Consider the following 56,438-nt stretch of genomic DNA (forward strand, 5'->3'; position numbering starts at 1 on the left):
GAGCCGCATCTCGCGCACGGCGCGCGGGGTCAGCCCGTCGCCGCAGACCTTCTCCCGCGGGAACGCGGTCTTCTCCAGGACGGTGACCTCGATCCCGTGCGCCGCGAGCCAGTACCCGGCCGTGGCGCCGGCGGGGCCGCCGCCGAGGACGAGGGCCCTCATCGGGCGGGGGCGTCCGCGGCGGGCTTGACGGCCCGGTGCACGGCCACGATGCCGCCGGTGAGGTTGCGGTACTGCACGCCGGTCCAGCCGGCCGCGAGGATCTCGGCGGCGAGGTCCTCCTGGTCCGGCCACGCCGCGATGGACTCCGCGAGGTACCGGTAGGCCTCCGGGTTGGACGCCGCGCGCGCGGCGATCCCCGGCAGCGCCTTCATGAGGTACTCCGTGTAGACGGTGCGCAGCGGGGCGGCCGTGGGGGTCGAGAACTCGCAGATCACGAGCCGCCCGCCCGGCCGGGCGACCCGCAGCATCTCGGCGAGCGCGCGGCGGTAGTCCTGGATGTTGCGCAGCCCGAAGGAGATGGTCACGGCGTCGAAGGACGCGTCCGCGAACGGCAGCCGGGTGGCGTCGGCCTGCACGAACTCGATGTCCGGGCGGCGGGCGCGGCCCACCTCGAGCATCCCGAGCGAGAGGTCCGCGGCCACGACGTCGACGCCTGCGTCCGCGTACGGCTCGGACGAGGTCCCGGTCCCGGCGGCGAGGTCGAGGACCTTCTCCCCCGGGACGGCGCCGACGGCCTCCGCGACGACCCTGCGCCAGCCGCGGGTCCGCCCCAGCGAGAGGATGTCGTTGACGAGGTCGTAGCGGGGCGCCACGTCGTCGAACATGGCGGAGACTTCGTGCGGCTGCTTGGACAGGTCTGCTCGGTTCACCCGGTCATTGTCGCACCTCGCTCCGACGCCCCCGCCCGGGCCCCTCCCCCGGCGCCCGCCCCGGACGCCCTCCCGGCGGCCCCGCCCGCGGGAGCGGGACCGGGGGCTGTCCGGCGGTCGGCCTAGACTGGGGGCGATGTCTCCCACCGCCCCCGCCGCCGACCCCGCAGCCGCCCCGCCGGTCCCCGTGCTGCACGCCCTGACGGTGCCGCTGTCCGCGCTGGGCGCGGACCCCGCAGCCGCCCCGGACCTGCGGGACCTGCTCGCCGGACCGGAGCTGCTCACCTGGACGGTGGACGGGCGCGGACTCGTGGCCTGGGGCCGGGCCGCCGAGCACACGGTGCGCGGCGCGGACCGGTTCACGGCGGCCCGCGTGTGGTGGGACGACCTGGTCGGCGCGGCCGTGATCGAGGACCGCGTGGGAGTGCCCGGGACCGGGCTGACCGCCTTCGGCGCGTTCACGTTCGCGACCGCCTCCGGCGTGGACTCCGGGCTCGTGGTCCCGGAGCTGCTCGTGGGCCGCCGGGGCGACGTCGCGTGGGCGACCCTCGTGGTGGCCGTGGCCCCCGGGACCCCCTTCGCGCTGGGCGCCGACGACGTCGCGGCCGCCTGGCTGCGCCGGATCGGCTCCGCCCCCGGGCGCCCGCCCGCCGCGAGCGGGCCGCCCGCGGCGCCGGCCGTGGTCCGGCTGTCCTCCGGGACCCTGGGCGAGCACGAGTGGACGGAGGCGGTGCGCGAGGGCGTCGAGCGCATCCGCTCCGGCCGGATGGAGAAGCTGGTCCTGGCCCGGGACGTCGTGGCGCGCACGGACGCCCCGCTCGATGCCGTGGCCGTGGTGCGGGACCTCGCCCGGCGCTACGAGCAGTGCTGGACGTACTGCGTGGGCCTCGGCGGGGACCCCGCGGGCGCGGGCCGACTCATGGGGGCCACCCCCGAGATGCTGGTGCGGGTCCTCGACGGCGTGGCCCACGCCCGGGTCCTCGCCGGCACCCTGGACCGGGACGCCGCGCCCCCGGACGAGGACCCGCACGAGTACGCCGCGCGGGTGCTCGGCGAGTCGGAGAAGCAGCAGCACGAGCACGGGTTCGCGATCGACTCCCTCGAGGCGTCGCTGGCCCCCTACACCGACGCCGTCACGACCTCCCCGGAGCCGTTCATCCTCGAGCTGCCCAACGTGTGGCACCTCGCCTCGGACGTCACCGCCGCGCTGCGCCCGGGCCCGGCCGGGGACCCGCCGTCCTCCCTCGAGCTCGCCGAGGCCCTGCACCCCACCGCCGCGGTGTGCGGGACGCCCACGGCGGTGGCCGCCGCCGCGATCCCGGAGCTGGAGCAGATGGACCGGGGACTCTACGCCGGCCCGGTCGGCTGGCTCGACGCGGCCGGCAACGGGGACTGGGGCATCGCCCTGCGCGGCGCGGTGCAGGAGGACGAGCGCACGGTGCGGCTCTACGCCGGGTGCGGCATCGTGGCCGCCTCCGACCCCGAGTCCGAGCTGGCCGAGACCTGGGCGAAGCTGCGGCCGATGCTCCAGGCCCTGGGGCAGCGGGCCGCCGGGGCCCCGGAGCGCCTCGTGCCCGCCCCGGGCCTGTCCGCCGGCTGAGCCGGAGCCGGGCTCGCACCGTATCCTGGTGCCCGAACACGCGCGGGGCCACCGCCCCGCAGGGCCGGGCCCGCGCCCGGCCCGTCCGCGCCGACGACCACTGCTCCCACCGGAGGAACCCCGCATGCCCCGTCCGACGACCCGCCCGTCCCGCGCGCACGCGCTGGCGGCGCTGTCCGCGATCGCCGCCCTCGCCCTGACCGCCTGCACGTCCGAGAGCCCCTCCGGGGAGGCCGCGGACGGCGGCGGGGAGACCGCGGGGGCCACCGCGTCCTCGGCCGTGGCCCTGGTGGAGCCCGGGTTCCTCACCGTGTGCTCGGAGTCCAACTACCCGCCGTTCGAGATGGAGGAGGGCGGCGAGATGGTCGGTCTCGACATGGACCTCGGCCGGGAGATCGCCGAGGACCTCGGCGTGGAGATGAAGAACGTCACGCTCGCCTTCGAGTCGATCCAGTCCGGCGCGGCCCTCGAGACCGACCAGTGCGACGTCGCGATCTCCGCCCTGTCCATCACCGAGGAGCGGCGGACGGTGATGGACTTCTCCGACCCCTACTACGACAACGAGGTCGGCCTCGTGACCGACGGGGAGGACGGGGTCGACTCCATCGACGCCGCCCGCGAGGAGCAGGTGCGGGTCGGGGTCATGCAGGGCACGGTCGGCGAGACCCAGGCCCGGGAGCTCGGCCTCAACGCCGTCCAGTTCGAGGACGCCACCACGCTGTTCACCGGGCTCAGCACCGGGAGCGTGGACGCGGTGCTCGACGACGTCACGGCGATCGCCCAGCACGCCCAGGACGACCCGGACTTCGTGGTGCAGGAGACCGCCGACCTCGACGACCAGCTCGGCGTGGCCGTGGCGAAGGGCGACGAGGCGATGCTCGGCGCGGTCGACGCCACCCTGGACCGCATCGAGGAGGACGGCACGCTCGAGAAGATCGTCGAGACGTGGATCCCCGTCCAGGAGAACTGACCCGGGGCCGGCGACCCGCACCCGGGACGCCGGCCCCGTCACCGTCCCACCCGTACCACCCAGAACGGACCAACCCATGGCCATGACCATGCACCAGAGAGCACGGCTCTCCCGCGGCGTCCAGTACGCCGTCCTGATCCTCGTCGTCCTCGCCCTCATCGCGGTCGCCGACTGGCCGCTGCTGGTCGAGAAGGTGTTCAACCCGGCCATCGCGGCCCAGCAGTTCCCCGGCATCATCGTGGTCGCGCTGAAGAACACGCTCATCTACACGCTCCTCGGCTTCGTGGTCGGCCTCACCGGCGGTGTGGTGCTCGCGCTCATGAAGCTTTCGTCCGTGGCGCCCTACCGGTGGCTGGCCACGATCTACATCGAGTTCTTCCGCGGCGTGCCCGCCCTGCTGGTCTTCCTCGCCTTCGGCTACGGCATCCCGCTGGCCTTCGGCTTCCGCTTCAACCACTACGTCACGGTGATGATCGCCCTGGGCCTCGTGGCCGCCGCATACATCGCGGAGTCCCTGCGGGCGGGTCTGCAGGCCGTGCCGAAGGGCCAGTACGAGGCCGCGCGCTCCCTGGGCATGTCCCACGCCCGGGCCATGGTCACGATCGTCATCCCACAGGCGCTGCGGATCGTGCTGCCCCCGCTGACCAACGAGGTGATCCTGCTGACCAAGGACTCGTCGCTGGTCTACCTGCTGGGCATGGGCGTGGGCCAGTACGAGCTCACCAAATACGGCCGCGAGGCCATCTCCGGTGCCGGGGCGGGGCTCACGCCGCTGGTGGTGGCGGGTGTCTGCTACCTCATCATCACGGTGCCCCTGGGCATCCTGACCCGCCGCTTCGAGTCCAAGACCGACCGCATGAAGAAGTCCTAGGAGCCTGACTGTGAGCACTGCATCCTCCCCCACTCCCCGGTCCGGGCCCGGCGGCGCCGACGGCCTCGCGGACGCGGCCTCCGTCGTCGTCGAGGGCCTGCACAAGTCCTACGGCTCCCTCGAGGTCCTCAAGGGCATCTCCCTCAGCGTCGGCGCCGGCCAGGTGGTCTGCCTCATCGGCCCCTCCGGCTCCGGCAAGTCCACGCTGCTGCGCTGCGTCAACCTGCTCGAGACCCCCCAGCAGGGGCGGATCACGATCGGCGACTTCGAGGTCACCGACCCCGAGGCCGACGTCGACCGGATGCGCCGGCACGTGGGCATGGTCTTCCAGCAGTTCAACCTCTTCCCGCACCTGAACGTGCTCGAGAACTGCACCGTGGCCCAGCTCAAGGTGCTCAAGCGGGACCGCGCCGAGGCCGAGCGGATCGCCCGCGGCAACCTGGAGCGCGTGGGCCTGGCCGAGAAGGCGGACAACTACCCCGACCAGCTCTCCGGCGGGCAGCAGCAGCGCGTGGCCATCGCCCGGGCCCTGTCGATGGACCCGTCCCTCATGCTCTTCGACGAGCCGACCTCCGCCCTCGACCCCGAGACGGTGGGCGACGTCCTGGCCATCATGCGCAACCTCGCCGCCGAGGGCATGACCATGCTCGTGGTCACCCACGAGATGGAGTTCGCCCGCGACGTCGCCGACAAGGTGGTGTTCATGGACGGCGGGGTGGTCGTCGAGGAGGGCCCCGCCGCCGAGGTGATCCGCCACCCCCGCGAGCCCCGCACCCAGGCGTTCCTCTCCCGCGTGCTCAACCCCACGCAGGTGCAGGCCCCGGAGCAGTGACCCGGCGCGGTCCGGGCCCGTCGTCTGCGGACGACGGGCCCGGACTCATATCCGCAACAGACCCGATCGAGGACATCAATACCTCCGACATGTGAATCACCCCCTGGTGGATCCCTGGGTCTTTGCCTCATATGACCCGGATCACAGCTCTGCCAGGCTGGACGCAGCCAGGGGACGCACCGCCGGTCTCCCCCGCTTCCTGCCTTGTCCACGCGCTGCCCAGAGAGGTCCCGGGGAACATGACCCAACCACACACCATCATCGCGGAGAACCCGCTGCTCGAGCAGAGGACCGCCCGCTTCGTGGCGTTCATCATCTGCCTCGCCCTGCTCTTCGACGGCTACGACCTCGTCATCTACGGCGTGGTCCTGCCGGGCCTGCTCGCCGACCCCACCCAGATCGGGACCCTGGAGCCGGCCGTCGCCGGCCTGGTGGGCTCCTACGCCCTCATCGGCGTGCTCATCGGCTCGCTCGTCTGCGGGGCCATCGGCGACTTCTTCGGCCGCCGCCGGCTGCTGATCACCGGTGTCGCCTGGTTCTCCGTGGGCATGTTCGTCACCGCGCTCACCACCAGCGTGCTGGCCTTCGGCGCGATGCGCTTCCTCACCGGCATCGGCCTCGGCCTCGTGATCGCCACCGCCGGCGCCACCATGGCCGAGTTCGCCCCCGCCGGCCGCCGCCAGTTCTACAACGGCATCGTCTACTCCGGCATCCCCGCCGGCGGCGTCTTCGCCGCCCTCGTGGGCATCGCCTTCCTCGCCGACCTGAGCTGGCGCGGGCTCTTCATGATCGGGGCCCTCCCCCTCCTCCTGCTCGTCCCGCTCATGCTGTGGAAGCTCCCCGAGTCCCCGCGCTGGCTGCTCACCCGCGGCGAGACCGAGCGGGCCGAGGCCGTCGCCCTCCGGACCGGCGTCCCGCTGATCGAGGAGCAGGTCATCCAGACGGTGGGGGCCGCACCGCGCAGGACCGGCTACGCGGCCGTGTTCTCCAGGCAGTTCGCCCTGGCCTCGATCCTGCTGGGCTTCATGTCCTTCTGCGGCCTGCTGCTCACCTACGGACTGAACACCTGGCTCGCCGTCATCATGAACGGCTACGGCCACAGCATCAGCCCGCTCTACTTCGTCCTCGTGCTCAACGGCTCCGCCCTGGTCGGCGGTCTGCTGGCCTCCCGCCTCGCGGACCGCACCGGCCCGCAGCGGATGATCGCCACGACCTTCGCGCTGGCCGCGATCGCCCTGGTCCTGATGACCTTCAGCTTCCCGCTGCCGCTGCTGTTCCTCTTCATCGCCGTGGCCGGCGTGGGCACCATCGGCACCCAGGTCCTGGTCTACGGGTTCCAGTCGAACTACTACACCACCAACGCCCGGGCCGCCGGCGTGGCGTTCTGCGCGAGCATGGGCCGGTTCGGCGGCATCTTCGGCCCGATCATCGGCGGCTGGCTCGCCGCGGCCGGCTTCGGCGGCCCCCAGGCGTTCTACGTCTTCGCCGGCGTGGCCCTGCTCGGTGCGCTGGTCACCCTCGTGGTGCCCCACCAGCGCGGGCTGGAGGAGGCCGAACACCGGGTGGAGGAGCTCGCCGGGCACCCGCAGGCGCCCGCCGAGCAGGAGGCGCCCACCGTGCGCGGCTGACCCCCGCGGCACCGCCTCCGGGCCCCGTCCCCCCTCGCCGGGGGGCGGGGCCCGCCCGCGTCCCCGGCCCCGGGGCGCCGGCCGGCGCAGGGCACCCGGCGCACCTCGAGACCCCTCAGCGGCCGGTGCGGCCTCCCGCACCGTTGTCCGGAGCCGTGTCCTGCGCGGTGTCCTGAGCCATGTCCTGCGCGGCGGCCTCCGCGGCGGCCCGGGCGACGGCGGCCCGGATCCGCGCGTGGAGGTCCCGCAGCCCGCGCCGGTCCACCACGACCTCCAGGACCGAGCGCCCCCGCACGGGCGCGGCGAGCGCCTGCTCGAGCTCGGCGACGCCGGCCGCACGCCGGTGGGCCACGCCGTAGCCGGCGCACAGCGCGTCGAGCCGGGCCTCGTGCGGGGTGCCGAAGAACCGCTCCACGACCGCCCGGTACTCCTCCTGCTCCCCCAGCACGCCGTGCTCCAGGGTCGTGAAGATCCCCCCGCCGCCGTCGTTGAGGACCACGAGCTGGAGGTCGGGCTCGCGCTCGCCCGGGCCCAGCAGCAGGGACGAGACGTCGTGCAGGAACGTCAGGTCGCCCAGGAGGGCGCGGACCGGCCGGTCCCCGCCGAGCGCCGCGCCGGCGGCCGTGGCCACCGTCCCGTCGATCCCGGCGAGCCCCCTGTTGGCGAGCACGAGCGGGGAGGCCGGGCCGGGCCGGGCGGCCAGGTCGAGGTCGCGCACGGGGTTGGAGGAGCCCGCCAGCAGCACGGCCCCGTCCCGCCGGCAGGCCTCCCACACCGCGGCGGCCACGGCCGGGCCCGTGGCCCGGCCCGGCGGCTCGGCGGCGAGCAGCCCGGCGACGGCGCCGTCCGCGGCGGCGCCCGCCTCCCGCCAGGCCTGCGCCCAGCCGGGGGCGCCGCGGCCGGTGAAGGCGGCCGCCTCGGCCCAGCTCGTGAGCACCCGCTCACGGCGCCGCCCGGGCTCGTACCAGGCCACGGGTGCCGGCCGCACGGCTGCGGTGGCGACGCCCTCCCGGGCGAGCAGGGCCCCGACCGGGCGGGAGAGCGTGGGCCGGCCCACGAGCAGGACCCGCTCGATCCGCCGGCCCAGCGGGGAGTCCAGCAGCAGCCGGTAGGCCCCCACGGCGTGCGGGCCGCTCCGCGCGTTCGAGGAGGGCTCCGCGAGCAGCGGCAGCCCGCACGCCTCGGCGAAGCGTGCCGCGTCCGGTCCGGCGCCGTCCCCGGCGACGACGACGGAGCGCGCCGTCCCGGCGTCCGGCGGCGGGACCGCGACCGGGCCGGCCGCCACCGCGGCCGGCCCCGGGTCCGGCCGTGCCCCCGTCCGGGCGGCCAGCAGCCGGGCCCGGGCCGCGAGCACCGGGCCGTCCTCCGGCGCGGGGTGCAGCGGCTCGCGCAGGGCCACGTTGAGGTGGACCGGTCCCGCCGGCCGGGGCCCCTGCGGTCCACGGCCGGCCAGGGCGGCGAGGACCTCCTCGAGCCGGGCGGGCACGTCGTCGTCCGGGAGGAGGTCCACGGCGGCGCGCACGTGGTCGCCGAAGATTCCCGGCTGGCGGGTGGTCTGGTTGGCGCCGGTGCCCCGCAGCTCCGGCGGGCGGTCGGCGGAGAGCACCACGAGGGGCACCTCGGCGTGGTCGGCCTCCAGCACCGCGGGGAGCAGGTTGCCCACGGCCGTGCCCGAGGTGGTGAGCACCCCGGCCGGCCGGCCGGTGGCCCGTGCGATGCCGAGGGCGGTGAACGCCGCGCTCCGCTCGTCCACCCGCACGTGGACCTCGAGGGCCCCGGCGGCCTGGGCGGCCGCCGCGGCGTAGGCCAGCGGCGCGGACCGGGAGCCGGGGGCTACGACGAGGTGCCGCATCCCGGCGGCGACGAGCTCCTCCAGGACGGTGCGGGCGGTGTCGAGAGAGGGTGTGGTCACAGGAGACCAGGGTAGTCCGGGAACGCAGCGGTCCCCGGCCCGCCGCGGGGCGGGCCGGGGACCGGTGGGCTCCGGACGCCTCAGGAGGCGGGGCTCAGTAGGAGCGGGACGCGGTCCTCGCGGCCGCCTTCGTCTCCGCGGTGGCCTTGCCCTTGTAGCCGCGGTAGCGGGGCCCGCGCTCGCCGTTCTTGCGCCGCTTGTGCTGGTTGCGGCCGTGGCCCGGCCGGTCGTGGATCGCACCGGGGAACTCGGTCTCCCCGGCCCGGTCCACGGCGAAGACCTGGGCCACGGACGGCCGCGGCAGCGACCACTCGCCCTCACCCTGGCGGGTCTCCACCACGTAGTCCGGGAAGTAGGAGCGGGGCTCCTCGAAGGAGCCGTCCTCGCCCGGGTGCTGCACGGCCACGTAGACCATGCGCTCGCGGTCGTGGATCACGGGCCCGCAGGTCTCGGCGTCCTGCGGCACGGCGAGGAACTGCTCGACGTTGCCGCGCTCGCGCCCGGACAGTCCCACCTTGAACAGTCCGTCGTTGTAGCCGATGGTCCCCGGGGCGCCGTCCGTGGAGATCCACAGGTTGCCCTCCGAGTCGAAGGCCAGGTTGTCCGGGCAGGAGATCGGGGAGACCTTCTCCACCGGGTAGCCGGAGAAGTAGGTGGAGGCGTTCTTCGCCGGGTCCCCGGCGACGAGGAGGATGTTCCAGCCGAACTCGGTGGCGTCGGCACGGTGGTGACGCTCCGTGATCTCGATGACGTGCCCGTCGCGGTTCTGGGTGCGCGGGTTGGCCTCGTCCGGGCTGGCCTTGCCCGGGGTGCCGCGGTCGGTGTTGTTGGTCAGCGCCACGTAGACCTTGCCGGTGTGCGGGGAGGGCTCGACGTCCTCGGGGCGGTCCATCTTGGTGGCGCCGACCTGGTCCGCTGCCAGGCGGGTGAACACCAGGACCTCCTCCACGGACATGCCGGCCACGGCCGACTCCCCGTCCACCACCAGGGGCAGCCACTCGCCGGAGCCGTCGAACGCGCCGTCGGAGGGCAGCCGGCCGGAGCCGTCGATCTCGGCCGCGGTGTCCCCGGTGAACTTCGCGACGTACAGGTTGCCCTCGGAGAGCAGCGTCATGTTGTGGGCGCGGTCGCCCTCGACGTACTTCTGGGCGGAGACGAACTTGTAGAGGTAGTCGAAGCGCTCGTCGTCGCCGGAGTAGGCCACCACGGTGCCGTCCTCGGCCACGCGCACGTTGGCGCCCTCGTGCTTGAAGCGGCCCAGTGCGGTGTGCTTGACCGGGGTCGAGGCGGGGTCCTGGGGGTCGAGCTCCACGACCCAGCCGAACCGGTTCGGCTCGTTCTCGTAGCCCGGCAGGGTCGAGTCGAAGCGGGGGTCCACCTCGTGCCAGCGCCGGCTCGGGGCCTCGGCGGCGATCCCGTAGCGCTTCTGCTCGGCGGAGCCGTTGCCCTTGAAGTACTGGTTGAAGTTCTCCTCGCCGGACAGGACGGTGCCCCACGGGGTGGTGCCGCCGGCGCAGTTGTTCTGCGTGCCGAGGACCACGGTGCCGGTCGGGTCGTCCTGCGTCCTCAGCAGCGCGGAGCCGGCGGCCGGGCCGTCCACGGCGAAGGGCGTGCTCAGGGTGATGCGCCGGTTGCGGGCTCCGCCGCGGACGTAGGTCCAGGGCCGGCCGGGGCCGGTGCGGGCGATCTCCACGACGGACATGCCGTGGGCGGCCATGGCCACCCGGGCCACCCGCTGGAGGTCGTCCTGCTGCTCGGCGGGGAACATGAGGTTCTCGTTGGTGTACTCGTGGTTGTTCACGAGCACTCCGCTGCGCCCGCCGCGGTCCTGGAGGATGTCCAGGTAGTCGCTGTTGTAGCCGAACTGGGCCGCCTGGGACTCCGGGGTCTGCCGGAGGGGGTCGAACTCCGGGGAGTCCTCGAACAGGGGGTCGCCCCAGCGGATGATCGGGGACCAGTCGAAGCCCTCGGGGACCGTGAGGTCGTCCACGGTGTTCGGCACGGGGGCGATGGGCGCGAAGGACAGCCCGGAGCGTCCGCGGCCGTGGGCCTGGGCGGCCTCCGGGGTGGCGCCGACGACGCCGACGGTCACGGCCGCCGCGGCGCCCAGGCCCAGGGCGGAGCGGCGGGACAGCGCCGCGCTCGCGATGTCGCGGAAGTAGCCGTTGCCGGAGGTGTTGCACTCCGGTCCGGCGCAGGCGCTGCCGCACTTGAGCTGGCACGTGACGGGGCTGCGCTTGCCGCGCGTGTGGCCGAGCAGGGGCAGGACGGTGCGCTTGGCGGTGTCGGTCATGGCTCTCCCAGGGGACGGGGCCCGCGGCGGACCGCGGTCGGGGAACGGGTGCTCCGCCACTGCACCACCGCCCGGTGAGGCCCCGGGGGCGGCCGTGCGAACCGCAGGTGAACGGGCAGTGACCGGCCGGGGACCCATCCGCCCCTGATCAGCGGGTCCGTCCCGGGCCGAGTTCACTCAAAGAAACAATGCGCCGGCGGATTCCGCGGCCGTCCCGGTTCTGGGATGCTCGAGGCGTCAGGCCGTCCCATCCGTTCAGCGCCCCGGACCGTGACCGGGAACGTCCGGAAGACCCCCCTCCTTCTGCTCGATCCGCCCACGGGCCGTGCCGCCGCGGCGGCGGAGCCGGCCGGGACACCGGCGGAGGAGGCGCGCGATGCACACCGAACCAGAGGGGGGACTGCTGTCCCCGCGGGAGCACGGGGGGAACGTTCCGCACGAGCACGGCGCGCACGGGTACCGGCGTGCGGCCGTGGACTGCCTGAGCATCCACCGCGCGTGGGACCTCCACCCGGGGGACTGCCTGCACGGACGGATCATCGCCTCCGTCCGCGGGGTGGTGGGGCTCGCCTGCAGCCCCGTGGCGGTCTTCTCCTTCACGGGCGACGACCCCGAGCACACGGCCCAGACCCGGATCGGCGCCGCCCACCCCGACATGGAGCTCGGCTGCGACGACGTGTGGCGCGCCGCTCGGGCCTGGGTCCGGGGCCACGGGCTGCACGAGGGCGAGCCGGTGGACCTGGACCGGCTCCGGGCCGAGGTCCTGGGGGTCGCGGCTCAGGGGTGAGGCGCGACCCCGGCCAGGGCGTGCATGCGGCGCAGCCGCTCCAGCCACCACCGGCGCCGGTCGGCGGGCACGGCGTGGCGCGCCAGCAGCTCGGGGTCCGGGACCGCGTCCCGCAGCTCGAGCATCCCGCCCACCGGCCGCAGCGGCTCCCGCAGGACGTCCGCCCGCATGAGGGACACCGTCCCGAGCCCGCAGGCGTACGGGAGCTCGGGCAGGGCGGCGGCGAGCGCGAGACCCGCCCGGATGCCCACGGAGGTGTCCAGGGCGGAGCTGACCACCGCCGGCAGGCCGGCCTGGGCGACCACGTCCAGGGCGCGGCGCACCCCGCCCAGCGGGGCCGCCTTGACCACGAGCAGGTCGGCGGCGCCCGCCCGGGCCACCGCCAGGGGGTCGTCCTCCTTGCGCACGGACTCGTCCGCGGCCACCAGCACCGCCACGCCCCGGTCGGCGAGGCCCTCCCGGACGGCGGCGAGGCCCTCGATCGTGGGCACGGGCTGCTCCGCGTACGCGAGCCCGTGCCGCCCGAGCCGTTCCAGGGCCGCGAGGGCCGTGGGCACGTCCCACCCGCCGTTGGCGTCCACCCGCAGCTCGGCCTCCGGCAGCAGGGCCCGCACGGCCGCGACCCGGGCGTCGTCGTCCCCCGGCCCCTGGCCGCGCTCGGCGACCTTGATCTTCACGGCACGCACCCCGCCCCCAAAACCGGCGAGGACCTCCCGGACCCGGGCCGCCGGCACGGCGGGCACGGTCGCGTTGACGGGGATGCGCGTGCGCCGGGGCGCCGGGAAGCCGTGCCACGCGGCGTCGACCGCGGCGCGGAGCCAGGCGCCCGCCTCGGCGTCCCCGTACTCGGGGAACGGGCCGAACTCCCCCCACCCCGCCGGGCCGCGCAGGAGCACCGACTCGCGCACGTCGACGCCGCGGAAGCGCACCCGCATCGGCAGGGCGACGACGTGCGCGTGCGCGAGCAGGTCGTCGAGCGGGGGCAGGACCACGGCGGGGAGCATGCTCCCCAGCCTAGGCGGCGCCTCTCAGCCCGCTCCGATCCGTGCGTGGAATGATGAGGGCTCCGCGGGTGCCCGCACGGCCGCGGCCGTGCCCGCGCCCCGACGATCCGCACCACCGCCCAGGAGCTCGATGACCACGATCGCCCGCCGCCCCGCACCCACCGTCCTGCAGGTCCTGGGCCACCTGCTCGGCGCCGCCGCCCTGTGGGCGTCGGCCGCGCTGGTCGGGGTCGTGGCCCTCACCACCGCGACCGGGCAGTGGCTCGACGAGCTGGCCCTGCGCCAGGCGAGCGGCGCCTTCCCCGACCTCTCCGACCGCGCCGCCCAGCTGCTCGACTCGGTCCCGTGGGTGGTGGGCGCCGTCTCCGCCCTGTGCCTCGCGGTCCTGGCCGTGCGCTCCCGGCGCCTCGCCCCGGCGGTGGTCGGGGCGGCGGTGGTCGTGCTCTCCAACCTCACGGTCCAGCTGCTCAAGCGGGTGCTGCTGGAGAAGCCGGACCTCGGGATCCAGGAGGTCGCCGTCAACTCCTTCCCGTCCGGGCACACGGCCGCCGCGGCCGCCGCCGTGGCGGTGGTGCTGCTCGCGGCCCCCGCCCCCTCCCGGCCGGTGGTCGGGCTGCTGGGGGCGGCCGCCACAACCGCGACCGGGGTGGCCACGCTGCTGAACGGCTGGCACCGGCCCTCGGACGTCGTGGCGTCCCTGCTGGTCGTGGCGGGCTGGGCCGCCCTGGGCGGGCTCGTGCTGCGCCTGACCGGGCCCGTGGAGCGACCCGCGCCCGGCGGGGGCCTGACCGCCCTGCTGGCCGCCTCCGGCGCGGGGGCCCTGCTGGTCGGCCTGCTGCCGCTGTGGGCGGCCCTGCGCGTGCCGGGCGGGGGCTGGGCTGCGGTCGCGGCGTGCGCGGCGATCCTCGGGGTCAGTCTCCTGGCGGCAGCGGCGCTGACAGCGCTGCAAGCTCCTCGGTCGCGGCGTCCTCGGCCCTGATCCGCTCGAGCCGGTCCAGGAGGATCCGCGCCGCCCCCGGGTTGTAGGGCAGGCGGAACATCGAGGCCGTCACGGGCCGCATGCCGTCCGGCTGCGCCGCGGCGGCCTCGCTCGCGTCCACCCGCTCGATCGCGGTGCGCATGAGCCGGGCCTGCTGGAGCACGAAGCCGCGCTCCACCGGGTTGCCGTGGCCGGGGACGAAGACCTGGTACCGGTCGAGGGCGGCCAGGCTCTCGAGGGCCGTGGCCCAGCCCCGCGGGTAGGAGTCGTCGAAGCTGGGGTCGGCGCCCTGCTCCACGAGGTCCCCGGTGAACACGACGTCGTCGACGCCCACGCAGAGGTCGTTGTCGGTGTGGCCCGGGCCGAAGGAGAAGAGCACCGCCGCCCGCTCCCCCAGGTCCACCCGGGTCAGGGCGGGGCGCCGGCCCGTGCCCGGCAGGTGCCGGTTGGGCACGACGAGACGGGTGTCCGGCCCCTCGGCGGCGGCCATCTCGGGCTCGTGGGTGCCCACGAAGGAGCGCTGGAAGTCGCCGTGCGCCTGGATCGCCGCCGCGCAGCCGCGGTGCGCCCAGAAGTCCTCGGCCCCGGCGCGCTGGAACACGGCGTTGCCCAGGAAGTGGTCGTAGTGGGCGTGGGTGTTCACCACCGTCAGCGGCAGGCCCGTGAGCGAGCGGACGGCCTCGAGGATCTCGCGGGCCTGGCGCGGGCCCGCGCCCGTGTCGATCACGAGGGCGCGACGGGACCCGAGCACGACCCCGGAGTTCAGCCTCCAGTTGTCCGTGCTCACGGCGAAGACGCCGTCGCGGATTTCGTTGATGCGCGCCACCCGACCAGGGTACCGACCGCCGCTGGCTATCCTGGCAACCATGACCGCTCCGTCCTCGGGCCGTGCGGCCGGAGGCGCCGGCCGCTATGCTCCGTCCCCCTCGGGGGACCTCCACCTCGGCAACCTCCGCACGGCGCTGCTCGCGTGGGCCCTCGCGCGCTCCACGGGCCGGGGCTTCGTCCTGCGCGTCGAGGACATCGACCGGGTGCGGCCGGGGGCGGCCGAGCGGCAGCTCGCGGACCTCGCCCGGCTGGGCCTCGACTGGGACGGCCCGCCGCTGCTGCAGTCCTCGCGGGAGGCCGAGCACCGGGCCGTGGTGGAGCGTCTCACCGCGGCGGGGCGCACCTACGAGTGCTACTGCACGCGCCGGGAGGTGCAGGCGGCCGCGAGCGCGCCGCACGGGGCCCCGGGCGCCTATCCGGGCACGTGCCGGGACCTCGGCGACGCCGAGCGGGCGCGGCGCCGCCGGGAGCGGCCCCCGGCGGTGCGGCTGCGCGCGGACGTGCGCTCCCGCACGGTCGTGGACCGCTGGGCCGGGGCGTTCACGGGGCTCGTCGACGACTTCGTGCTGCTGCGCAACGACGGCCGCCCCGCCTACAACCTCGCGGTGGTCCTCGACGACGCCCACCAGGGCGTGGACCAGGTGGTCCGGGGCGACGACCTGCTGCCCTCGACCCCCCGGCAGGCGTACCTGGCCTCGGTGCTCGGTCTGGACGAGCCGGAGTGGGTGCACGTGCCGCTCGTGCTCAACGCGCACGGGCAGCGCCTCGCCAAGCGGGACGGCGCCGTGACCCTCGCCGAGCTCGCCGCGGCGGGGCACGGCGCCGAGGAGGTGCTGGGCTGGATGGCCGCGTCGCTGGGCCTCCCCGGCCCGGTCCGGTCGGCGCAGGACGTCCTCGCCGTGTTCGACGAGGACGTCCTGCCCCGGGCGCCCTGGGTAGTGGACCCCGCCCGGTGGGCCGCTCAGGCGCGCGAGGACGCGGAGGTGCCGGCCTCCTCCGGGGCGTGCGGGTCCTCGGGCTCGGCCAGGAACCGCTCGTAGGCGGGGGTGGTCAGGAACGCGGGGTAGTCGTCGCCCAGGGCCACCTCCTCGAAGATGGCGCGGGCGTCGTCGAAGCGGTCGCCGTCGGCGCGCTCGATCCTCGCGAACTCCTCCTCCAGCAGCTCCTGCACCCAGTCCCGGGTGATCTCCTCGCCCTCGTCCGTGATGGCGCGGGTGTTCACCCACTGCCAGATCTGGGAGCGGGAGATCTCCGCGGTCGCGGCGTCCTCCATCAGGTTGTGGATGCCCACGGCGCCGTTGCCGCGCAGCCACGCCTCGATGTAGCGGATCCCCACCTCCACGTTGTTGCGGATCCCCACCTCGGTGATCCTCCCCTCGGCCGAGGCGATGTCGATGAGCGCCTTGTCGTCGGGCACCACGTCCTCGCGGAGCCGGTCCAGCTGGTTCGGGCGGTCGCCGAGCACCGCGTCGAAGACCTCGCGGCACACGGGGACCAGGTCAGGGTGGGCCACCCAGGACCCGTCGAACCCGTCCTCGGCCTCGCGGGTCTTGTCGGCCTGCACCTTCTCGATCGCGGTGCGGTTGACCTCCTCGTCCCGGCGGGAGGGGATGAACGCGGCCATCCCGCCGATGGCCATCGCCCCGCGGCGGTGGCAGGCCCGCACGAGCTGCTCGGTGTAGGCCCGCATGAACGGCTGCGTCATGGTCACCGCGTTGCGGTCCGGGAGGATGAAGCGGGGCCCGCGGGTCCGGAAGTTCTTGATGATGGAGAAGATGTAGTCCCAGCGGCCGGCGTTGAGCCCCGCGGCGTGCTCCCCGAGCTCGTGGAGGATCTCCTCCATCTCGAAGGCCGCGGTGATCGTCTCGATCAGCACGGTGGCGCGGATGGTGCCGCGGTCCGTCCCCAGCATGGACTCCGCCCGGCTGAAGATGTCGTGCCACAGCCGCGCCTCCTGGTGGGACTCGGTCTTGGGCAGGTAGAAGTAGGGGCCCAGGCCGAGCTTCTTGAGCCGGCGCGCGTTGTGGAAGAAGTACAGGCCGAAGTCCACGATGGCGCCCGCGATGGGCTCGTCCCGCACGGACAGGTGCCTCTCCTCGAAGTGCCACCCGCGGGGCCGCACCACGATGGTCGGGTTGGCCCGGGCGTCCCTGTTCTTCAGCGCGTACTTCTTGCCGTCCGGGTTGGTGAACTCGATGGTCCCCTCGAGCGCGTCGATGAGGTTGAGCTGGTTGGTGACCACGTTCGTCCAGTGCGGGGTGTTGGCGTCCTCCATGTCCGCGAGCCACACCTTCGCCCCGGAGTTGAGGGCGTTGATGGTCATCTTCCGCTCGGTGGGACCGGTGATCTCCACGCGGCGGTCCTCGAGCCCGGGCGGGGGCGGGGGCACGCGCCAGGAGTCGTCCTCGCGGATCCTCCGCGTCTCGGGCAGGAACGTGGGGTCGGTGCCGCGGGCGATCGCCTTGCGCCGCTCCTCGCGGGCGGCCAGCAGCTCGCGCCGGCGGGGCTCGAACTCGCGGTGCAGCGCCGCGAGGAAGCCGAGCGCGTCGGGGGTGAGCACACTGTTCTGCCGGGGCACGTGGTGACCGGTGAGGGTCACGCCGTTGATCGTCACGGGGTTGCTGGTCATGGTCATCATGGCTGGGTCCTCGCCTGAAGAGTGTCCTGGGGAGTTCGGGTGGGGCGGCCCCGGAGGGCGCCGGAGCGGGTCGTCGTCGGATGCGGCGCGGCCGGGGACCCTGTCGGGCCCCCGGCCGGTCACGGCCGTTCGGCTCAGGGCCGTTCGGCTCAGAACTGGGCGGTCTCGGTGGACCCGGCCAGCGCCGTGGTGGAGGACTGCGGGTTGAGGACGGTGGAGACCAGGTCGAAGTAGCCGGTGCCGACCTCGCGCTGGTGGCGGGTGGCGGTGTAGCCGCGCTCCTCGGCCGCGAACTCCCGCTCCTGCAGCTCCACGTAGGCCGTCATCTGGTTGCGGGCGTAGCCGTGGGCGAGGTCGAACATCGAGTAGTTCAGGGCGTGGAAGCCGGCCAGGGTGATGAACTGGAACTTGAAGCCCATCGCGCCCAGCTCGCGCTGGAACTTGGCGATCGTGGCGTCGTCCAGGTGCTTCTTCCAGTTGAAGGACGGCGAGCAGTTGTAGGCGAGCATCTGGTCGGGGTGCTCCGCGTGGATGCCGTCGGCGAACTTCTTGGCCAGCTCGAGGTCCGGGGTGCCCGTCTCCATCCACAGCAGGTCGGCATACGGGGCGTACGCGTTGCCGCGGGCGATGCAGGCTTCGAGGCCGTTGCGGACCTTGTAGTAGCCCTCCGCGGTGCGCTCGCCGGTGACGAACGGCTTGTCGCGGTCGTCCACGTCCGAGGTGATCAGGGTGGCCGCCTCCGCGTCGGTGCGGGCGATGATCAGCGAGGGGACGTCGGCGACGTCGGCCGCGAGCCGGGCCGCGCTCAGGGTGCGGACGTGCTGCTGGGTGGGGATGAGCACCTTGCCGCCCAGGTGGCCGCACTTCTTCTCGGAGGCCAGCTGGTCCTCCCAGTGCACGCCGGCCGCGCCGGCGGCGATCATGGACTTCATGAGCTCGTAGGCGTTGAGCGGGCCGCCGAAGCCGGCCTCGGCGTCGGCCACGATCGGGACCAGCCAGTCCTCGACCGTGCTCGTGCCCTCGGAGTGCTCGATCTGGTCGGCGCGCATCAGTGCGTTGTTGATCCGCCGCACGACCGCCGGGACGGAGTTCGCGGGGTAGATCGACTGGTCGGGGTAGGTCTGGCCCGCGAGGTTCGCGTCGCCGGCGACCTGCCAGCCGGAGAGGTAGATGGCCTTGAGACCGGCCTTGACCTGCTGGACCGCCTGGTTGCCGGTCAGGGCGCCCAGGGAGTTCACGAAGTCCTCGGTGTGCAGCTTCTCCCACAGCTGCTCCGCGCCGCGGCGGGCCAGGGTCATCTCCTCCTGCACCGTGCCGCGCAGGCGGACGACCTCCTCCGCCGTGTAGTCGCGGGTGATCTGCGCCCAGCGGGGATCGGCGTCCCACTCCTGGCGGATCTCGTCGGCGGTCTTGGGGGCGTTGGGGTAGGACATGTCGGCTCCTCGTTGAGTGGTCCGAGAACGGGTGCTTCGGCTTCGGGGTCACCGGGAAGTTCACTCCTCCGTGGTGACACATCCCACTTTGCCCCAGTTCAACCCGGATCAACCCCACATTTCTCGTCGAACTTTCGCCGTTATTCGTCTATCGTGAAGAAATGACGACCAGCGCTTGGGGCACCGAGGAACCGACGACGGCGGAGCCGGCCGGCAGCACCGACCTGATCGGTCTCGGCCGGCGCATCCGCTCGCTGCGCAAGGACCGCGGCATGACGCTCGCGGAGCTCGCCGACCGGGCGGGCACCGCCACCTCGCAGCTGTCCGTGATCGAGAACGGGCGCCGCGAGCCCCGGCTCAGCCTGCTGCGGCGCCTCGCCGAGGTCCTGGGCACGAGCGTGGACGCCCTGCTCGGGGCCGAGCCCGGCACCCGGCGGGAGGCGCTCGAGATCCAGCTCGAGCGCGCCCAGCGCTCCCCGTTCTACGAGCAGCTGGGGCTGCCGACCGTCCGGGTCAGCTCCGCGCTGTCCACCGAGGTGCTCGAGGCGCTCGTGGCCCTGCAGGAGCGGCTGGCCGAGGCCCTCGAGAAGAACTCGGCCACCCCGGAGGAGGCCCGCCGGGCCAACGTGCAGCTGCGCCGGCTCATGCGGGCGCAGGACAACTACTTCCCGGACCTGGAGCAGGCCGCCAAGGAGCTGCTGACCCTGGGCGGCTACTCCTCGGGTCCCGTGTCCAACTCCGTGATCTCCGAGATGGTGGGCAGGCTCGGCTACAGCATCCACCACGTCACCGACCTCCCGCACTCGACCCGCTCGGTGACCGACCTGCTCAACCGGCGGATCTACCTGGTGCAGAGCCCCCGGGCGGACCACGACCCCCGCGCGGTGCTGCTCCAGGCCGTGGGGCACCAGGTGCTGGGCCACGAGCCGCCCAAGGACTACGCCGAGTTCCTCGCCCAGCGCGTGCAGACCAACTACTTCGCCGCCGCGGTGATGCTCCCGGAGGACAAGACCGTCCCGTTCCTGCTCGAGGCGAAGAAGGACCGGGACCTCTTCCTGGAGGACCTCAAGGACCGCTTCGCCGTCTCCCACGAGACGGCGGGCCACCGCTTCACGAACCTGGCCACCCGGCACCTGGGGATCCGCACCCACTTCCACAAGGTGCACTCGTCCGGGGTGATCCACAAGGCCTACGAGAACAACGGGCTGGCGTTCCCGACGGACCACACCGGGGCGATCGAGGGCCAGATCTCCTGCCGCAAGTGGTCCGGGCGCACCGTCTTCGACCAGCCCAACCAGTTCACGGCGTTCGCCCAGTACACGGACACCCCCTCCGGCACGTACTGGTGCTCCACGCGCACGGAGCTCTCGAGCCAGGGCGCGTTCTCCATCGGCGTGGGCGTCGCGTTCACCGACGCCCGCTGGTTCCGCGGCCGCGACACCCCGCACCGCACGGTGTCGACCTGCCCGGACCCCTCGTGCTGCCGGCGCCCGCCCGAGGAGCTCAGCCGGGTGTGGGCGGGCCACGCCTGGCCCAACACCCGGGCCCACTCGCACGTGCTCGCCGCCCTCCCGGAGGGGGCCTTCCCCGGCGTCGACGAGCGGGAGGTCTACGAGTTCCTGCAGGCGCACGACGACGCCTGAGCCGGCCCCGCGGGCCGCCGGCGCGGTCTCCCCGCACCCCCGGGACCGCCTCCCTATACCCGTAGTGGCTGGCCACTGCCCGGGAGCGGGCGTAAAGTTCTGTGGGACCTCTGCTCCACCCACCCCCCTGGACGCTGCGCTCCACCGGGCCGGCTCCGGGCGGAAAGGACACCATGCCCCAAGAGATAGCCCAGACGATCGCGATCGTCATCTACTTCGCCGCCATGATCGGGATCGGCCTCTACGCCAACAGCAGGACGAAGAACCTCGACGACTACATGCTCGGCGGGCGCAACCTCAAGCCCGGGACCGCCGCCCTCAGCGCCGGTGCCTCCGACATGTCCGGCTGGCTGCTGCTCGGTCTGCCCGGCGCGGTGTTCCTCTCCGGTCTGGTCGAGGCGTGGATCGCCGTCGGCCTGATCGTCGGCGCGTGGGTCAACTGGAAGTTCATCGCGCCCCGGCTGCGCTCCTACACCGAGGTCTCGCACAACTCGATCACGATCCCGTCCTTCCTGGACAACCGGCTCAAGGGCGGCAGCAGGCTGCTGCGCATCGTCTCCGGGCTCATCATCCTGGTGTTCTTCACGTTCTACGTCTCCTCCGGCATGGTGGCCGGCGGGCTGTTCTTCCAGTCGTCCTTCGGCTCGACGTACCACGCCGGGCTGCTCCTCGTCGTCGGCGTCACCATCGCCTACACGCTCTTCGGCGGCTTCCTCGGTGCGACCTACACGGACGTGGCCCAGGGCCTCCTGATGTTCGCGGCCCTGCTCCTCGTCCCCGTCGTGGGCGTGATCAACGTGGGCGGCTTCGGCCAGATGGCGGAGAACATCCGCGCCGTCCAGCCCGACGCCCTCTCCATGGTGTCCGGGGCCACGGCCATCGGCGTCATCTCGGCCCTGGCGTGGGGCCTCGGCTACTTCGGCCAGCCGCACATCATCGTCCGCTTCATGGCCATGCGCTCCCCCGCCGACGCCAAGACCGGCCGCCGGATCGGCCTGACCTGGATGGTGCTCAGCGTCATCGGGGCGATCGCCACCGCCCTGGTCGGCGTCGCCTACTACGGCAACCGCCCGGACGAGAGCCCGACCGACCCGGAGTCCGTGTTCCTGGACCTCGCGCAGGTCTTCTTCCACCCCGTGATCGCCGGCTTCGTGCTGGCGGCCGTGCTCGCGGCGATCATGTCCACGGTCTCCTCCCAGCTCATCGTCTCCTCCTCCGCCCTGGTGGAGGACCTGTACAAGCTGACGGTCAAGGAGTCCCCCTCCGAGCGCAAGCAGGTGTGGATGGGCCGCGCGGGCGTGGCCCTCGTCGCCCTCGTCGCCACGTTCCTGGCCTGGGAGCAGAACAACACGATCCTCGGCCTCGTGGCGTTCGCGTGGGCCGGCTTCGGCGCCTCGTTCGGCCCGATCGTGATCCTGTCCCTGTTCTGGCGCAAGCTCACGAACCTGGGCGCGATCACCGGAATGCTCCTGGGCGCGGTCACCGTGTTCGCGTGGACCGTGACCCCGTGGGCCGACCTCTACGAGATCATCCCCGGCTTCCTCGTGAGCCTCGTCTCCGCCGTGCTGGTCTCGAAGGCCACCTATCGGCGCGACGAGGAGATCGAGCGCGAGTTCGACGACGCCGTGCGCCTCGCCCACGCGGCGGAGGACGAGATGGCCGCCCGCTGACCTCTCGCACCGCTCCGCCGGGGCCCGTTCCGCACGCCGGAACGGGCCCCGGCGCCGTCCGGGGTCAGTACCCGATCGAGGCCAGGGTGGCCCGGATCGCCTCGGCGGAGCGGTGCAGCATGGCCAGCTCCTGCTCGTCCATGGGCACGGCCAGCCGCTCGACGACGCCCCGCCGCGCGACGATCGACGGCACGGACAGGGCGACCCCGCTGATCCCCCGGTAGTCGTCGAGGACCGTGGAGACGGGCAGCACGGCGTGCTCGTCCCGCAGCACGGCCTCCGCCACGCGCGCCCCGGCCAGGCCGATCGCGTAGTTGGTGGCGCCCTTGCCCTGGATCACCGTGTACGCCGCGTTGATCGTCCGGTGCGTGATCTCGTCCAGCCGCTCGTCGGTGAAGGGCCGCCGCCCCTCGACGGTCCAGTCCCGCAGCGGGATCTGCCCGATGTTCGCGTTCGACCACAGGGGGAACTCGGTGTCCCCGTGCTCGCCGACGATCGTGGCGTGCACGCTCGTGGTGGACACCCCGCCCTCCTCGGCCAGCAGCCACCGCAGCCGGGACGTGTCCAGCACGGTCCCGGAGGACATCACCCGCTCCGTGGGCAGGCCGGTGAGCTTCTGCGCGATGACCGTGAGCACGTCGCACGGATTGGTCACCAGCACGTACACGGCCTCGGGCGCCTGCTCCACCAGCCGCGGCATCAGCTGCTCTAGGATCGCGGCGTTGGCGCCCGCCAGCTCCATCCGGGTCTGGCCGGGCCGCTGCTTGGCCCCGGCGGTCACGAAGACGACGTCCGAGCCCGCCAGCACGGCGACGTCGTCGGAGCCGGTCACCCGGGAGCTGGGGGTGAACATGGCCCCGTGGGCGAGGTCCAGGCCCTCGGCGCGGACCCGGTCCCCGGCGAGGTCGTAGAGGGCCACCTCCTGGGCGACGCCCTTGATGAGGACCGCGTAGGCCAGGGACGAGCCGACGGAGCCGGCGCCGACCACGCCGATCTTGGTTCTCGCGGTAGTGGTGGGCACGGTCTCGGGCACGGGGAACTCCTCGGTGGTCCGGTGGTCCGCGGCTGCGGACGGTGTGCTCCCATCCTGGGCCAGCGGCGCGGGCCGCGGAAGGGCCCGGGCCACCGTGTCGCGGCTCAGCCGGCGGTGGACGCGGAGGCCGCGGCCAGGAAGTCCCGCATGATGGGTCCGCCGGTGACCGAGCCCAGGCCGCCGTCCTCCACGAAGACCGCCACGGCGAGGTCCTCGTGCTCGGCGATCACCCACGAGTGGGTCCGGGGCGGGTCCTCGTCGCCGAACTCGGCCGTGCCGGTCTTGCCGATCGCGGTGTCCGGCTCGAGCCCCTGCAGCACGCCCAGGTGCCCGGACGAGACGACGGCCCGCATCATGGTGCGCAGCTGCTCCGCCTCCTCAGCGGTCAGGGGCTCCTCCGGTCCGGGCCGGGTCGCGGCGTCCTCGTCGAGCAGTCCCTCGGTGCTGACCAGCCGGGGGGTGACGAGCTCTCCGGCGGCGACCGAGGCGGTGAGCCCGGCCATGCTCAGCGGGGACACGAGCGTGCGGCCCTGCCCGAACATCGCGGCGGCGTGCTGGGCCGGCGGCTCCTCCCGCGGGACCTCACCCCAGAACGCGGGCACGGACAGCTCCGCGGGCACCCCGATCCCGAGCGCGGCCGCGGCCTCGGCCAGCTCCGCCTGGTCGATCCGGTCGTGCTGGTCCACGAAGGTGGTGTTGCAGGAGTGGGCGAGCGCCTCGGTGAGGGTGATCGAGCCGGTGAACTCGGCCGGATAGGACTCGACGTTGTCGACCCGCACGCCCGCGGCGGTCGTGGACGGCGGGCACTGCACGACCGTCCCGGGGGTGTCGCCCTGCCGGAGCATCCCGAGGGCCGTGACCACCTTGAAGGTGGAGCCGGGCGCGTACCGGCCCAGCAGCGCGGTGGAGTAGCCCTCGGAGCCCGGCCCGTTGGCCGAGGCGACGAGCTCGCCCGTGGAGGGCCGGACGGCCACGACCGCCGAGGGGGACTCGATCCCGGCCAGCAGCTCACCGGCGGTGGCCTGGAGCCCGCGGTCCAGGGTCACCGCGACCGGCTCGCCGGCCTCCGCCGGGACCTCGAACAGCGGCTCGCCGGCCGCGGGCTCGCCCCCGATCTCCTCGACGACGACGCCGGGCGTGCCGCGCAGCCGGTCGTCGAAGCGCTCCTGCACTCCCCCGCGGCCGATCGCCGTCCCGGGGGCGAGCTCCCCGCCGGAGTCCGCCACGTCCTCGGCCGTCGCCTCGGCCACCCCGCCCAGCAGGTCGGCGGCGAAGCCGCGGGAGGGCGCCAGCGGCAGCTCGTCCTCGACCACGAGCAGGCCCGGGACCGCCTCCATCTCCGCCGCGTCCAGCTCCCGGAAATCCTCCAGCCGCAGCGGGACGGCCTCGACGAACGCCTCGGGCCCGGCCTGTCCGACGGCCTCGGCGTAGGCGTCGGCGTCGATGCCCACGGCCTCGGCGAGCCGGCGGGCCGCTTCCTCGGGGTCCGCCCCGTCGAGCCGCGACCGGTCGATGCCCACCCGCCGGATCGGGCGCTCCGTCACCAGCGTCTCACCGTCCGCCCCGAGGATGTCCCCGCGGTCCGCGGCCACCGTCCGGGCGCGCAGGGCCTCCCCCGCCGCCAGGCCCGGGTGCACCACGGCCGGGGACCACTCGGCGGCCCAGTCGCCGGACCCGGTCCGGACCAGCGGGAGGACCGAGTCGTACGCCCAGTCCTGCGCCACGCCCGGGAGGTCCCACGACCAGGACAGGGTGGCCTCGCGGCGGTCCTCCTGTCCGGTGTCCTCGACCGCGGAGACCTCGACGGCCGGGGCGGCCTCCCCGAGCGGCGCGGTGATCCGCTCGTACTGCTCCTGGGCGGAGGGACCCTCGACGTCGCCGAAGGACAGCTCCTGGACGCTGCCCGCGCCCAGGGCCGCGGCGACCCGGTCGGCGGTCTCCCGCCCGCCGTCGGGGGCGAGCGCCGAGCAGCCGGTGGCGAGGAGGGCCGCGGAGAGGGCGACCGGGAGGGCCGCCCTCGGCCGCCGGGGGCGGGGCCGGGACGCCGGGGGCTGCGGGGCGGGGCGGGGAGTCTGCACGGTGTCGAATCTAGTCCGTCCCGCCCCGGACGGGACAGGCCGGGGCGGAGGGATCCGGACACGGAAGAACCGGTGGGCGCCGTGTCTGCACGGCGCCCACCGGTCCGTCGGACGCGCGGGGAGGGGGTGCGCTCCCGCGCGGGGGCGGGGCCGGGTGCCGGCCCCTCACCACCGGATCAGCAGTGGTACGTGTCGGTCGGCGCCTCGAAGTGGACGTCGTAGCCCTCGGGGATGCTCAGGCCGAAGGCGCCGGCCAGGCCCAGGATCTTCTTGGCGCGGGCGAGGCGCGGCAGGTCGGAGCCGTTGCGGATCTCCCCGCCGTCGGCGTCGAACTCCTGGAGGAACTCGGTGGCCCAGGACAGCTCGGACAGGGACGGGCTCAGGCCCTCGTTGACCGTGGCGGTCTGCTCCGGCATCAGGCACAGCTTGCCCGTCATGCCGAACTCCAGCGTCACGGACGTGGCCTCGGCCAGCTTGGGGCCGAGCGCGCCGACGGCGGGCCCGTCGATGGGGCCGGGCAGGTTGGCCGCCCGGGAGGCGATGGTGAACTGCGAGCGCGTGTAGGCCAGCGTCATGGGGTTCTCCCCGAAGCCCGTGTCGCGCCGGAAGTCGCCCAGGCCGAAGCCGAGGCGGTACGTGGAGCGGGCGCCGGCGATGGCCTGCAGGTGCTGCACGCCGCGGGCCGTCTCGACGAGCGCCACGATCCGTGTGTCCTTGAGCAGCTCCGCGGTGCGGGTGACGTGCTCCGGGGACTCGACCATGGCCAGCATGACGCCGTCCAGGCCGCGGACGCCGGCGAGGGCCCGGAGGTCCTCCTCCCACCACTGGGTGCCGAAGCCGTTGACCCGCACCCACGCGTGGTGCTGCTCGCCGTGCTCGTCCCGGGCGTCCAGCCAGCTGATGACGTTGCGGCGGGCGCGCTCCTTGTCCTTGGGCGCCACAGAGTCCTCGATGTCCAGGACGACGACGTCGGCCGCGCTCGCCCGGGCCGCCGCGAACCGCTCGGCCTGGGCGCCGTTGACGAGCAGCCAGGAGCGGGCGAGCTCCGGGCCGACCGCTGGAGCGGCGACCTGGGGAACCAGCGGCAAGGACGAGGTGGTCGGGGTCGTCGGCGAGGTCTCGATCGAGGTGGCAGTCATGAGGGCGTACCCGTTCTCCGTGAGGTGCAGCGAGCTGCGGTGTGACAGATGTGCCGGGGCACCCGTGCTGGGAGGGCAGGTGCTGCCCGGCGGAACCGTGACCGGTGCCGGGCCCGCGGGAACGATCGCGTCGCGGGGGTCCGGCCGGTGCGTGCCCCGGACCGGGGATCGCGAGGTGGGCGAGCCGGTCCGTGCGCGCTGGATCAACGCGCTCGGCAGGTGCGGTGACTCCACCGTAACCCAGATCACACCGGGACGCCACCCGCCGTGCTCGTGCGCGGGGACCGGGATCAGGAGCGGCGCGCGGTGCGGGCGGTCGCGGGCGCGGTCCAGGGGTCCTCGGGCCAGGGGTGCCGGGGGTAGCGGCCGCGCATCTCGGCGCGCACCTGGGCGTAGGGGCCGGACCAGAAGGAGGCGAGGTCGTCGGTCACGGCCAGTGGCCGACCCGCCGGGGAGAGCAGGTGGAAGAGGACCGGGACCCGGCCGCCGGCCACGGCCGGGGACGCCGCCCACCCGAAGCACTCCTGGAGCTTGACGCTGACCACGGGCCGGCCGGCGGGGTCGTCGGCGGCCGGGTAGTCGATCCGGGCCCGGGAGCCGCTGGCCACGGTCAGCCGCTCGGGCGCGAGCTCGTCGAGGCGGGCGGCCTCCGGCCACGGGAGCAGCCGCCGCAGGGGCGCGGCGAGGTCGACCCGGCGGCCGGCGGCGAGGGCGTCGAGCTCGGGGGCGAGCCACTCGTCGAGCCGGTCGAGCAGGGCGGCGTCGGACACGTCGGGCCACGGGTCCCCGAGCCGGTGGTGGAGCAGCGCGAGCCGGCGCCTCAGCCGGTCGGCGCCGTCCGACCAGCCGAGCAGGCCGAGGCCCTGCTCGGCCAGGGCGGCGCGCACCGCCTCGCGGGCCGCCCCCGGGGTGGGCCGCACCGGGGTCGAGGACAGCTCGATCGCCCCGAGCGCGCGGACCCGGCGGGCGCTCGCCCGCCCGTCCTCGAAGCGGGTGCGGACCTCGTCGGTGAGCAGATGCTCGGCGCAGCGCTCGGCGAGGGGCCGGTCGAGCGCCGCCGCGGCGCGCACGACCGCCCCGGTCCCGGCGGCGGCCTGGCCGGACGCCCGGGTGACGTCCGCGACGGCGAGCCACTCGTGGCCCGCCAGGCCGCTCCCCGGGGCCAGTCCCGCACGGGTCCCAGAGGCGAGCAGGTAGGTGTCCCCCACCTTCCGGGCGACCCGCTCCGGCAGGGCCAGCGCCACGACGGCACCGGTCACGGAATCGGCCGGGACGTCCCCGGCGCCCGGCGGCGCGGGCGCTGCGGAGAACGGCGGGTCCGTGGCGATCCGCTCCAGCCGGCGGGCCTCGTCGGCCCAGCGGCGGGCGTCCGGGGCCCGCCCGGCGCGCAGCTCGGTGAGCAGGCGGGTCAGGTCCCCGCCGGGCGGGCGGTGGTCGTCCGAGACCATCGCGACGACCTCGGCCGCCGGCCGGGCACCCACCGCGCGGGCGCCGTCCAGCAGGCCACGGGCCAGGCGCGGGTCCACGGGCACCGCCGCGAGCAGCCGGCCGGTGGCGGTGGCCCGGCCGTCGTCGTCGAGCGCGCCGAGCCCGTGCAGCACGGCGACGGCGTCGGCCAGGGCCGGCGCGGGCAGGGGGTCCGGCAGGGACAGGCCCCGTCCGCCGGGGGCGCCCCAGCAGGCGAGCAACAGCGCGGCGCCCGTGAGGTCGGCGGCCGCGAGCTCGGGGGTGAGGTGGCGGGGCATCGCGGCCCAGGTCCGCTCGTCGTAGCAGCGCACGACCTCCCCGGGCCCGAGCCGGGCGGCACGGCCTGCCCGCTGCTCGGCCGAGGCCCGGGAGGCCGCCACCGTGACCAGGCCCGTCATGCCGCGGCCGGCGTCCCGACGGGGCTCGCGGGAGAGCCCGGAGTCGACCACGAGGCGCACGCCCGGCACCGTCAGGGAGGACTCGGCCAGGGACGTGGAGACGACCACGCGGGGCGGGTCCCCGGGCCGGCGTCCCGAGGTCGCCCGGTCCTGCTCGGCGGCCCCGACCCAGCCGTGCAGCTCGAGCACCTCGGTCCCGCGGCAGGTCTCCCGCAGCCGCCGGGCGACCTGGGCGACCTCCCACGCCCCGGGGACGAACACGAGCGCGTCCGTGGCGCCGTCCCGGGCCAGGGCCCGCGCGTGGGCGTCGGCCGCGGTCCGGGCGACGTGGTCGAGGAACGGGCGGGTGACCCCGCGCTCGTCGGTGCGCCGGCCGGGGGCCGGGGCCCACCGGACCGTGAGCGGGTGGAGGGCGGCCGGGCAGTCGACCACGGGGGCCGGGGCGCCCTCGCCCAACAGCCCGGCGAAGCGCGGGGCGTCGAGGGTCGCGGACATCGCGACGAGCACCAGGTCCTCGCGCAGCTGCCGGACCTCGGCCAGCATGCCGACGAGCAGGTCGGACTCGAGACCGCGCTCGTGGACCTCGTCGAGGACCACGGCGCCCACCCCGGGCAGCCCGGGGTCCTGCAGCAGCCGGCGCAGGAGCACGCCGGGCGTGAGGAACTCGACGAGGGTGCCGGCCCCGGTGCGCCGGTCGCCGCGCACCGTGTGGCCCACGAGCTCGCCCACCCGGGTCCCGGCCAGGTGCGCCAGGCGCCGGGCCGCCGCGCGGGCGGCGACCCGGCGGGGCTGGGTGACGACCACCCGGCCGGGCCCGGGACCCGTGGCGCGCTCGTGCAGCAGGTCGGCGACCAGCGGGGGCACCAGGGTGGTCTTGCCGGTGCCGGGCGGGGCCTGCACCACGGCGACGCCGCCGGCGAGGGCCGCGCGGAGCTCGCCGAGCACCCCGGCGACCGGCAGGCCGGCGCCGATCCGGGCGAGGTCGAAGGGGACGGGGCTCATCGTCCCAGTCTCCCACCGCCGCGGGGGCCGGCCGCGGCGGACGGCGGCCGCCGCACCCGGCGCGCACCGTCCGGGGCGGCCGCGACCCGGGCGGGGAGGGCGGTCAGGGCCCGGTGCGGGCCAGGAACCCGCGCAGCACCGCGGCGAACTTCTCCGGCTCCTGCGAGTGGACCCAGTGGCCGGCCTCGCGGATCGTCACCCGGTGCGCCCGGGGGAACAGCCGGCGCATGACCGGCGCGTGCTCGTCGCGGACGTAGTCCGAGCGCCCGCCGGCGACCCAGAGCACCGGCCCCTCGTAGACGGCGTCCCCGGTGTCCGGGAAGCCGCCGATGGTGTCCAGGCTCGACCGCAGCAGCTCGAGGTTCGGCTCCCAGGAGAGGCCCTCCGGGCCCCTGCGCAGGTTCTGCAGCAGGAAGCTCCGGGTGGTGTCCCACGGGATGGGCCCCTGGAGGGCCTCGTCCGCGTCCGAGCGGCGCTCGACGGCCGTGAGGTCCACGGCCGCGAGGCTGTCCAGCAGGTGGGCGAACTCGCCCTCGCCGCCCCCGGCCCGGGCGGGGGCGATGTCCACCACGACGAGCCGGGAGACGAGGTCCGGGTGCCGCAGCGCCAGCACCATCGCCACCTTGCCGCCGAGGGAGTGTCCGACGACGGCGACCGGCCCCGCCGCGGCGAAGCCGTCGCGCAGGGTCTCGGCCACGGAGTCAGCCATCTGCTCGTAGTCCACCCGGTCCGTCCACGCGGACCCGCCGTGGTTGGGCAGGTCCACGAGCAGGCTCCGGAAGTCCGGCTGGAGGTCCTTGGCGATCCGGGTGAAGTTCTTGCCCCGGCCGAACAGACCGTGCAGGAAGACGACGCGGTCGCCGTCGTCCCCGACAGCGGTGGTGTGCAGGGTGCTCGTCCGGATCTCAGCCATCCTCCGAGCTTAGGGTCTCGGCCGCCGGGGGACGGCGCTCTCGTCGCGCGCCGAGGACTCAATGCCCCGCAGTCGTCCGGAACTGTTGTCACGACCACCGGCGGAGTGGTCGGATAGGTCACATGAAGAAGCTCATCAACGACCCGGCCGACGTCGTCCGGGAGGCCCTGCTCGGCATGCAGGCGGCGCACGGGGACCGCCTGCGCGTCGACCACTCCAACCGCGTCGTCTTCCGCGCCGACGCGCCCCGGCGCGGCAAGGTGGGCCTGGTGTCCGGCGGCGGCTCCGGACACGAGCCGATGCACGGCGGGTTCGTGGGCCCGGGCATGCTGGACGCGGCCTGCGCCGGCGAGGTGTTCACCTCCCCGGTGCCGGACCAGATGCTCGCCGCGACCCTCGGCGTCGACGGCGGCGCCGGCGTCCTGCACATCGTGAAGAACTACACCGGCGACGTCATGAACTTCGAGATGGCCGCCGAGCTCGCCGCCGAGAACGGTGTCGAGGTGGTCTCGGTCGTCACGGACGACGACGTCGCCGTGCAGGACAGCCTGTACACCGCCGGACGTCGCGGCGTGGGGGTCACCGTGCTGCTGGAGAAGATCGCCGGTGCGGCCGCCGAGGAGGGCCGTCCGCTCGCCGAGGTCGCCGACATCGCGCGGCGGGTCGACGAGCAGGGGCGCAGCATGGGCATGGCGCTCACCTCGTGCACGGTCCCGGCCGCGGGCAGGCCGACGTTCGAGCTCGGCGAGAACGAGATCGAGGTCGGCATCGGCATCCACGGCGAGCCCGGACGCGAACGGCGGCCGATCGCTCCCGCGCGGGAGGTCGCGGCCATGCTCGTCGAGCCGGTCCTGGCCGACCTGCCCGCGGCCGACGGCGCCCCGGTGATCGCGTTCCTCAACGGCATGGGCGGCACGCCGCTGATCGAGCTGTACATCATGTACTCCGAGGTGCAGCAGCTGCTCCAGAAGGCCGGCATCCCGGTCGCCCGCAGCCTGGTCGGCAACTACATCACCTCGCTGGACATGGCCGGCTGCTCCGTGACCCTGCTGCGCGCGGACGACGAGATCGTCCGCCTGTGGGACGCGCCGGTCAACACCCCCGGCCTGCGCTGGGGCACGTGATGCCGGAGGTCACCGCCGAGGGTCTCGACCGCTGGCTGCGGAGGTTCGCGGAGGTCGTCCACGACCACGCCGCCGAGCTCACGGAGCTCGACTCCGCCATCGGCGACGCCGACCACGGGAGCAACATGGACCGTGGCATGCGGGCGGTCGTCGGCGCGCTGGACGCGGGCGACGCCGGGGACCCCGGCGCGATGCTGAAGAAGGCCGGCATGACCCTGGTCAGCACCGTCGGCGGGGCCAGCGGCCCGCTGTACGGCACGTTCTTCCTGCGGGTCGGCGGCGGGCTGGCCGGTGGGCAGGCCGTCGACGCCGCCGCGCTGGGCGGGGCGCTGCGGGCCGGGCTGGAGGGCGTGGTCGCCCGGGGCAAGGCCCAGCAGGGCGACAAGACGATGGTGGACGCCCTGGTCCCGGCGATCGACGCCTACGACGCGGCGGTGGCCGGTGGCGCCGGCATCGCCGACGCGCTGTCCGCGGCGGCCGACGCGGCGGAGGCGGGCTGCGCCGCGACGATCCCGCTCGTGGCCCGCAAGGGCCGGGCCAGCTACCTGGGCCAGCGCAGCGCCGGGCACCAGGACCCGGGCGCCACCAGCACGGCGCTGCTGCTGCGGTCCGCCGCCGACAGCCTGCCGTGATCGGCATCGTCGTCGTCTCGCACAGCCGCGCGCTGGCCGAGGCGGCCGTCGAGCTGGCCTGCGAGATGGTCGCGGAGCGCCCGCCGATCGCCGTGGCGGCGGGTGCCGGCGCCGGGTTCGGCACGGACGCCGTCGCGGTCGCCGACGCCATCACCGCCGTCGACTCACCGGACGGCGTGCTGGTGCTCCTCGACCTCGGCAGCGCCGTGCTCAGCGCGGAGATGGCGCGGGAGCTCGTGGCGCCCGACGTCGCCGAGCGGGTGCGCCTGTCGCCCGCTCCGCTCGTCGAGGGGCTGGTCGCCGCCGTGGTGACGGCCGCGACCGGCGCGCCGCTGGACGCGGTGCTCGAGGAGGCCGGCCGCGGACTGGCCGCCAAGCTGGATCACCTGGGGGAGGCGGTGGACCCGTCGGCGGCGGGCACGACGGCGCCGCCCGCGGCACCCGAGGTCGTCGCCGAGCTGCCGGTGGACACCCCGCACGGCCTGCACGCGCGCCCGGCCGCCCGGCTGGTCGGGCTCGTGCGGGCCGCCGACGCGGCCGCCGTGGTCACGAACCTGCGCACGGGCCGCGGTCCGGTCGACGCCCGCAGCCTCTCCGGGCTCGTGACGCTCGCCGTCCGGCAGGGCGACCGGCTGCGCTTCGAGGCGTCCGGACCCGGCGCCGAGTCGTTGACCGAGGCGGTGCGGGCGCTGGCCGCGGACTCCTGGGGCGACCGGCCCTCCGGCCAGGCGCCCCCGGCGGCGCCCGGGTCGGCCGGTCCGGCGGTCGTGCCCGCGCCGCCCGCCGCCGGACCGGGCGGCGACGTCGCCCTCGGCCCGGCGGTGGTGCGGGGCGGGGCGATCGACCTCTCCGGCTACCGGCCGGGCGGGCCCGCCGAGGAGCAGCGGCGCTCGGACGCGGCCGTCGCCCGCGCACTCGCCGAGCTGGCCGCACTGCGCCGTTCCGCCACCGGAGGCCCCGGCCCGGTGGGCGCCGTCCTCGAGGCCCACGAGGCCCTGCTCGTCGACCCCGGGCTGACCGGGGCCGTCTCCGCCGGCATCGCCGCCGGCGCGCCCGCGCCCACGGCGTGGGAGGACCGGCTCTCCGCGCTGGGCGGAGAGCTCGAGGCGATGGACGACCCCTACCTGCGGGCGCGCGCCGAGGACGTCCGCAGCGTGCGGCAGCGGGTGCTCGCCGCACTGGCCGGAGCCGGCGCGCCCGAGGACGCCGTCCCGGCCGAGGGTCCGCCCGCGGTCCTCGTCGTGCGGGAGCTCGACGCCGCCACGGCGGCGACGCTGGACCCGCACCGCGTCGCGGGCGTGGTCACGCTGGCGGGCGGGGACACCGGCCACGGCGTCCTCGTCGCCCGCTCACGCGGCATCCCGGTGTACCACGACGCCGGGCCGGCCGCGGCCGCTGTGGCACCCGGCACCGTCGTCGGCTTCGACGCGCGGGCCCGGCGGTTCGTCGTCGCCCCCGACGAGAGCACCCGGCGCTCCCTCCGCGAGCTGTCGGCCGCCCGGGCCGTCGAGGCCGAGCGCGTCCTGGCCACCGCCCGCGAACCGGGCGCGACGGCGGACGGCCACCCGGTGCCGGTGCTCGCCAACGTCACGACGCCTGCCGACGCCGGCCGGGCCGTCGCGTTCGGCGCGCAGGGGTGCGGGCTGCTGCGCACCGAGGTCCTGTTCAGCCACCTGGACGACGCCCCGTCGGTCGAGGCGCAGGCGGCCGCGTTCGCTGGGATCGCCGAGGCGTTCGCCGGGCGGCCGGTGACCGTCCGCACCTGGGACGTCGGCGGCGACAAGCCGCTGTCCTTCCTGCCGGCGCCCGACGAGGCGAACCCGTTCCTCGGCGAGCGCGGGCTCCGGCTCATGCGGCGGGCACCGCAGGTGCTCCGCGACCAGCTGACCGCGATCTGTCTGGTGGCTCGGGACCACCCGGTGCACGTCATGTTCCCCATGGTCAGCACCGCCGAGGAGGTGGCGTGGGCGCAGGAGCGGCTCGACGAGGCCTCCTCGGCGATCGGCGGCCGCCCGGCGGGCATGAGGGTCGGCGTCATGATCGAGGTCCCGGCCGCGGCCCTGGCCGTCCGCCGTGTGGCGCAGGGGCTCGACTTCGTGAGCATCGGCACCAACGACCTCGCGCAGTACACGATGGCCGCCGAGCGGGGCAACACCGCGGTCTCGGCGCTGGCGGACGCCCGGCAGCCCGCCGTGCTCGGCCTGGTGGCCCGGGTGTGCGCCGAGGTGCCCGAGGGCACGCACGTCGCGGTGTGCGGCGACCTCGCCGGTGACCCGGCGGCGGCGGTGGTGCTCGCCGGGCTGGGCGTCGAGGAGCTCAGCGTGGTGCCCACCCAGGTGGCCCTCGTCAAGGCGCGGCTGCGGGACGTGACGCTGGCCGGTGCGCAGGACCTCGCGCGGCGGGCCCTGGCGTGCGGGTCCGCCGCGGAGGTGCGGGCGCTGCTGGCGGGCGCGATCCCGGGCTGACGGGCGGTGGCTGTCGGGGGGGGCGTTCTCCTCCCGCCCTCCACAGCACCGTTGCTGACGGTCCGGCGGCCCGGCTCGAGGCCGGCGGAGAAGTCCCCGTAGACTCGGACCCGTGACCGACGCGACCCCGACCCCCGCCAGCAACCACCTCCCCGAGCAGGTCTCGGAGCTCTTCGACCCCGTGCAGTGGCGGACGGTCGAGGGCTTCCAGGACCTGCAGGACCTCACCTACCACCGCGGTGTGGAGCGGGACGCGGACGGCGCGGTGCTCCGGGACCTGCCGTGGGTGCGGATCGCCTTCGACCGCCCGGAGGTGCGCAACGCCTTCCGGCCGGGCACCGTCGACGAGCTCTACCGCGCGCTCGACCACGCGCGGATGAGCTCGGACGTGGGCGCCGTGGTCCTCACCGGCAACGGGCCCTCCGCCAAGGACGGCGGCTGGGCGTTCTGCTCCGGCGGGGACCAGCGCATCCGCGGCCGCGACGGCTACCGCTACGCCGGGGGCGAGACCGCCGAGAGCATCGACCCGGCCCGCGCCGGGCGGCTGCACATCCTCGAGGTGCAGCGCCTGATCCGCACCATGCCCAAGGTGGTCATCGCCGCCGTCCCCGGGTGGGCCGCGGGGGGCGGGCACTCCCTGCACGTGGTCTGCGACCTCACGATCGCGTCCCGGGAGCACGGGCGGTTCAAGCAGACGGACGCCACCGTCGGCTCCTTCGACGCCGGCTACGGCTCCGCGCTGCTCGCCCGGCAGGTGGGGCAGAAGGCGGCGCGGGAGATCTTCTTCCTCGCCCGGGAGTACGACGCGCAGCGGATGCTCGAGCTGGGCGCGGTCAACGAGGTCGTCCCGCACGCGGAGCTGGAGGACGCGGCGATCGCCGCCGCCCGGGATGTGGCGGCCCAGTCCCCGCAGGCGATCCGGATGCTGAAGTTCGCCTTCAACCTGCCCGACGACGGGATGGTCGGCCAGCAGGTCTTCGCCGGCGAGGCGACCCGCATGGCCTACATGACCGACGAGGCCGTCGAGGGCCGGGACGCGTTCCTGGGCAAGCGCGACCCGGACTGGTCCGGCTTCCCCTACTACTTCTGATCCGGCTGCCGCCGGTGCACGGCCCGTCCCCGGGTCGGGAGCCGACCGGCGGCGCGAGGAGGAGGGCCGTGATGGCCGAACTGATCGTCCCCGGCGACGCCGTGGTCCTCGACGGGCCCGTGCCCGGCGACCCCCTGCGGCTGCTGTCCCCGCTGACCCGTGCGCTGGGCCGGGAGGGCCCCGCCGTCGTCGTGCGGACCTCCGGCTCCACTGGCCGGGCCAAGCGCACGGTCCTCACCCGGGACGCGCTCGCGGCGTCCTCGATGGCCACCGCGGTGCGCACCGGCGGGGTGGGCCAGTGGCTGCTCGCGCTGCCCGTCCACTACGTGGCCGGGGTGCAGGTGCTCGTGCGCTCCCTCTACGCCGGGACGGACCCCGTGGTCCTCGACCCCGCGGCCCGCTTCACCCCGGAGGCCTTCGCGGCGGCGGCCGAGGAGCTGGAGGACCCCGTGCGCTTCACCTCGCTCGTGCCCACCCAGCTGCAGCGGATCCTGGAACCGGCGTCCGGGGTGCGCAACGGGGACGCGGTCTCCGCGCTGAAGAGCTTCTCCGCGGTCCTGCTCGGCGGCTCGGCCGCTCCCCCGCGGCTGCTGGCGGCCGCCCGGGCCGCCGACGTCCGGGTGGTCGTCACCTACGGGATGTCGGAGACGTGCGGGGGCTGCGTCTACGACGGCGTGCCCCTGGACGGCGTCTCCGTGCACGTGGGGACGGAGGGGGCCGAGGACGACGCCCCGCGACCCGGGGTCACCGGCGGGTCCGGGCCGGGCCGGATCTGGCTCGGCGGGGACGTCGTCGCCGCCGGCTACGCCGGGGACCCGGAGCAGACCGCACGGCACTTCCGGGAGGCCGCCGGGACCCGCTGGTACCGCACGGACGACCTCGGCGAGATCTCCGCCGACGGCGTGCTCACGGTGCACGGGCGGGTCGACGACGTGGTGAACACCGGCGGGGTCAAGGTCGCCGCGGGGCTCGTGAGCGCCGCGCTCACGGAGCACCCGGGGGTGCGCCAGGCCCTGGTGCTCGGCGTGCCCGACCCCGAGTGGGGGCAGGCGGTCGGGGCGGCGGTCGTCGCGGCCCCCGGCGCGGACCGCCGGCGGCTGCGCGCCGAGCTCGAGGAGTCGGTGCGCGCCCGGCACGGCGCCGCCGCGGTGCCCCGGCGCTGGGCCTGGCCGGACGAGCTGCCCCTGCTGCCCACCGGGAAGCCGGACCGCGCCGCCGTGGGCCGTCTGCTGGGCTGAGCCCCCGCCCGAGCCGGGTCCGGGGCCGGGCCGTGACACAATGGTTCGCGGCCACGGACCCCCACCGCGGCCCGCATCCCGCACCCCGCACCCGCGCGGGTCGTTCCCGACGGAGGTAGCCCGTGGCCACGCCAGCACAGTGGATCGAGGGGGCCCGGCTCCGGACGCTGCCGATGGCCCTCGCCCCCGTGGTGGCCGGCTCCGCCGCGGCCCAGGCCCTGCACTCGTTCGACCCCGTCCGCGCGCTGCTCGCGCTGCTGGTCGCCCTCCTCCTGCAGATCGGCGTGAACTACGCCAACGACTACTCCGACGGCATCCGGGGCACCGACGACGACCGTGTGGGCCCCCTGCGCCTCACCGGCTCCGGGGCCGCCGCGCCGGGGCAGGTGCGGGCGGCGGCGCTGCTGTGCTTCGGCCTCGCCGCGCTCGCCGGCGCGGCCCTGGTGGTGCTGAGCCGTCAGTGGTGGTTCATCCCCGTGGGCCTCTCTGCCGTGCTCGCCGCGTGGGGGTACACCGGCGGGCGCAGCCCGTACGGGTACCGCGGGCTCGGGGACGTGTTCGTGTTCGTGTACTTCGGGCTCGTGGCCGTGCTCGGCACCACGCTCACCCAGGCGGGCGCCCTCAACCTCGAGGCCTTCGTCGCGGCCCTGTCCACCGGTCTGATCGCCACCGCCCTGCTGATGGCCAACAACATCCGGGACCTGCCCGGGGACCGGGAGGTCGGCAAGCGGACCCTGGCCGTGCGGCTGGGCGACCCGCTGGCGCGGGTGGTGTTCACCGCGGAGATCGCCGTGGCGTTCGCGCTCGTGCTGTTCCTGGTGCCCGACAACCCGTGGATGCTGCTCGTGCTGCTGCTCCTGCCCCTGGCGTGGGCGCCCGTGGCCACGGTGCTGCGGGTGCAGGACCGGCGCCAGCTCATCCCCGTGCTCCGGCAGTGCGGGGTGCTCAACGTGGGCTGGGCCGTGCTCTTCCTGCTGGCGGTGCTGCTGCGGCAGTGGTGGTGAGCACCCGGTGAGGAGGCGACGGCAGGCGGCTCAGACCTCGCGGCCGTCCTCGCGCAGCCGCCGGTCCACGTAGGCGTCCTCGACCTCCTGGTCCTCGAGCGCCACCCGGTTGCGGGGCTTCGGCGCCCGCGCGAACCACCGGTGGAACTCCTCCCCCGCGGCGCTGTGCAGGCGCGGGAAGAACAGGTAGGAGACCGCGAAGGAGATGACCACCGCGGCGACCCCGGACAGGACCAGCCCCACGCCCAGCCACATGCTGAGCAGGAAGGCCAGCACGAGCAGCGCGAACCGGAGCAGGGAGTACTTCAGGAAATTCACGCGCTCAGTCTAGCCGGAGCTCCTGACAGGTTCCCCGGGCCGGCGGAGCGGCGGACAGGGCTTCCGGAGCGCTGAGCTGGCGTCCAGGCAACTCCCCTACGATTGTCGGCATGGGCAGAGCCATCCTCATCATCGGCGCGGCCGCTTTGGCGGTGGGCGTGATCGTCTACTCCCTCATCGAGTGCGCCCGGACCGACAGCACCGACATGCGCGGTCTCCGCAAGGGAGGCTGGATCGCGGTGATCCTCCTCCTCCCCCTCCTCGGCGCCCTCCTGTGGCTGTTCCTCGGGCGGCCCAAGGGCACCGCGGAGTCCTCGCGTCCCGCGCGCGGCAGGGGGCCCGACGACGACCCCCAGTTCCTGCGCAACCTCGAGGAGCGCCGCCGGCAGCAGGAGAAGGCCGAGAAGCTCCGGCAGTGGGAAGAGGAGCTGCGACGCAACGGCGGACCGGGAGCGTCCGGCGGCACCGGGCCGGACGGGGCTCCCGGCGAGCGCCCCGACGACGGGCCCTCCGGCGGCTCGTCCGCCGGCCGCAGCGACGGGCCGACGGACGGCTCCCCCGGCAGCCGGCCCCCGCGCGGCTGATCCGCCCGGCAGGACCGCACGGCAGGACCACCCGGCAGGGCCCCACGGCAGGACCGCTCAGAGCGGGACCACGCGCCGGAGCCGCCCCGCCGCGGACCCGACCGGGCCGGACGCCCCGGCCACGACCGCCCCGACCACGACGAACGGCCCGCACCTGCCGGTGCGGGCCGTTCCGGTGTCGTCGCCCGGCGGGGCGGCCGGGTCAGACCCCGGAGTAGGAGTGCAGGCCGGGGAAGACGGTGTTGACCACGGTGAAGTTGAAGATCACGCAGAGGTAGCCGACGATCGACAGCCAGGCCGACCGGTTGCCGGTCCAGCCCCGGGTGGCGCGGGCGTGCATGTAGGCGGCGTAGACCACCCAGATCACGAAGGTCCAGACCTCCTTGGTGTCCCAGCCCCAGTAGCGGCCCCAGGCCTGCTCCGCCCAGATGGCGCCGGCGGCGAGGGTGAAGGTCCAGAACGCGAACCCGACCGCGTTGAGCCGGAAGGACAGGTTCTCGAGCGCCTGGGAGGACGGGACCATCGCCAGGAACCCCGCGCCGGGCCGCTCGCCGGACAGGATGATCTGCTCCCGCCGGGCCTGCAGCAGCTGCAGGACGGCCATGGCGAACGTGATGGTGAAGATCCCGGAGGCGGCCACGGCGATGGACACGTGGATCACCAGCCACCAGGACTGCAGGGCGGGCTGCAGCGGTCCCACCGGGGTGGGGAAGCCGATGGTGGCCGCGCAGAGCATGATCACCACGAGCCCGGAGACCAGGGAGCCCACGAAGCGCAGGTCCCGGGCCAGCAGGGCCAGCAGGAACACGCCCGCGACGACCAGGGCGCCCGTGGTGCAGAACTCGTACATGTTGCCCCACGGCACCCGCCCGGCCGCGAAGGCCCGGCTGAGCACGGCGGCGGCGTGCACGGCGAAGCCCAGGACCATGACGGCCACGGCCACGCGGGCGGCGGGCCGGCGCTCGCCGGTGTAGCGCATCTCCTCGTCCGCCACGTGGCCGGACAGGGCGGAGCGCGCGCTCGTGCGGTAGCCGCGCCCGCGGTGGCCCGCGCCGTGGCCGGCCCGGGAGTCCGCGGGCTCGGCGGCGTCCCCCGAGGTCGCCGTGGAGGCTCCCGCGGCGGCGCCCACGAGCTCGCGCTCGCCGCTGCCCTCGGCCCCGCGCAGGGTCTTGGAGTGGGACGCCACGTCCCACGCGAAGGCCACGAAGGCGACCAGGTAGGTCATGGCCGCCAGGAGCATGAAGAGCTCGCTCCAGGCGCCCAGTGTCTCGTTGACGGTCATGCCGCCCATCCTCTCACTCGTGGTCCGGCCGGGCGTCCGGCACGGAGTCCGTCCGGCCGTCCGGCCGGCCGGCGGCGTGCCCGGTGCTCCCGGCCGTCGCCGCGGTCGCTGTTGCTGTCGCTGGTGCCGGCGTCGGCGTGGTCGCCGTCCCGGACGTGGTCGTGGTGTCGTTGTCCCGCACGCCGGCGTCCTGCCACTGCTCGGTCCAGAGCCGGTCCAGCCGCTCGGCCTCCGCGGCGAGCCGGGGGTCCTCGCCGCGGGCCAGCAGCCCGTACTCCAGCACCGTGCAGGGCCGTCCGTCCGCGTCGACGCCCTCCGCCGCGCGCACCCAGACGCGGCGGCGGGCGATGAACAGGGACATGAGCAGGCCGGCGAAGGCCGCGACGAAGGAGACGAAGGCGCCCGTCTTGCCGGGGTCGTAGTGGACGTCCAGACCCACGTAGCGCTTGACGTCCAGGAACTCCACGGTGCCCTTGCCGTCGGGCAGCTCGTGCACGGGGTTCGCGGCGTCGAGCGTGATGGCGCCGTTCTCGTTGGTCATGGCGTTGAGCTCGGTGAGCGGCTCGACGTCGAGCACGTACACGTTCTGCGGTTCGCCGCTGTCCAGGCCGAGGTCCCCGTGGTACGCGGAGAGGATCAGCCGGGGGTTGGCGAGGCCGGGGTCCACGGAGCGGGGCATCTCGCCCTCGCCGCCCACGGCGGTGGGCAGCAGCAGCCCCACGAGGCCGAGCTGGTCGGGACGGGCGTCCGGGATCTTGAGCACGAGCGAGGACGTGTAGACGCCGTCGGAGGGGATGGTCACGACCGGCCCCTCGAAGGCGACGTCCCCGTTGCCGTCGGTCACCCGCACCACCGGGGCGTAGCCGTTGCCCACGAGGTAGCTCTTCACGCCGTTCACGTTGAGCGGCTGGTTCACCTTCAGGACCTCCTGCCGCGGCTCGGCGCCGGGCTCGTCCTGCACGGTGACCTCCGCGGTGAAGTCGAGCGGCGCCCCGTAGCTGCGCGGGTTCGTGGTGTCCCGGTTGAACACGGCCTCGAAGCGGTCCAGCCGCACCGAGAAGGGGTCGAGCCAGTCGGCGTCGTAGTTGGGGCCGGGGGTGAAGGAGTCGTAGCCGATGAGGGTGTTGACGAAGGACTCGCCCTCCACGACCACCCGCTGGCCCTTGTAGCCGAAGAGGGAGCCGACGGCCACGGACACCAGCACGCCCAGCAGGGCCAGGTGGAAGACGATGTTGCCGACCTCCTTCCACATGCCGCGCTCGGCGGCCACCGACGGGGCGGCCGTGCCGGCGTCCCGGACCGCCACCCGGTAGCCGCGCTTCTTCAGCAGCCGGGCGGCGTCGGCCACGACGTCGTCCGGGGCCGGCGCCCCGGCCCCGTCACGGCCGCCCAGGGCCAGGGAGCGGTGCTCCGGCAGCCGCTCGAGCCGGCGCGGGGTGCGCGGGGGCTCGGCCCGCCACGCCCGCCAGTGCTTGGCCGCGCGCGGCAGGACGCACCCCACGAGGGAGACGAACAGCAGGATGTAGATCGCGGAGAACCACGCCGACGAGAAGACGTCGAACAGCTGCACCCGGTCCAGCCACTCCCCCAGGACGGGGTTGTTGTCGATGTAGTCCTGGACCGCCGCCGGGTCCTGGATCCGCTGCGGGAAGATCGATCCCGGCACCGCGGCGACCGCCAGGAGCAGCAGCAGGAACAGGGCGGTGTTCATCTTGGTCAGCTGCGTCCAGGCCCACCGGGCCATGCCGAGGGGCCCCAGGGCGGGGAGCTCGACGTCCGGGGTGCGCTGTCCGGACGGGTCCGGGGACGCGGGGCCCGACGACGACGGGGGCGCTGCGGTGCTCATGGCGGCCTTTCTGCTGTCGGTGCGGGCTCGCGGGTCGGAGGTGCTCAGATCGGCATCACCCAGTCGGTGACGAGCTCGGCCTGCACCCAGGAGACGAACGCGGTCCACGCGCCCGTCATCATGAGCAGGCCGACGAGCACGAGCAGGCCGCCGCCGGCGCGCTGGATGCCGAGGCGGTGCCGGCGGAAGAAGCCCATGGCGCCCATGCCCCGGCGCAGGGCGAGGGCGAGCAGCAGGAACGGCACGCCCAGGCCCAGGCAGTAGGCGACCGTGAGGACGGCCGCCTTGCCGGTCGAGGCGCCGTCCACGTAGACGAGCGCCTGCACGGCCGCGAAGGTGGGGCCGATGCAGGGGGCCCAGCCGAGGCCGAAGGTCACGCCGAGCAGCGGGGCGCCCCAGAGCCCGGGCGGTGGGCGGTGCTCGATCTTGCGGTCCCGCTGGAAGAAGGACACCCCGCCGAGGAACACGACGCCCATGAGCACCACGAGCCCGCCGAGGACCACGGTGATCCAGTTCTGGCCCAGGAACCAGGCGTAGGCGCCCAGCTGGGCCAGCAGCACGGACATCAGCAGGAACACGGCGGAGAAGCCGAGGACGAACAGCGTGATCCCCGCGAGCACGCGGCCGCGCCGCTGCTCCTGCAGGTCCGCGCCGGTCAGGCCGGTGACGTAGCCGAGGTAGCCGGGCACGAGGGGCAGCACGCACGGGGAGGCGAAGGAGACGAGGCCGGCGAGCAGCGCCACGGGCAGCGCGACGAGGAGGGAGCCGTCGAGGACGATCTCGGCGAAGGGGTTGCCAGCCGTCATGCCGCTTCGGCCACCGTGTCCTCGAGGAGGGTCTCGAGCACGGAGCGGTCCGCGATGCCGAGGATGCGGGCGGCCACCCGCCCCTGGGCGTCGAGCACGAGCGTGGTCGGCACGGCCTGCGGCGGCACGTACGCGCTCAGCGCCATGAGCACGCCCCCGTCCTTGTCCGCGACGGAGGGGTACGGGATCTCGAAGGTGCGCTCGAACGCCTCGGCGGTGGCCCGTTCGTCGCGCAGGTTCACACCGTAGAAGGCGACCTGCCCCTCGAACCGCTCGGCGAGCTCGCGGAGGTCGGGGGCCTCCACGCGGCACGGGGCGCAGCCCGCGTACCAGAAGTTCAGCAGCGCGGGCCGCCCGCGCAGGTCCTCGGCGGCGAGGGGCGTGCCGTCGAACAGCGTGCCGGCGAACTGCACCGGCTCCCCGCGCTCGGCGGCCGGGTACTCGGAGACCGTGCCGTCCCCGGCGATGTAGCCCTTCTGGTCCCCCGAGTTCGCCTGCTGGGCGAGGGAGTCCTCCTCCGTGCACCCGGCGAGGGCGAGTCCGAGGACGCCGAGGCTCGCGAGCGAGAGCACGCGGCGGCGGGACGGACGGGGGGCGGGCGAGGGGCGGGAGGTCACGGACGGATCACCTGGTGCTCTGGACGGGACGGGGAGGTCGGCGGCGCCCGGCCATTATGAACCGGGAAGCTGGTTGACCCCTGGGTAGAGGTCGGCGGCGGGCTCGCTGTAGACGACCCGGGGCGGGCGCCCGGAGTCGAGGTCGTCGAAGACCAGCGAGGTGATGGAGGCGAGGTTGCACTGCCGCCGCCGCGGGTCGTGCGGCAGGGGGCGCCCCTCGGCGGAGAGCCGGGTGAGCCAGATCGGCAGCTGGTGGGACACGAGCACGGCCTCGGCGCCGTCCCCGCCGCGCTCCACGGCGGCGCGCCCGGCGTCCAGCACCGCCTCCGCCATGCGCGCGACCTGGTGCCGGTAGGGCTCGCCCCAGGAGGGCCGCAGCGGGTTGCGCAGGTGCGGCCAGTGCCGGGGCCTCAGCAGCTCGGGGAGGTCCACGTGCAGGCCCTCGAAGTGGTTGTGCGCCTCGATGATCCGCTCGTCCGGGTGCACCGGCAGGTGCAGCTCCCGGGCCACGGGCGCGGCCGTCTCCCGGGCGCGCTGCAGCGGCGAGGAGACGAGGTGGACGATGCGCGAGCCGGTGTTCACGCGGCGGGCGAGCTCCGCGGCGGCGGCCTCCGCCATCCGCGCACCGAGCTCGGTGAGGCCGTAGCTGGGCATCCTCCCGTAGACGATGCGGTCCGGGTTGAGGACCTGGCCGTGGCGCAGCAGGTGGACGGTCGAGGAGGGCATGCCCCCATGGTCCCAGACCGGGCGCACCGGCCCCAAAACGGGGGGCGGTTCAGCCGGCCAGGCGCTCGCGCAGCAGCCGGGCGAGGCGGCGCTCGTCGATCTGCCAGAAGTCGCGCGGGACGCCGTCCACGAGGACCACGGGGATCTCCTCGGCGTGCCGGCGGGCCAGCTCGGGGTCGGTGTCGACGTCGACGTCCTCCCACTCCAGCCCCAGCGCGGAGGCGACCCGGTCCACGGACTCCCGGGCGGCCTCGCAGAGGTGGCACCCCGGGCGGGTGAGGAGGGTCACGGCGGGCGGCGGAGGAGGAGTCATGGAGCCCATGCTACGGGCCCGCCGCGCGGTGCGGACGGGCCCGGGAACGCACCGGGGGCCGCCGTCCTGGATCGGACGGCGGCCCCCGGTGGCGCTCAGCGCAGGGTCACTTCTTGTTGCGGCGCTGGTGACGGGTCTTGCGGAGCAGCTTGCGGTGCTTCTTCTTGGACATCCGCTTGCGGCGCTTCTTGATCACTGAACCCATAGGATCCCTCGCATCTTCATGTCTCGGTGGTGTGCCCCCGGGGACTCCGCGCGACAGGCGGGAACCAGGGGTGCCGGCCTGCGGACGGTGACGGCCGGGCAAACGTTCACTGACACCCTACCGTCTTGTGGGGAGATTGCTGTACTCGGTCTGGCCGCGGCCGGCTCAGGCGCTGCGGGACACCGGTGCGGGCCCGTCCCCGGGCTCCTCCTCGAAGGCGTCCGCGAGCTCGTGCGCGCCGGTGTCCGGCTGCGCCGCGGCGCCGGGCGGGTTGAGCTCGGCGGGCGCGTCCGGGGCCGGACCGGGGGTGCGCTGCTCCTGGTCCGGGTCCACGCCGGCCTCGCGGTACTGGTACTCGATGTGCTCCGCCACCAGCCGGGACGCCAGCCGGCGGTCACCGGCCGCCACGGCGGAGTAGATGGCGTGGTGCTCCGCGCGCAGCCGGTCCGCGGTGGTGCTCCACAGGGGCACGTGGCCCACCAGGGCCATCGTGTACTCGTAGATCGAGTCCCGCAGGGAGGACATCAGGGCGGAGACCACCGAGTTGCCGGCGGTCTTGCACAGGGCGATGTGGAAGCTCACCTCGAGGTGGTGGAACTCCTTGAGCGACAGGTCGTCCCGGGCCATCTGCTCGAGCAGCGCCCGCAGCTCGGCCATCGCCGGGTGCTCCGGGTCCGAGCGCTCCAGGGCCCACGTCTCGAGCAGCACCCGGGTCTGGACGATGTCCCGCAGGGGGTAGTCCGAGGTGGCCATGTGCAGCTGCAGCGCGGGCCCCGCGGACGCGGCGGGCTCCCGCACCAGCATGGGCAGGATCGACTTGCGCGGCCCGTCGAACAGCCGCACGATGCCCTGGGCCTCCAGGGTCTTGAGCGCCTCCCGCATGGTGTTGCGGGACACGCGGTGGATGGCCGCGAGGTCGCGGTCCGAGGGCAGTTGTTGGCCCAGCACGAGGTGGCCGTCGAACAGCTCGTTCTCCAGCCACTGCAGGACCTGCCGATGCGTTGCCATAGTCTCCAGGGTAGGACCACCGCGGCCCTCCGTGGGACGAACGCGGGTCCGGACGTGTCGGAAGTGCGGACGGGGAACCCCTGCCGGGCCCGGCGGACCGGACCCGGCACGGGTCAGATGAGGCCCTGCGCCATCATGGCGCCGGCGACCTTCATGAACCCGGCGATGTTCGCGCCGGCCACGTAGTTGCCGGGCATGCCGTAGTCCTCGGCGGTCTCGGCGCAGGTGTCGTGGATCGACTTCATGATCTGGCCGAGCCGCTCCTCCGTGTACTCGAAGGTCCACGAGTCGCGGGAGGCGTTCTGCTGCATCTCGAGCGCGGACGTGGCCACGCCCCCGGCGTTGGCCGCCTTGCCCGGGCCGAAGAGCACGTCCGCCTCCTGGAACAGGCGGGTGGCCTCGCCCGTGGTGGGCATGTTCGCGCCCTCCGCCACGGCGAGCACGCCGTGGCCGAGCAGCTTCTTGGCGTGGGAGCCGTCCAGCTCGTTCTGGGTGGCGCACGGCAGGGCCACGGTGCCGGGGACGTCCCAGACGGAGCCCTTGGCGATGAACCGGGCGCGTCCGCCGCGGCGCTCGGCGTACTCGGAGATCCGGCCGCGCTCCACCTCCTTGACCTCGCGGAGCAGGTCCAGCTCGATGCCGTCCGGGTCCACCACGTAGCCGCTGGAGTCCGAGGCGGTGACCACGGTGGCCCCGAGCTGCTGCGCCCGGTGGATCGCGAAGGTCGCCACGTTGCCCGAGCCGGAGACCAGCACGGTCTGACCGTCGAAGGACTGCCCGCGGGTCTGCAGCATCTCCTCGGCGAACATCACGGTGCCGAAGCCGGTGGCCTCGGTGCGCACCAGGGAACCGCCCCAGCTGAGGCCCTTGCCGGTGAGCACACTGGACTCGTAGCGGTTGGTGATCCGCTTGTACTGGCCGAACAGGTAGCCGATCTCGCGTCCGCCCACCCCGATGTCACCGGCGGGGACGTCCGTGTACTCGCCGATGTGGCGGTAGAGCTCGGTCATGAAGGACTGGCAGAAGCGCATGATCTCGCCGTCGGAGCGCCCGCTCGGGTCGAAGTCCGACCCGCCCTTGCCCCCGCCGATCGGCATGCCCGTGAGGGCGTTCTTGAAGATCTGCTCGAAGCCCAGGAACTTCACGATGCCCAGGTACACGGAGGGGTGGAAGCGCAGCCCGCCCTTGTAGGGCCCGAGCGCGGAGTTGAACTCCACGCGGAAGCCGCGGTTGATGTGCACGCGGCCCTCGTCGTCGGTCCACGGCACGCGGAAGATGATCTGCCGCTCCGGCTCGCAGATCCGCTCGAGCACGGCGGCGTCGAGCAGCTCGGGGTGGCGTGCGACCACGGGGCCCAGGGAGTCGAAGACCTCGTCCACGGCCTGGTGGAACTCCACCTCTCCGGGATTGCGGGCGAGTACGGCCTGGCGGATCGGGTACAGGTCCTCGTGCATGGTGCTCCTCGTTCGGATCGATTGGGCCCGGCCGGTCACCGCCGCGGATTCCTGGTGCGGCGGCGCAGGCCGGAGAGGCTGGACAGGATGTCCGCCGCACGAGCCCCCGCGCCCCTGCCCGGGCGCGCGGGGATGCCGCCGACCGCCGGCGCCGGGCCGGTCTCGACCGCCGGCTCAGGGCTGGGGACGACGGCCGGCTCCGGAACGGCCACCGCCGCGGCGTCCAGCACGTCCGTCCCGGGCGTCGCCTCCGGAGCCGTCCCGGCCCCATCGGCCCCCGCGGTCACGACCACGTCAGGTCCGGCGACGCCGGCCCCGGCAGCGCCGCTGTCCGCGGCGTCCCCGGGGGCGCGCGTCGGGGCGGCCGGCTGGTGCGCCGCACCGCCCACGACCTCGTGGACCCACGCGGTGACCTCGGCCAGCGGCTCCGGCTGCACGGCGTAGAGACGTCGTTGCCCCTGTGCCTCCATGGACACCATACCGGCCTCGCGCAGGATCTTCAGATGCTTCGAGACGGTCGGCTGGGAGACCCCCAGCTCTGCCACGAGGTCGCCCACGGGTCGCTCGCCGTCCTTGAGCGCGGCGAGGATCCCCCGCCGGGTCTTGTCGGCGATCACCGCGAACACGTCGTTGTTGCCCATCCGATCACTGTAAACGGGTTGCCGTGCGGCTCCCGGCACCGGCACGTCCGTGCCGCCCCCGTGGCTCCCCCCGCCGCCGCCGGAGCCCTCGGGCGGCGGGCTCAGTCGAACCACGGGTCCAGCCCCCACTGGGGGAAGACCTCCTTGCGGGTGGCCATGATCGTGCGGTCCGTCTCGTCGTTGGGGTCGAAGCCCACCTCCCAGGAGCGCCACCACAGGTCCACCTCGTCGCCCATGACCCGCGGCGCGTCGGCGCCGTAGCGCTCTTGCACGTAGTCGCGCCACGGCTGCGGCACCGCGGTGCCCACGTCGATCGGGTGGCCGGCGGCGACTCCCACCAGGTGCGTCCAGGAGCGGGGCACCACGTCGTAGCAGTTGTACCCGCCCCCGCCCGTGGCGATCCACCGGCCCTCGCACAGCTCGTGGGCCAGCCCCGCCAGGGCCACGGCGGTCTGCCGCTGCGCGTCGACGCTGACGCGCAGGTGGGTGAGCTCGTCGGCGAAGTGCGAGTCGCAGCCGTGCTGGCTCACGATCACCTCGGGCCGGAACTGGCGCAGCAGGGGCGGGACCACGGCGTCGAACGCGCGCAGCCACATGGAGTCGTCGGAGGCCGTGGGCATCGCCACGTTCACGGAGTGCCCCTCGGCCTCCCCGCGGCCGGTCTCGTTGGCGAAGCCCGTGCCCGGGAACAGCGTCAGCCCGGTCTCGTGCAGCGAGACGGTGAGCACGCGGGGGTCGTCGTAGAAGATCGACTGGGTGCCGTCGCCGTGGTGGCCGTCGACGTCCACGTAGGCCACGCGCCTGACACCCTGGTCCAGCAGGTGCTGGACCGCCACGGCGCAGTCGTTGTAGATGCAGAATCCGCTGGCCTTCTCCGCGTGGGCGTGGTGCATCCCGCCCCCGAAGTTCACGGCGTGCACCGCGTCCCCCGCGAGAACGGCCACGGCGCCCTGGTAGGTGCCGCCCACGAGCCGGGCGCTCGCCTCGTGCACCCCCGGGTACCCGGGGGTGTCCTCGGTGCCGAGACCGCACTCGGGGACCTCCACGGTGGGGTCGGCGCTGACGGCCCGGACCGAGTCCACGTAGTGCTGCGGGTGGACGAGGTTGAGCACCTCGTCCGGGGCCACCTCGGGCGCCTCCACCGTGACGTTGTCCCGGCGGTCCAGGCCGAACTCCTGGACCAGCCGGTAGGTGGCCTCGAGCCGGGACGGGTGCATGGGGTGGTGGTCCCCGAAGTTGTACTCGAGCAGGGCGGGGTCCCAGAACAGTCGCGTGGGGTACGGGGCGCCGGGCCCGGACGTAGCAGGGGTCACACCGCCATTAGACCACTCGGGGCCGGGGCCCGCCCTCGCGGGCGTGGCGTCGGCGCCCTTTGTGTCACCCCGGCGCGGCTCAGTCGAGGTCGCTGAAGGCCTCGACCGCACGGGTGGGTCCCGTCACGAGGATCTGGTCGTTCTCGTAGAGGACCGTGCCGGGCTCGGTGGCCTCCCACCCCTGGCCCAGGCGGCGGACCGCGACGATCGAGACCCCGTGGGTGCGCCGGATGCTGAGGGTGTCCAGCGGCCGCTGCTGGACGGCCTCCGGGGCCGGGCAGCGGATGAGGGCGAATCCCTCGTCGATCGTCACGAAGTCGAGGACCCGGCCCTGGATCAGGTGGGCGGAGCGCACGCCCATGTCGTGCTCGGGGCTGATGACGTGGTGGACCCCGAGCTGCTCGAGGATCTCGGCGTGGGGCGTGGTGATGGCCTTCGCCCAGATCTCGGGGTGGGCGAACTTCAGCAGCCGGGAGGCGACCAGGATGCTGGCCTGGACGTCGGAGCCGATGCCGACCACGACCTTGTCGAACTCGTCGACGCCGAGCTGGCGCAGCACCTGTTCCTGGGTGGCGTCGGCGCGCACCACGGTGGTCAGCTGCCCGTTGAGCTCCTGGACGACGTCCTCGTCTACGTCGATGCCCAGCACCTCCGCGCCGTTGCGCATCAGCTCGAGGGCCAGGGCGGCGCCGAAGCGGCCCAGGCCGATCACGGCCACCGTGCCCGGTGGCCGGCGGCGGCCGGAGTGGTGGTACGGGGCGGTGCCGGGGCGGGAGGGGAACATGTGGGGACCTCCAGGAGGTGTCGGGGTGGGCCGCAGGGCCCCATGGGGTGGTGTGCCGGGCGAGCGCGGTGGACTCAGCCGATCAGCGGGCGTTCCTTGGGCAGTTCGTACAGGGCCTTCCGGGGACGGGCCGCCATGGCGGTGGCCACGGTGATGGGCCCCAGCCGGCCCAGGAACATCAGGGCGATGAGCACCCCCTGGGCCGCCGGCGAGAGATCCGCGGTGATGCCCGTGGACAGGCCCACGGTGGCGAACGCGGAGATCGTCTCGAACAGGATCCGGTCCAGGCCGATGTCCTCGTGCAGCAGCATCAGCACCATCGTGGCGGTGGTCACCGCGCCCAGCGCCAGGACGACCACCGTGATCGCCTGGCGCTGCACCGACCGGGACAGGCGCCTGCCGAGGACGTGCACGGCCGTTCCCCCGGTGATCTCGGTCCAGGCGATGAAGCCGAGGACGGCGACGGTGGTGACCTTCAGCCCGCCGGCCGTCCCGGCGGGGCCGCCGCCGATGAGCATCAGGAGGTCCAGCCCCAGCCAGGACACCGGGTGCATCGCCGAGATGTCGATGCTGTTGAACCCGGCCGTGCGGGCGATGGTGGACTGGAAGAACCCGGCCATCAGCTTCTCGTCGGCCCCCATCGGCCCGAGGGTGGCGGGGTTGGACCACTCCACCGCGCACAGGAACACCGTGCCGGCGCCGAGCAGGACCACGGTGGCGAACAGCACGATCCGGGTGTTCATGCTCCACCGCCGGGGCCGGCGCCACTCCCGGCGCAGCTGGTAGAGCACCGGGAACCCCAGCCCGCCCAGGACCACGGCGACGACGATCGGCAGGTTGACCCAGGGGTCGGCGGCGAAGTCCATGATCGACAGGGTGTACAGGGCGAAGCCGGCGTTGTTGAACGCCGAGACCGCGTGGAACACGCCGTGCCACACCGCCTGCCCCGGTCCGTACCCGTAGCCGGCGAAGAAGCGCAGGGCGAGCGCCGCGGCCACGACCGTCTCGATCAGCAGCGTGGTGGCGAGGATGCGCAGCAGCACCCGGCGCATGTCCCCGTAGCCGGGGTTCTTCGTCTCGGTCGAGCTCATGATCCGGGCCGTCAGGCCCAGCCGGCGGGCCAGGAGGATCCCCAGCACGGTGGCGAAGGACATCACCCCGAACCCGCCGATCTGGATCAGGGCCAGGATCACCGCCTGCCCGAACGGCGTCCAGTAGGTCGGCGTGTCCACCACGACCAGCCCGGTCACGCAGATCGCCGAGGTCGCGGTGAAGAACGCCTCCATGAACGACGCCCCGCCGGGGCCCGACCTCGCGACCGGGAGCATCAGCAGGACGGTGCCGACGGCCAGGGCGGTCGCGAACGCACCGATGATCAGCTGCGCCGTGCGCGCCGCGGTCACCTCCCGCGGATCGGTGCTCCGCCGTTGTCCCGGCCGGCGACCGTGGGGGGAGCGGATCCCGTGCCGTCGGGTCAGTCGACGGACCCCGGGCGCGCAGCAGGGCCTCTTCCAGGGGCATGGGCGACAACCTACACCCGCGGCTGCCCGCCGCGGACGGGCTCGGGTGGAATACTGTCTCGGGTCGAGGCGAACGCCGCGGCCGCCGCCCCGCCCGGGCGGTCAGGACACCAGGAGGAGAGCCCGTGAGCCACCTGCAGCGCGCGCCCTGGGCCCGTCCGGAGGAACGCGGCCGGTTCTGGCTGCTCACCTCGCTGCGCGACCTCGTGGACCGGATCGCGGCGGGCTCCCCCGCCCGTCTCGCCGTCATCTCCTTCGCCGCGGTCGTGTCCGTGTTCTCCTTCCTGCTGTGGCTGCCCGTGGCCTCGGCCCCCGGCGTCGTGACACCGGTCGAGGACGCCGTGTTCACGGCCACCTCCGCGGTCACCGTGACGGGCCTGACCACGGTGTCGACGGCGGCCAACTGGTCGTTCTTCGGCCAGTTCGTGATCCTGGTCGCGATGCAGATCGGCGGTCTCGGCACCCTCACCATGACCTCGATCCTGGCCCTGGCCATCGGTCGCAAGCTCGGCCTGAAGTCCCGGCTGATCACCCAGGAGGCCCTGAACATCGGGCGCCTGGGCGAGGTGGGCTCGCTCCTGCAGATCATCGTGCTGATGTCCGTGACGATCGAGGCGATCCTGGCCACGGTGCTGACGATCGGCTTCCTGGTGGTCGGGGAGCCGTTCCTCACGGCGCTCTGGCACGGGGTGTTCTACGCGGTCTCCGCGTTCAACAACGGGGGGTTCACCCCGCACTCGGACGGCCTCGTCCCGTACACGGACGCGGTGCTGATCCTCCTGCCGATCGCCCTGGGCGTCCTCCTGGGCTCCCTCGGCTTCCCCGTGGTCCTCGTGCTGCGGCAGACCGGGCTGCGCTTCTCGCGGTGGAACCTCAACACGAAGCTGGTGATCGTGACCACCACGATCCTGCTGTTCGTGGGGTGGGCCCTGTTCCTGGCCTTCGAGTGGTCCAATCCGGACACCCTGCGGGACCGGCCCGTGCACGAGAAGATCTTCGAGGGCTTCTTCCACTCCGTCATGGTCCGCTCCGGGGGCTTCAACCTCGTGGACATGAACAGCCTGGAGCCGGTGACCCTGCTGATGACCGACGCGCTGATGTTCGCGGGCGGCGGCCCGGCCTCCGTGGCCGGCGGCATCAAGGTCACCACCCTCGCCGTGGTCTTCCTGGCGATCCTGGCCGAGGCCCGGGGCGACCGGTCCGTGATCGCGTTCTACCGGACCATCCCCGAGGACGCCCTCCGCATCGCGATCTCGGTGATCATGATGGGGGCGACCGTCGTCCTGGTGGGCTGCGGGATCCTCGTGGAGATCTCCGAGGAGCCGCTGGACCGGGTCCTGTTCGAGGTGATCTCCGCGTACGCGACGTGCGGTCTCAGCGTGGGGCTCTCCGGCGAGCTGCCCCCCGCCGGCAAGTACGTCCTGGCCCTGATCATGCTCATCGGGCGCATCGGCACGACCACCGTGGCCGCCGCCCTGGCGCTGCGCTCACGCCGGCGCCTCTACCGGTACCCCGAGGAAAGGCCCATCATTGGCTGACCGTTCGTCCCACAGCGTCCCCGTCCTGGTGATCGGCCTCGGCCGCTTCGGCACCGCCACCGCGCTCCAGCTCGCCCGCCAGGGCCGGGAGGTCCTGGGCGTGGAGCGGGACGCCCAGCTGGTCCAGAAGCTCTCCGGGCAGCTCACCCACGTGGTCGAGGCCGAGGCCACGGACATCGACGCCCTGCGCCAGCTGGGGGCGGCCGAGTTCGACTCCGCCGTGGTGGGCGTCGGCACGTCCATCGAGTCGAGCGTGCTCATCACGGCGAACCTCGTGGACCTCGGCGTGAGCCGGATCTGGGCGAAGGCCATCACGCCCTCGCACGGCAAGATCCTCTCCCGCATCGGGGCGCACCACGTGATCTTCCCCGAGGCGGACGCCGGGCGGCGCACCGCGCACCTGGTCTCGGGCCGGCTGCTGGACTACATCGAGTTCGACGACGACTTCGCGATCGTCAAGATGTATCCGCCGCGGGAGGTGCAGGGCTTCACGCTGGGCGACTCCAACGTCCGCTCCAAGTACGGCGTGACCGTGGTGGGCGTGAAGTCCCCGGGCGAGGACTTCACGTACGCCCGCCCCGACACCAAGGTCACCTCCCGCGACCTGCTGATCGTCTCGGGGCACGTGGACCTGCTCGAGCGCTTCGCGGCCCGCCCCTGATCCGGGGACCGGCCGGTCCGCGGCTCAGTCGCCGCTGAACTCGCGCGTGAGCTCCGCGGAGCGGTCCGCCGAGGCGCGGGCCGCGGAGGCCACGAGAGCCTCGAAGCCGTTGTCCTGGAAGGTCGTGATGGCCCGGTCCGTGGTGCCCTTGGGGCTCGTGACGGCCCTGCGCAGGGCCGCGGGGTCGGCCTCCGCCGGGCGCAGCAGCTCCCCGGCGCCGGAGACGGTCTCCTTCGCGAGGACCCGCGCGACGTCCGCCGGCAGCCCCATCCGCTCCCCCGCCTGCTGCATGGCCTCGGCCAGCAGGAACACGTAGGCGGGCCCGGAGCCCGAGACGCCGGTCACGGCGTCCACCTGCTCCTCGGGGACCTCGACCACGGTGCCCACGGCCTCGAGCACCCGGCGCACGGCCTCCGTCTGCTCGGGGCCGGTGGCGGCCCCCGGGGTCACCGAGACCACCCCGCGGCCCACGCTGGAGGGCGTGTTCGGCATCGTGCGCACGACCGGCTGGCCGGCGGGGAGGGCGCGCTCGAGGGCGCCGACGGAGATCCCCGCCGCCACCGACGCCACGACCGTGCCGGGGCGCAGGGCGGGGGCGATCTCGCGGGCGAGGTCGAGGATGCCGACGGGCTTGACGCCGAGCAGCACGACGTCCGCCTCACGGGCGGCCCGCCGGTTGGCATCGGGATCGTCCCCGGTGACGTAGGGCCGCACGCCCGTCTCGTCCTCGAGCCGGCGGGCGCTCTCCGCGGAGCGGACGGTGGCCCGGACCTGCTCGACGGGCACGCCGGAGGCCAGCACCCCCCGCAGGATGGATCCGTTCATGGAGCCGCAGCCCAGGAAGGCGAGCACAGGGGTCATGGTCGGTGAGGTCCTCTCATCGGTGGGATCGGAACGGTGGGATCGGAACGGTGGGAACGGGACGGTGGGAACAGGACGGTGGGAACGGCGCCGGTGGGACGGCGGGCCGGGTGCGCCCGGGCCTCAGCCCCGGCTGCCGTCCGCGCCCTCCGTGCCGTCGGGGCCGCCGGCGCTCGGGGCGCCGTCGGAGCGGCTCGTGTGCCGGCGGGCGAACTCGAGGGACTCCGCGAGCCACTGGGTGCGCTCGTCGGCGTTCTTCGAGCGGCGGGTCGAGACCTCGACCCCGATGATGCCCTGCCACCGGGTGGAGGCGAGGAACTCGAGGGACTCGGCCACCGGCTGCACCCCGTGGCCGGGCAGCAGGTGCTCGTCCGCCGTGGTCTCCCCCGACCCGTCGGTCAGGTGGACGTGGCCCAGCCGGGGGCCCAGTTCCCGGATGGCGGCCAGGGAGTCCATCCGGGCGGTGGCGGCGTGCGAGAAGTCCCACGTCACCCAGTCGTAGTCCAGGCCCAGCGGGCTGTAGTGCGGGGCGTAGACCACGGTGTCGCGGCCGCGGACCCGCCAGGGGTACATGTTCTCCACGGAGATCTTCACGCCGGTGGCCTGGGAGACCACCCGCACCCCCTCCACGAAGTTCGCGGCGTACCGGCGCTGCCACCGGAAGGGCGGGTGGACCACGACGACCTCCGCGCCCACCTGCTCGGTGAGCGCGGCCGCCATCTGGATCTTGGTCCACGACTTGCCCCACACCTGCTGGGTCAGCAGCAGGGTCGGGGCGTGGATGGTCGAGATGGGGAGCTGGTGGCGCTGCACGAGGTCCTGCAGCTGGTGGGTGAGCTGGCTCATCCGCTCGTGCGTGACGAGCACCTCCACGCTGTCGTAGCCCAGCTCCACGGCGGCCTCGAAGGTCTCCGGCACCCCGAGCGGATAGAGGGAGCTGGTGGACAGCGCCACGTGCGGACGGTACGGCTCCGCGGCGGCGCCCTGCTGCTCGCTCATGCCGCACCCACCAGGTGCCGGGGGTCCACGGTGCGGACGTCGGAGTGGCTGCTCAGCTGGTCCAGGCGGCGCAGGATCAGCCCCTCGCGGAGCGCCCACGGGCAGATCCGGATCGACTCGACGCCGTAGGCGTCCATCGCCGACTCCGCCACCACGGCCCCGGCGAGGATCTGCCGGGCCCGTGCGGCGGAGACCCCCGGCAGCTCGGCGCGCTCCTCCGGGGACATGGCCTCCATCCGGCGGGTCCACAGCCGCAGGTCCTCGAGGTGGAGGGTGCGGGGCACGTACGGGCCCATCTCGTACGGCGCCGCCCCGCAGATCCGGGCCAGGGAGCGGAACGTCTTGGAGGTGCCGGCCACGCAGGTGGGCTCCCCGGCCGCGCGGACCCGGTCGACCGCGGGCCGGAGCTCCTGGCGCACGTGCTTGCGCAGGGCCTTCATCTCCTTCGGGGTCGCGACGTCCCCGGCGACGAAGGTGCGGGTGAGCCGCCCCGCGCCGAGCGGCACCGAGGTCGCCACGGTGGGCAGCGCGTTGTCCCCCAGGGCCATCTCGAAGGACCCGCCGCCGATGTCGAGGTCGAGAACGGTCCCCGCGCCCCAGCCGAACCAGCGGCGCACCGCGAAGAACGTCACGGCCGCCTCCTGGTCCCCGGCCAGTTCCGTGAGGGTCACGCCGGAGCGGGACTGCACGTGGTCCAGCACCTGCGCCCCGTTGCCGGCCTCGCGGATCGCGGAGGTCGCGAAGGCGAGGAAGTCCTCGGCCCGGTTGTCCACGGCGAAGTCCCGGGCCTCGACCACGAACGCGGTGAGGGCGTCCCGGCCGGCGTCGGAGATGTTGCCGTCGGCGTCGAGGTACTGCACCAGCCGCAGGGCGAGCTTGTGGGACGCGTACGGCTCGGGCCGGGAGCCCGGGTAGACGTCCAGCAGGAGGAGGTGGACGGTGTTCGACCCCACGTCGAGGACTCCGAGACGCATGCCGTGGTGCTCCTTCGAGTTCCGTGTCCGTCCCGCGCGTGCGGAGCGGATCAGCCCTTGGACCCGGCGCGGGCGGGCTTGGCCGCCGCGGGCTTCTTGGCCGTGCTCTTCTTCGCCGTGCTGCTCCTGGCCGTCGTCCCCTTGGTCGTCGTCCCCTTGGCCGTGGACCGGGCCGTCTTCTTCGGGGCGGGGCCCTGGGCGCGCTTCTCCGCGAGCAGCTGGCTGGCGCGCGCCGGCGTGATCTGCTCCACGGTCTCGCCGCGCGGGACCGTCACGTTGGTCTCGCCGTCGGTGATGTAGGGGCCGAAGCGCCCGTCCTTGATGACCATGGGCCGTTCCGTGATCTGGTCGGTGCCGAGGTCCGCGAGCGGAGGCTTGGCGGCGCCGCGGCCGCGCTGCTTGGGCTGGGCGTAGATCGCCAGGGCCTCGTCGAGGGTGACCGTGA

At 74.4% G+C, this 56,438-nt stretch carries 50 protein-coding genes (2 of these 50 running past the window's edge); 19 read left to right on the plus strand and 31 right to left on the minus strand.

The features are described 5' to 3' along the window. Together ACP7CD_RS03410 and ACP7CD_RS03415 are read right to left on the minus strand one after the other, a co-directional pair. Nucleotides 1-162, minus strand: the 5' portion of a protein-coding gene (locus ACP7CD_RS03410; protein ID WP_017832446.1) for a geranylgeranyl reductase family protein. Its footprint begins 1,134 nt before the window's first position; only the first 162 of its 1,296 coding nucleotides appear in the window; its start codon is at nt 160-162; its stop codon lies beyond the left edge, outside the window. Then, the gene (locus ACP7CD_RS03415) at nt 159-872 is read right to left on the minus strand and encodes a demethylmenaquinone methyltransferase (protein ID WP_081615708.1); all 714 of its coding nucleotides are present in this window, start codon (nt 870-872) and stop codon (nt 159-161) included. Before ACP7CD_RS03415 ends, ACP7CD_RS03410 begins: the two co-directional genes overlap by 4 nt. Nucleotides 873-1,008: 136 nt before the next feature. Here ACP7CD_RS03415 and ACP7CD_RS03420 point away from each other — a divergent pair, with 136 nt between their 5' ends. The 5 genes from ACP7CD_RS03420 to ACP7CD_RS03440 all read left to right on the plus strand — a co-directional run bounded on the left by ACP7CD_RS03420 (nt 1,009) and on the right by ACP7CD_RS03440 (nt 6,773). Continuing rightward, nucleotides 1,009-2,472, plus strand: coding sequence for an isochorismate synthase (locus ACP7CD_RS03420; RefSeq protein WP_426118846.1), 1,464 nt, complete (start codon nt 1,009-1,011; stop codon nt 2,470-2,472). A 124-nt stretch (nt 2,473-2,596) separates the two neighbouring features. Then, a complete protein-coding gene (locus ACP7CD_RS03425; RefSeq protein ID WP_017832449.1) occupies nt 2,597-3,442 on the plus strand; it encodes an ABC transporter substrate-binding protein in 846 nt (281 codons plus the stop codon). A 76-nt stretch (nt 3,443-3,518) separates the two neighbouring features. Continuing rightward, a complete protein-coding gene (locus tag ACP7CD_RS03430; RefSeq protein ID WP_035924981.1) occupies nt 3,519-4,313 on the plus strand; it encodes an amino acid ABC transporter permease in 795 nt (264 codons plus the stop codon). Nucleotides 4,314-4,323: 10 nt separating this feature from the next. Further along, nucleotides 4,324-5,145: an amino acid ABC transporter ATP-binding protein gene (locus ACP7CD_RS03435; protein ID WP_017832451.1), complete on the plus strand. Its 822-nt coding sequence runs from the start codon at nt 4,324-4,326 to the stop codon at nt 5,143-5,145. Nucleotides 5,146-5,384: 239 nt separating this feature from the next. Then, nucleotides 5,385-6,773, plus strand: coding sequence for an MFS transporter (locus ACP7CD_RS03440; RefSeq protein ID WP_017832452.1), 1,389 nt, complete (start codon nt 5,385-5,387; stop codon nt 6,771-6,773). A gap of 115 nt (nt 6,774-6,888) precedes the next feature. Here ACP7CD_RS03440 and menD read toward each other — a convergent pair whose 3' ends face one another. Next, nucleotides 6,889-8,685 (minus strand): 2-succinyl-5-enolpyruvyl-6-hydroxy-3-cyclohexene-1-carboxylic-acid synthase, encoded by a 1,797-nt coding sequence (menD, locus tag ACP7CD_RS03445; protein ID WP_290467855.1) that lies wholly within the window; start codon nt 8,683-8,685, stop codon nt 6,889-6,891. Nucleotides 8,686-8,779: 94 nt separating this feature from the next. Continuing rightward, nucleotides 8,780-10,978, minus strand: coding sequence for a PhoX family protein (locus ACP7CD_RS03450; RefSeq protein WP_426118850.1), 2,199 nt, complete (start codon nt 10,976-10,978; stop codon nt 8,780-8,782). Between the two features lie 376 nt (nt 10,979-11,354). Between ACP7CD_RS03450 and ACP7CD_RS03455 the strand changes: the two genes are divergently transcribed. Next, nucleotides 11,355-11,765, plus strand: coding sequence for a hypothetical protein (locus tag ACP7CD_RS03455; RefSeq protein ID WP_035924992.1), 411 nt, complete (start codon nt 11,355-11,357; stop codon nt 11,763-11,765). On the opposite strand, the gene ACP7CD_RS03460 is transcribed toward ACP7CD_RS03455, so the two are convergent. Continuing rightward, entirely contained in the window at nt 11,756-12,769 is a 1,014-nt protein-coding gene (locus ACP7CD_RS03460) for an o-succinylbenzoate synthase (protein WP_426118852.1), read from the minus strand. The two genes, ACP7CD_RS03455 and ACP7CD_RS03460, sit on opposite strands and share 10 nt — an antisense overlap. A 130-nt stretch (nt 12,770-12,899) precedes the next feature. Between ACP7CD_RS03460 and ACP7CD_RS03465 the strand changes: the two genes are divergently transcribed. Continuing rightward, nucleotides 12,900-13,748: a phosphatase PAP2 family protein gene (locus tag ACP7CD_RS03465; protein ID WP_095651834.1), complete on the plus strand. Its 849-nt coding sequence runs from the start codon at nt 12,900-12,902 to the stop codon at nt 13,746-13,748. On the opposite strand, the gene ACP7CD_RS03470 is transcribed toward ACP7CD_RS03465, so the two are convergent. Continuing rightward, the gene (locus ACP7CD_RS03470) at nt 13,681-14,574 is read right to left on the minus strand and encodes an MBL fold metallo-hydrolase (protein ID WP_017832458.1); all 894 of its coding nucleotides are present in this window, start codon (nt 14,572-14,574) and stop codon (nt 13,681-13,683) included. The genes ACP7CD_RS03465 and ACP7CD_RS03470 overlap by 68 nt on opposite strands. A 40-nt stretch (nt 14,575-14,614) precedes the next feature. Here ACP7CD_RS03470 and gluQRS point away from each other — a divergent pair, with 40 nt between their 5' ends. Further along, a complete protein-coding gene (gene gluQRS / locus ACP7CD_RS03475) occupies nt 14,615-15,616 on the plus strand; it encodes a tRNA glutamyl-Q(34) synthetase GluQRS (RefSeq protein ID WP_017832459.1) in 1,002 nt (333 codons plus the stop codon). On the opposite strand, the gene aceB is transcribed toward gluQRS, so the two are convergent. Both aceB and aceA read right to left on the minus strand, forming a co-directional pair. Beyond that, the gene (gene aceB / locus ACP7CD_RS03480) at nt 15,538-17,211 is read right to left on the minus strand and encodes a malate synthase A (RefSeq protein ID WP_052132819.1); all 1,674 of its coding nucleotides are present in this window, start codon (nt 17,209-17,211) and stop codon (nt 15,538-15,540) included. The two genes, gluQRS and aceB, sit on opposite strands and share 79 nt — an antisense overlap. A 152-nt stretch (nt 17,212-17,363) precedes the next feature. After that, nucleotides 17,364-18,647 carry an isocitrate lyase gene (gene aceA / locus ACP7CD_RS03485; protein ID WP_017832461.1) on the minus strand — a complete coding sequence of 428 codons (1,284 nt, stop codon included), beginning with the start codon at nt 18,645-18,647 and terminating at the stop codon, nt 17,364-17,366. A 161-nt stretch (nt 18,648-18,808) separates the two neighbouring features. On the opposite strand from aceA, the gene ACP7CD_RS03490 reads away from it, so the two are divergent. Together ACP7CD_RS03490 and putP are read left to right on the plus strand one after the other, a co-directional pair. Beyond that, nucleotides 18,809-20,290 carry a helix-turn-helix domain-containing protein gene (locus tag ACP7CD_RS03490; protein WP_017832462.1) on the plus strand — a complete coding sequence of 494 codons (1,482 nt, stop codon included), beginning with the start codon at nt 18,809-18,811 and terminating at the stop codon, nt 20,288-20,290. A 173-nt stretch (nt 20,291-20,463) separates the two neighbouring features. Continuing rightward, a complete protein-coding gene (gene putP / locus ACP7CD_RS03495) occupies nt 20,464-21,960 on the plus strand; it encodes a sodium/proline symporter PutP (RefSeq protein ID WP_017832463.1) in 1,497 nt (498 codons plus the stop codon). A 64-nt stretch (nt 21,961-22,024) separates the two neighbouring features. Here the strand turns inward: putP and ACP7CD_RS03500 are convergent, their stop codons facing one another. From ACP7CD_RS03500 to ACP7CD_RS03520, 5 genes are all read right to left on the minus strand, one after another. Continuing rightward, the gene (locus ACP7CD_RS03500; RefSeq protein ID WP_017832464.1) at nt 22,025-22,993 is read right to left on the minus strand and encodes an L-lactate dehydrogenase; all 969 of its coding nucleotides are present in this window, start codon (nt 22,991-22,993) and stop codon (nt 22,025-22,027) included. A 104-nt stretch (nt 22,994-23,097) separates the two neighbouring features. After that, complete coding sequence (locus ACP7CD_RS03505) at nt 23,098-25,071, minus strand: penicillin-binding transpeptidase domain-containing protein (RefSeq protein WP_426118857.1); 1,974 nt, start codon at nt 25,069-25,071, stop codon at nt 23,098-23,100. A 176-nt stretch (nt 25,072-25,247) separates the two neighbouring features. Beyond that, nucleotides 25,248-26,210, minus strand: coding sequence for an HpcH/HpaI aldolase/citrate lyase family protein (locus ACP7CD_RS03510; protein ID WP_240722364.1), 963 nt, complete (start codon nt 26,208-26,210; stop codon nt 25,248-25,250). A gap of 290 nt (nt 26,211-26,500) precedes the next feature. Then, nucleotides 26,501-29,077 carry an ATP-dependent helicase HrpB gene (gene hrpB / locus ACP7CD_RS03515; RefSeq protein ID WP_426118859.1) on the minus strand — a complete coding sequence of 859 codons (2,577 nt, stop codon included), beginning with the start codon at nt 29,075-29,077 and terminating at the stop codon, nt 26,501-26,503. 103 nt (nt 29,078-29,180) lie between these two features. Next, nucleotides 29,181-29,990: an alpha/beta fold hydrolase gene (locus tag ACP7CD_RS03520; protein ID WP_426118861.1), complete on the minus strand. Its 810-nt coding sequence runs from the start codon at nt 29,988-29,990 to the stop codon at nt 29,181-29,183. Nucleotides 29,991-30,112: 122 nt separating this feature from the next. Between ACP7CD_RS03520 and dhaK the strand changes: the two genes are divergently transcribed. From dhaK to ACP7CD_RS03550, 6 genes are all read left to right on the plus strand, one after another. Next, nucleotides 30,113-31,114 carry a dihydroxyacetone kinase subunit DhaK gene (gene dhaK, locus ACP7CD_RS03525; RefSeq protein ID WP_115163595.1) on the plus strand — a complete coding sequence of 334 codons (1,002 nt, stop codon included), beginning with the start codon at nt 30,113-30,115 and terminating at the stop codon, nt 31,112-31,114. Beyond that, complete coding sequence (gene dhaL / locus ACP7CD_RS03530; protein ID WP_426118863.1) at nt 31,114-31,746, plus strand: dihydroxyacetone kinase subunit DhaL; 633 nt, start codon at nt 31,114-31,116, stop codon at nt 31,744-31,746. The genes dhaK and dhaL overlap by 1 nt, the downstream gene beginning before the upstream one ends. Further along, the gene (gene ptsP / locus ACP7CD_RS03535) at nt 31,743-34,211 is read left to right on the plus strand and encodes a phosphoenolpyruvate--protein phosphotransferase (RefSeq protein ID WP_426118865.1); all 2,469 of its coding nucleotides are present in this window, start codon (nt 31,743-31,745) and stop codon (nt 34,209-34,211) included. Before dhaL ends, ptsP begins: the two co-directional genes overlap by 4 nt. Nucleotides 34,212-34,323: 112 nt before the next feature. Then, complete coding sequence (locus ACP7CD_RS03540; RefSeq protein ID WP_426118867.1) at nt 34,324-35,301, plus strand: 1,4-dihydroxy-2-naphthoyl-CoA synthase; 978 nt, start codon at nt 34,324-34,326, stop codon at nt 35,299-35,301. Nucleotides 35,302-35,372: 71 nt separating this feature from the next. Further along, complete coding sequence (locus ACP7CD_RS03545) at nt 35,373-36,539, plus strand: AMP-binding protein (protein WP_136341416.1); 1,167 nt, start codon at nt 35,373-35,375, stop codon at nt 36,537-36,539. Nucleotides 36,540-36,661: 122 nt separating this feature from the next. Then, on the plus strand, nt 36,662-37,543 hold the full coding sequence (locus ACP7CD_RS03550) for a 1,4-dihydroxy-2-naphthoate polyprenyltransferase (protein ID WP_426118869.1): 882 nt from the start codon (nt 36,662-36,664) through the stop codon (nt 37,541-37,543). Between the two features lie 30 nt (nt 37,544-37,573). Here ACP7CD_RS03550 and ACP7CD_RS03555 read toward each other — a convergent pair whose 3' ends face one another. Then, nucleotides 37,574-37,861: a DUF4229 domain-containing protein gene (locus ACP7CD_RS03555; protein ID WP_017832475.1), complete on the minus strand. Its 288-nt coding sequence runs from the start codon at nt 37,859-37,861 to the stop codon at nt 37,574-37,576. 110 nt (nt 37,862-37,971) lie between these two features. Between ACP7CD_RS03555 and ACP7CD_RS03560 the strand changes: the two genes are divergently transcribed. Then, nucleotides 37,972-38,445: a PLDc N-terminal domain-containing protein gene (locus tag ACP7CD_RS03560; protein ID WP_017832476.1), complete on the plus strand. Its 474-nt coding sequence runs from the start codon at nt 37,972-37,974 to the stop codon at nt 38,443-38,445. Between the two features lie 202 nt (nt 38,446-38,647). Here ACP7CD_RS03560 and ccsB read toward each other — a convergent pair whose 3' ends face one another. The 13 genes from ccsB to ACP7CD_RS03625 form a co-directional block, all read right to left on the minus strand. Further along, nucleotides 38,648-39,727, minus strand: coding sequence for a c-type cytochrome biogenesis protein CcsB (gene ccsB, locus ACP7CD_RS03565; protein WP_426118872.1), 1,080 nt, complete (start codon nt 39,725-39,727; stop codon nt 38,648-38,650). 13 nt (nt 39,728-39,740) lie between these two features. Further along, entirely contained in the window at nt 39,741-41,573 is a 1,833-nt protein-coding gene (gene resB / locus ACP7CD_RS03570; protein ID WP_336649864.1) for a cytochrome c biogenesis protein ResB, read from the minus strand. A gap of 44 nt (nt 41,574-41,617) precedes the next feature. Beyond that, nucleotides 41,618-42,379: a cytochrome c biogenesis CcdA family protein gene (locus ACP7CD_RS03575; RefSeq protein WP_017832479.1), complete on the minus strand. Its 762-nt coding sequence runs from the start codon at nt 42,377-42,379 to the stop codon at nt 41,618-41,620. Beyond that, nucleotides 42,376-42,996 (minus strand): TlpA family protein disulfide reductase, encoded by a 621-nt coding sequence (locus ACP7CD_RS03580; protein WP_426118875.1) that lies wholly within the window; start codon nt 42,994-42,996, stop codon nt 42,376-42,378. The genes ACP7CD_RS03575 and ACP7CD_RS03580 overlap by 4 nt, the downstream gene beginning before the upstream one ends. Nucleotides 42,997-43,050: 54 nt before the next feature. After that, complete coding sequence (locus ACP7CD_RS03585) at nt 43,051-43,722, minus strand: histidine phosphatase family protein (RefSeq protein ID WP_095651134.1); 672 nt, start codon at nt 43,720-43,722, stop codon at nt 43,051-43,053. A gap of 49 nt (nt 43,723-43,771) precedes the next feature. Next, on the minus strand, nt 43,772-44,035 hold the full coding sequence (locus ACP7CD_RS03590) for a glutaredoxin family protein (protein WP_031282502.1): 264 nt from the start codon (nt 44,033-44,035) through the stop codon (nt 43,772-43,774). Nucleotides 44,036-44,141: 106 nt separating this feature from the next. Then, nucleotides 44,142-44,240, minus strand: a complete 99-nt coding sequence (locus tag ACP7CD_RS03595; RefSeq protein ID WP_005504750.1) for a 30S ribosomal protein bS22 — start codon at nt 44,238-44,240, stop codon at nt 44,142-44,144. 165 nt (nt 44,241-44,405) lie between these two features. Continuing rightward, nucleotides 44,406-45,248: a FadR/GntR family transcriptional regulator gene (locus tag ACP7CD_RS03600; protein ID WP_017832484.1), complete on the minus strand. Its 843-nt coding sequence runs from the start codon at nt 45,246-45,248 to the stop codon at nt 44,406-44,408. A 113-nt stretch (nt 45,249-45,361) separates the two neighbouring features. Further along, the gene (gdhA, locus tag ACP7CD_RS03605) at nt 45,362-46,702 is read right to left on the minus strand and encodes an NADP-specific glutamate dehydrogenase (protein ID WP_017832485.1); all 1,341 of its coding nucleotides are present in this window, start codon (nt 46,700-46,702) and stop codon (nt 45,362-45,364) included. Nucleotides 46,703-46,737: 35 nt separating this feature from the next. Further along, nucleotides 46,738-47,343, minus strand: a complete 606-nt coding sequence (locus tag ACP7CD_RS03610) for a metalloregulator ArsR/SmtB family transcription factor (protein ID WP_336649862.1) — start codon at nt 47,341-47,343, stop codon at nt 46,738-46,740. A 101-nt stretch (nt 47,344-47,444) separates the two neighbouring features. Next, the gene (locus tag ACP7CD_RS03615) at nt 47,445-48,656 is read right to left on the minus strand and encodes an acetoin utilization protein AcuC (protein ID WP_035925024.1); all 1,212 of its coding nucleotides are present in this window, start codon (nt 48,654-48,656) and stop codon (nt 47,445-47,447) included. A gap of 79 nt (nt 48,657-48,735) precedes the next feature. Continuing rightward, nucleotides 48,736-49,440: a potassium channel family protein gene (locus ACP7CD_RS03620; RefSeq protein ID WP_017832488.1), complete on the minus strand. Its 705-nt coding sequence runs from the start codon at nt 49,438-49,440 to the stop codon at nt 48,736-48,738. 74 nt (nt 49,441-49,514) lie between these two features. Next, nucleotides 49,515-50,843, minus strand: a complete 1,329-nt coding sequence (locus tag ACP7CD_RS03625; RefSeq protein WP_426118888.1) for a TrkH family potassium uptake protein — start codon at nt 50,841-50,843, stop codon at nt 49,515-49,517. 251 nt (nt 50,844-51,094) lie between these two features. On the opposite strand from ACP7CD_RS03625, the gene ACP7CD_RS03630 reads away from it, so the two are divergent. Together ACP7CD_RS03630 and ACP7CD_RS03635 are read left to right on the plus strand one after the other, a co-directional pair. After that, complete coding sequence (locus tag ACP7CD_RS03630; RefSeq protein ID WP_035925144.1) at nt 51,095-52,498, plus strand: TrkH family potassium uptake protein; 1,404 nt, start codon at nt 51,095-51,097, stop codon at nt 52,496-52,498. Further along, nucleotides 52,491-53,159: a potassium channel family protein gene (locus ACP7CD_RS03635; RefSeq protein ID WP_017832491.1), complete on the plus strand. Its 669-nt coding sequence runs from the start codon at nt 52,491-52,493 to the stop codon at nt 53,157-53,159. The genes ACP7CD_RS03630 and ACP7CD_RS03635 overlap by 8 nt, the downstream gene beginning before the upstream one ends. A gap of 24 nt (nt 53,160-53,183) precedes the next feature. On the opposite strand, the gene proC is transcribed toward ACP7CD_RS03635, so the two are convergent. The 4 genes from proC to topA all read right to left on the minus strand — a co-directional run. Further along, complete coding sequence (gene proC, locus ACP7CD_RS03640) at nt 53,184-54,020, minus strand: pyrroline-5-carboxylate reductase (RefSeq protein ID WP_426118890.1); 837 nt, start codon at nt 54,018-54,020, stop codon at nt 53,184-53,186. Between the two features lie 123 nt (nt 54,021-54,143). After that, nucleotides 54,144-55,019, minus strand: coding sequence for a sugar phosphate isomerase/epimerase family protein (locus tag ACP7CD_RS03645; RefSeq protein ID WP_368796702.1), 876 nt, complete (start codon nt 55,017-55,019; stop codon nt 54,144-54,146). Beyond that, entirely contained in the window at nt 55,016-55,993 is a 978-nt protein-coding gene (locus ACP7CD_RS03650; protein ID WP_035925036.1) for a Ppx/GppA phosphatase family protein, read from the minus strand. The genes ACP7CD_RS03645 and ACP7CD_RS03650 overlap by 4 nt, the downstream gene beginning before the upstream one ends. 50 nt (nt 55,994-56,043) lie before the next feature. Further along, nucleotides 56,044-56,438, minus strand: the 3' end of a protein-coding gene (topA, locus tag ACP7CD_RS03655) for a type I DNA topoisomerase (protein WP_426118893.1). It continues 2,461 nt past the right edge of the window; only the last 395 of its 2,856 coding nucleotides appear in the window; its start codon lies off the right edge, out of view; it ends in the stop codon at nt 56,044-56,046.

The organism is Kocuria sp. LHG3120, assembly GCF_049897445.1.
In the GTDB taxonomy this organism is placed as follows: Bacteria; Actinomycetota; Actinomycetes; order Actinomycetales; family Micrococcaceae; genus Kocuria; species Kocuria rosea.

Coding starts and splice junctions, on each gene's coding strand:
- ACP7CD_RS03420 (WP_426118846.1), top strand. CDS start 1,009: ATGTCTCCCACCGCCCCCGCCGCCGACCCCGCAGCCGCCCCGCCGGTC.
- ACP7CD_RS03425 (WP_017832449.1), top strand. CDS start 2,597: ATGCCCCGTCCGACGACCCGCCCGTCCCGCGCGCACGCGCTGGCGGCG.
- ACP7CD_RS03430 (WP_035924981.1), top strand. CDS start 3,519: ATGGCCATGACCATGCACCAGAGAGCACGGCTCTCCCGCGGCGTCCAG.
- ACP7CD_RS03440 (WP_017832452.1), top strand. CDS start 5,385: ATGACCCAACCACACACCATCATCGCGGAGAACCCGCTGCTCGAGCAG.
- ACP7CD_RS03450 (WP_426118850.1), bottom strand. CDS start 10,978: ATGACCGACACCGCCAAGCGCACCGTCCTGCCCCTGCTCGGCCACACG.
- ACP7CD_RS03455 (WP_035924992.1), top strand. CDS start 11,355: ATGCACACCGAACCAGAGGGGGGACTGCTGTCCCCGCGGGAGCACGGG.
- ACP7CD_RS03460 (WP_426118852.1), bottom strand. CDS start 12,769: ATGCTCCCCGCCGTGGTCCTGCCCCCGCTCGACGACCTGCTCGCGCAC.
- ACP7CD_RS03465 (WP_095651834.1), top strand. CDS start 12,900: ATGACCACGATCGCCCGCCGCCCCGCACCCACCGTCCTGCAGGTCCTG.
- gluQRS (WP_017832459.1), top strand. CDS start 14,615: ATGACCGCTCCGTCCTCGGGCCGTGCGGCCGGAGGCGCCGGCCGCTAT.
- aceB (WP_052132819.1), bottom strand. CDS start 17,211: ATGACCATGACCAGCAACCCCGTGACGATCAACGGCGTGACCCTCACC.
- aceA (WP_017832461.1), bottom strand. CDS start 18,647: ATGTCCTACCCCAACGCCCCCAAGACCGCCGACGAGATCCGCCAGGAG.
- ACP7CD_RS03490 (WP_017832462.1), top strand. CDS start 18,809: ATGACGACCAGCGCTTGGGGCACCGAGGAACCGACGACGGCGGAGCCG.
- putP (WP_017832463.1), top strand. CDS start 20,464: ATGCCCCAAGAGATAGCCCAGACGATCGCGATCGTCATCTACTTCGCC.
- ACP7CD_RS03510 (WP_240722364.1), bottom strand. CDS start 26,210: ATGACTGCCACCTCGATCGAGACCTCGCCGACGACCCCGACCACCTCG.
- hrpB (WP_426118859.1), bottom strand. CDS start 29,077: ATGAGCCCCGTCCCCTTCGACCTCGCCCGGATCGGCGCCGGCCTGCCG.
- ACP7CD_RS03520 (WP_426118861.1), bottom strand. CDS start 29,990: ATGGCTGAGATCCGGACGAGCACCCTGCACACCACCGCTGTCGGGGAC.
- dhaK (WP_115163595.1), top strand. CDS start 30,113: ATGAAGAAGCTCATCAACGACCCGGCCGACGTCGTCCGGGAGGCCCTG.
- dhaL (WP_426118863.1), top strand. CDS start 31,114: ATGCCGGAGGTCACCGCCGAGGGTCTCGACCGCTGGCTGCGGAGGTTC.
- ACP7CD_RS03545 (WP_136341416.1), top strand. CDS start 35,373: ATGGCCGAACTGATCGTCCCCGGCGACGCCGTGGTCCTCGACGGGCCC.
- ACP7CD_RS03560 (WP_017832476.1), top strand. CDS start 37,972: ATGGGCAGAGCCATCCTCATCATCGGCGCGGCCGCTTTGGCGGTGGGC.
- ccsB (WP_426118872.1), bottom strand. CDS start 39,727: ATGACCGTCAACGAGACACTGGGCGCCTGGAGCGAGCTCTTCATGCTC.
- resB (WP_336649864.1), bottom strand. CDS start 41,573: ATGAGCACCGCAGCGCCCCCGTCGTCGTCGGGCCCCGCGTCCCCGGAC.
- ACP7CD_RS03575 (WP_017832479.1), bottom strand. CDS start 42,379: ATGACGGCTGGCAACCCCTTCGCCGAGATCGTCCTCGACGGCTCCCTC.
- ACP7CD_RS03585 (WP_095651134.1), bottom strand. CDS start 43,722: ATGCCCTCCTCGACCGTCCACCTGCTGCGCCACGGCCAGGTCCTCAAC.
- ACP7CD_RS03590 (WP_031282502.1), bottom strand. CDS start 44,035: ATGACTCCTCCTCCGCCGCCCGCCGTGACCCTCCTCACCCGCCCGGGG.
- ACP7CD_RS03595 (WP_005504750.1), bottom strand. CDS start 44,240: ATGGGTTCAGTGATCAAGAAGCGCCGCAAGCGGATGTCCAAGAAGAAG.
- ACP7CD_RS03600 (WP_017832484.1), bottom strand. CDS start 45,248: ATGGCAACGCATCGGCAGGTCCTGCAGTGGCTGGAGAACGAGCTGTTC.
- gdhA (WP_017832485.1), bottom strand. CDS start 46,702: ATGCACGAGGACCTGTACCCGATCCGCCAGGCCGTACTCGCCCGCAAT.
- ACP7CD_RS03610 (WP_336649862.1), bottom strand. CDS start 47,343: ATGGGCAACAACGACGTGTTCGCGGTGATCGCCGACAAGACCCGGCGG.
- ACP7CD_RS03620 (WP_017832488.1), bottom strand. CDS start 49,440: ATGTTCCCCTCCCGCCCCGGCACCGCCCCGTACCACCACTCCGGCCGC.
- proC (WP_426118890.1), bottom strand. CDS start 54,020: ATGACCCCTGTGCTCGCCTTCCTGGGCTGCGGCTCCATGAACGGATCC.
- ACP7CD_RS03645 (WP_368796702.1), bottom strand. CDS start 55,019: ATGAGCGAGCAGCAGGGCGCCGCCGCGGAGCCGTACCGTCCGCACGTG.
- ACP7CD_RS03650 (WP_035925036.1), bottom strand. CDS start 55,993: ATGCGTCTCGGAGTCCTCGACGTGGGGTCGAACACCGTCCACCTCCTC.